53 protein-coding genes and 3 tRNA genes (1 of these 56 only partly in view) are annotated in these 56,707 nt (G+C 50.9%); 31 read left to right on the forward strand and 25 right to left on the reverse strand.

Translation table 11 applies throughout. The features are described from left to right. Positions 1 to 41: 41 nt before the first annotated feature. Together HMPREF2551_RS04685 and HMPREF2551_RS04690 are read right to left on the reverse strand one after the other, a co-directional pair. Positions 42 to 833, reverse strand: a complete 792-nt coding sequence (locus HMPREF2551_RS04685) for a Cof-type HAD-IIB family hydrolase (protein WP_070837475.1) — start codon at positions 831 to 833, stop codon at positions 42 to 44. A 197-nt stretch (positions 834 to 1,030) separates the two neighbouring features. Beyond that, positions 1,031 to 2,422, reverse strand: a complete 1,392-nt coding sequence (locus HMPREF2551_RS04690; protein WP_070837477.1) for a 3'-5' exonuclease family protein — start codon at positions 2,420 to 2,422, stop codon at positions 1,031 to 1,033. 115 nt (positions 2,423 to 2,537) lie between these two features. Between HMPREF2551_RS04690 and HMPREF2551_RS04695 the strand changes: the two genes are divergently transcribed. The 17 genes from HMPREF2551_RS04695 (at position 2,538) to ylqF (ending at position 16,922) form a co-directional block, all read left to right on the forward strand. Beyond that, positions 2,538 to 2,614: transfer RNA gene (locus HMPREF2551_RS04695), tRNA-Arg, on the forward strand. 12 nt (positions 2,615 to 2,626) lie between these two features. Then, positions 2,627 to 2,701: transfer RNA gene (locus HMPREF2551_RS04700), tRNA-Glu, on the forward strand. 168 nt (positions 2,702 to 2,869) lie between these two features. After that, on the forward strand, positions 2,870 to 5,095 hold the full coding sequence (locus HMPREF2551_RS04705) for a DNA internalization-related competence protein ComEC/Rec2 (RefSeq protein WP_070837479.1): 2,226 nt from the start codon (positions 2,870 to 2,872) through the stop codon (positions 5,093 to 5,095). A gap of 421 nt (positions 5,096 to 5,516) precedes the next feature. After that, entirely contained in the window at positions 5,517 to 6,137 is a 621-nt protein-coding gene (locus HMPREF2551_RS04710) for a phosphoribosylanthranilate isomerase (protein ID WP_070813818.1), read from the forward strand. 36 nt (positions 6,138 to 6,173) lie between these two features. Further along, positions 6,174 to 6,776: a DNA glycosylase gene (locus HMPREF2551_RS04715; protein ID WP_070813819.1), complete on the forward strand. Its 603-nt coding sequence runs from the start codon at positions 6,174 to 6,176 to the stop codon at positions 6,774 to 6,776. A gap of 4 nt (positions 6,777 to 6,780) precedes the next feature. Next, complete coding sequence (locus tag HMPREF2551_RS04720; RefSeq protein ID WP_070813820.1) at positions 6,781 to 7,191, forward strand: hypothetical protein; 411 nt, start codon at positions 6,781 to 6,783, stop codon at positions 7,189 to 7,191. 112 nt (positions 7,192 to 7,303) lie between these two features. Continuing rightward, positions 7,304 to 8,506: a tryptophan synthase subunit beta gene (gene trpB, locus HMPREF2551_RS04725; RefSeq protein ID WP_070813821.1), complete on the forward strand. Its 1,203-nt coding sequence runs from the start codon at positions 7,304 to 7,306 to the stop codon at positions 8,504 to 8,506. Between the two features lie 120 nt (positions 8,507 to 8,626). Next, positions 8,627 to 9,532 carry a DMT family transporter gene (locus HMPREF2551_RS04730; protein ID WP_070837481.1) on the forward strand — a complete coding sequence of 302 codons (906 nt, stop codon included), beginning with the start codon at positions 8,627 to 8,629 and terminating at the stop codon, positions 9,530 to 9,532. Positions 9,533 to 9,587: 55 nt separating this feature from the next. Continuing rightward, positions 9,588 to 10,877: an adenosylmethionine--8-amino-7-oxononanoate transaminase gene (gene bioA / locus HMPREF2551_RS04735; RefSeq protein ID WP_070837483.1), complete on the forward strand. Its 1,290-nt coding sequence runs from the start codon at positions 9,588 to 9,590 to the stop codon at positions 10,875 to 10,877. Continuing rightward, positions 10,874 to 11,530: a dethiobiotin synthase gene (bioD, locus tag HMPREF2551_RS04740; protein ID WP_070837485.1), complete on the forward strand. Its 657-nt coding sequence runs from the start codon at positions 10,874 to 10,876 to the stop codon at positions 11,528 to 11,530. Before bioA ends, bioD begins: the two co-directional genes overlap by 4 nt. Then, on the forward strand, positions 11,520 to 12,014 hold the full coding sequence (locus tag HMPREF2551_RS04745; RefSeq protein WP_070837487.1) for a chorismate--pyruvate lyase family protein: 495 nt from the start codon (positions 11,520 to 11,522) through the stop codon (positions 12,012 to 12,014). The genes bioD and HMPREF2551_RS04745 overlap by 11 nt, the downstream gene beginning before the upstream one ends. Before the next feature lie 173 nt (positions 12,015 to 12,187). Then, the gene (ubiA, locus tag HMPREF2551_RS04750) at positions 12,188 to 13,108 is read left to right on the forward strand and encodes a 4-hydroxybenzoate octaprenyltransferase (protein ID WP_070837489.1); all 921 of its coding nucleotides are present in this window, start codon (positions 12,188 to 12,190) and stop codon (positions 13,106 to 13,108) included. 269 nt (positions 13,109 to 13,377) lie between these two features. Beyond that, a complete protein-coding gene (gene ptsN / locus HMPREF2551_RS04755; protein WP_003747374.1) occupies positions 13,378 to 13,827 on the forward strand; it encodes a PTS IIA-like nitrogen regulatory protein PtsN in 450 nt (149 codons plus the stop codon). 3 nt (positions 13,828 to 13,830) lie between these two features. Then, positions 13,831 to 14,793 carry an HPr(Ser) kinase/phosphatase gene (hprK, locus tag HMPREF2551_RS04760; RefSeq protein WP_003747372.1) on the forward strand — a complete coding sequence of 321 codons (963 nt, stop codon included), beginning with the start codon at positions 13,831 to 13,833 and terminating at the stop codon, positions 14,791 to 14,793. Beyond that, positions 14,774 to 15,628, forward strand: a complete 855-nt coding sequence (gene rapZ / locus HMPREF2551_RS04765) for an RNase adapter RapZ (RefSeq protein ID WP_003747370.1) — start codon at positions 14,774 to 14,776, stop codon at positions 15,626 to 15,628. Before hprK ends, rapZ begins: the two co-directional genes overlap by 20 nt. Positions 15,629 to 15,662: 34 nt before the next feature. Continuing rightward, complete coding sequence (locus HMPREF2551_RS04770; RefSeq protein ID WP_039862229.1) at positions 15,663 to 15,887, forward strand: protocatechuate 3,4-dioxygenase; 225 nt, start codon at positions 15,663 to 15,665, stop codon at positions 15,885 to 15,887. 93 nt (positions 15,888 to 15,980) lie between these two features. Next, a complete protein-coding gene (gene ylqF / locus HMPREF2551_RS04775; protein ID WP_070837491.1) occupies positions 15,981 to 16,922 on the forward strand; it encodes a ribosome biogenesis GTPase YlqF in 942 nt (313 codons plus the stop codon). A gap of 54 nt (positions 16,923 to 16,976) precedes the next feature. Here the strand turns inward: ylqF and HMPREF2551_RS04780 are convergent, their stop codons facing one another. The 8 genes from HMPREF2551_RS04780 to HMPREF2551_RS04815 form a co-directional block, all read right to left on the reverse strand. After that, positions 16,977 to 17,570: a LolA family protein gene (locus HMPREF2551_RS04780; protein WP_070837493.1), complete on the reverse strand. Its 594-nt coding sequence runs from the start codon at positions 17,568 to 17,570 to the stop codon at positions 16,977 to 16,979. Between the two features lie 58 nt (positions 17,571 to 17,628). Further along, entirely contained in the window at positions 17,629 to 19,851 is a 2,223-nt protein-coding gene (locus HMPREF2551_RS04785) for an NADP-dependent isocitrate dehydrogenase (RefSeq protein ID WP_070837495.1), read from the reverse strand. Between the two features lie 172 nt (positions 19,852 to 20,023). Then, positions 20,024 to 21,226 (reverse strand): beta-ketoacyl-ACP synthase, encoded by a 1,203-nt coding sequence (locus HMPREF2551_RS04790; protein WP_070837497.1) that lies wholly within the window; start codon positions 21,224 to 21,226, stop codon positions 20,024 to 20,026. 3 nt (positions 21,227 to 21,229) lie between these two features. Beyond that, entirely contained in the window at positions 21,230 to 21,748 is a 519-nt protein-coding gene (locus HMPREF2551_RS04795; RefSeq protein ID WP_070837499.1) for a YdgH/BhsA/McbA family protein, read from the reverse strand. A gap of 97 nt (positions 21,749 to 21,845) precedes the next feature. Then, on the reverse strand, positions 21,846 to 23,084 hold the full coding sequence (locus HMPREF2551_RS04800; RefSeq protein WP_070608119.1) for an NAD(P)/FAD-dependent oxidoreductase: 1,239 nt from the start codon (positions 23,082 to 23,084) through the stop codon (positions 21,846 to 21,848). Between the two features lie 136 nt (positions 23,085 to 23,220). Further along, positions 23,221 to 25,539, reverse strand: a complete 2,319-nt coding sequence (locus tag HMPREF2551_RS04805; RefSeq protein ID WP_070837501.1) for an MMPL family transporter — start codon at positions 25,537 to 25,539, stop codon at positions 23,221 to 23,223. 93 nt (positions 25,540 to 25,632) lie between these two features. Then, entirely contained in the window at positions 25,633 to 26,250 is a 618-nt protein-coding gene (locus HMPREF2551_RS04810; protein ID WP_070837503.1) for a 4'-phosphopantetheinyl transferase family protein, read from the reverse strand. Positions 26,251 to 26,302: 52 nt separating this feature from the next. Further along, positions 26,303 to 26,815 carry a hypothetical protein gene (locus tag HMPREF2551_RS04815; protein WP_003747350.1) on the reverse strand — a complete coding sequence of 171 codons (513 nt, stop codon included), beginning with the start codon at positions 26,813 to 26,815 and terminating at the stop codon, positions 26,303 to 26,305. Between the two features lie 199 nt (positions 26,816 to 27,014). Between HMPREF2551_RS04815 and HMPREF2551_RS04820 the strand changes: the two genes are divergently transcribed. Together HMPREF2551_RS04820 and HMPREF2551_RS04825 are read left to right on the forward strand one after the other, a co-directional pair. Next, positions 27,015 to 27,107: transfer RNA gene (locus HMPREF2551_RS04820), tRNA-Ser, on the forward strand. Positions 27,108 to 27,187: 80 nt separating this feature from the next. Continuing rightward, positions 27,188 to 27,748 carry a pseudouridine synthase gene (locus tag HMPREF2551_RS04825; protein ID WP_003747348.1) on the forward strand — a complete coding sequence of 187 codons (561 nt, stop codon included), beginning with the start codon at positions 27,188 to 27,190 and terminating at the stop codon, positions 27,746 to 27,748. A 55-nt stretch (positions 27,749 to 27,803) separates the two neighbouring features. On the opposite strand, the gene HMPREF2551_RS04830 is transcribed toward HMPREF2551_RS04825, so the two are convergent. The 4 genes from HMPREF2551_RS04830 to HMPREF2551_RS04845 all read right to left on the reverse strand — a co-directional run bounded on the left by HMPREF2551_RS04830 (position 27,804) and on the right by HMPREF2551_RS04845 (position 33,828). Further along, positions 27,804 to 28,610 (reverse strand): DUF4198 domain-containing protein, encoded by an 807-nt coding sequence (locus HMPREF2551_RS04830; protein WP_003685136.1) that lies wholly within the window; start codon positions 28,608 to 28,610, stop codon positions 27,804 to 27,806. 151 nt (positions 28,611 to 28,761) lie between these two features. After that, a complete protein-coding gene (gene radA, locus HMPREF2551_RS04835) occupies positions 28,762 to 30,138 on the reverse strand; it encodes a DNA repair protein RadA (protein WP_070837506.1) in 1,377 nt (458 codons plus the stop codon). A 95-nt stretch (positions 30,139 to 30,233) separates the two neighbouring features. Further along, a complete protein-coding gene (locus HMPREF2551_RS04840) occupies positions 30,234 to 31,706 on the reverse strand; it encodes a S41 family peptidase (protein WP_070837508.1) in 1,473 nt (490 codons plus the stop codon). Positions 31,707 to 31,920: 214 nt separating this feature from the next. Next, positions 31,921 to 33,828: a murein hydrolase activator EnvC family protein gene (locus HMPREF2551_RS04845; protein WP_070837510.1), complete on the reverse strand. Its 1,908-nt coding sequence runs from the start codon at positions 33,826 to 33,828 to the stop codon at positions 31,921 to 31,923. A 173-nt stretch (positions 33,829 to 34,001) separates the two neighbouring features. On the opposite strand from HMPREF2551_RS04845, the gene HMPREF2551_RS04850 reads away from it, so the two are divergent. The 7 genes from HMPREF2551_RS04850 (at position 34,002) to HMPREF2551_RS04880 (ending at position 38,285) form a co-directional block, all read left to right on the forward strand. Beyond that, on the forward strand, positions 34,002 to 34,547 hold the full coding sequence (locus HMPREF2551_RS04850) for a CreA family protein (protein ID WP_070837512.1): 546 nt from the start codon (positions 34,002 to 34,004) through the stop codon (positions 34,545 to 34,547). Positions 34,548 to 34,576: 29 nt separating this feature from the next. Next, positions 34,577 to 35,125, forward strand: coding sequence for a YqgE/AlgH family protein (locus tag HMPREF2551_RS04855; RefSeq protein ID WP_049322876.1), 549 nt, complete (start codon positions 34,577 to 34,579; stop codon positions 35,123 to 35,125). After that, positions 35,118 to 35,573 (forward strand): Holliday junction resolvase RuvX, encoded by a 456-nt coding sequence (ruvX, locus tag HMPREF2551_RS04860; RefSeq protein WP_003680463.1) that lies wholly within the window; start codon positions 35,118 to 35,120, stop codon positions 35,571 to 35,573. Before HMPREF2551_RS04855 ends, ruvX begins: the two co-directional genes overlap by 8 nt. Before the next feature lie 164 nt (positions 35,574 to 35,737). Next, positions 35,738 to 36,160 carry a YidB family protein gene (locus HMPREF2551_RS04865; protein WP_070837514.1) on the forward strand — a complete coding sequence of 141 codons (423 nt, stop codon included), beginning with the start codon at positions 35,738 to 35,740 and terminating at the stop codon, positions 36,158 to 36,160. A 149-nt stretch (positions 36,161 to 36,309) separates the two neighbouring features. Beyond that, positions 36,310 to 36,858, forward strand: coding sequence for a carboxymuconolactone decarboxylase family protein (locus HMPREF2551_RS04870; RefSeq protein WP_070813840.1), 549 nt, complete (start codon positions 36,310 to 36,312; stop codon positions 36,856 to 36,858). Between the two features lie 80 nt (positions 36,859 to 36,938). Further along, on the forward strand, positions 36,939 to 38,030 hold the full coding sequence (locus HMPREF2551_RS04875) for an acyl-CoA dehydrogenase family protein (protein ID WP_070837516.1): 1,092 nt from the start codon (positions 36,939 to 36,941) through the stop codon (positions 38,028 to 38,030). A gap of 84 nt (positions 38,031 to 38,114) precedes the next feature. Further along, positions 38,115 to 38,285, forward strand: a complete 171-nt coding sequence (locus HMPREF2551_RS04880) for a rubredoxin (protein ID WP_003747315.1) — start codon at positions 38,115 to 38,117, stop codon at positions 38,283 to 38,285. Positions 38,286 to 38,348: 63 nt separating this feature from the next. Here the strand turns inward: HMPREF2551_RS04880 and dapC are convergent, their stop codons facing one another. The 4 genes from dapC to HMPREF2551_RS04900 all read right to left on the reverse strand — a co-directional run bounded on the left by dapC (position 38,349) and on the right by HMPREF2551_RS04900 (position 42,944). Next, positions 38,349 to 39,536: a succinyldiaminopimelate transaminase gene (dapC, locus tag HMPREF2551_RS04885; protein ID WP_070837517.1), complete on the reverse strand. Its 1,188-nt coding sequence runs from the start codon at positions 39,534 to 39,536 to the stop codon at positions 38,349 to 38,351. 120 nt (positions 39,537 to 39,656) lie between these two features. Continuing rightward, positions 39,657 to 40,829 (reverse strand): NAD(P)H-dependent flavin oxidoreductase, encoded by a 1,173-nt coding sequence (locus HMPREF2551_RS04890; protein WP_070837519.1) that lies wholly within the window; start codon positions 40,827 to 40,829, stop codon positions 39,657 to 39,659. Between the two features lie 340 nt (positions 40,830 to 41,169). Beyond that, positions 41,170 to 41,850: a YiaD family glycine zipper/OmpA-like lipoprotein gene (locus HMPREF2551_RS04895; RefSeq protein WP_004520099.1), complete on the reverse strand. Its 681-nt coding sequence runs from the start codon at positions 41,848 to 41,850 to the stop codon at positions 41,170 to 41,172. A gap of 218 nt (positions 41,851 to 42,068) precedes the next feature. Continuing rightward, positions 42,069 to 42,944 carry a YoaK family protein gene (locus tag HMPREF2551_RS04900; protein ID WP_070837521.1) on the reverse strand — a complete coding sequence of 292 codons (876 nt, stop codon included), beginning with the start codon at positions 42,942 to 42,944 and terminating at the stop codon, positions 42,069 to 42,071. A gap of 160 nt (positions 42,945 to 43,104) precedes the next feature. Here HMPREF2551_RS04900 and HMPREF2551_RS04905 point away from each other — a divergent pair, with 160 nt between their 5' ends. From HMPREF2551_RS04905 to ileS, 3 genes are all read left to right on the forward strand, one after another. Next, entirely contained in the window at positions 43,105 to 43,494 is a 390-nt protein-coding gene (locus HMPREF2551_RS04905; protein WP_070837523.1) for a hypothetical protein, read from the forward strand. 123 nt (positions 43,495 to 43,617) lie between these two features. Further along, positions 43,618 to 44,544, forward strand: a complete 927-nt coding sequence (gene ribF, locus HMPREF2551_RS04910; protein ID WP_070837525.1) for a bifunctional riboflavin kinase/FAD synthetase — start codon at positions 43,618 to 43,620, stop codon at positions 44,542 to 44,544. Between the two features lie 138 nt (positions 44,545 to 44,682). Beyond that, positions 44,683 to 47,475 (forward strand): isoleucine--tRNA ligase, encoded by a 2,793-nt coding sequence (gene ileS, locus HMPREF2551_RS04915; RefSeq protein WP_070837527.1) that lies wholly within the window; start codon positions 44,683 to 44,685, stop codon positions 47,473 to 47,475. A gap of 159 nt (positions 47,476 to 47,634) precedes the next feature. Here ileS and HMPREF2551_RS04920 read toward each other — a convergent pair whose 3' ends face one another. From HMPREF2551_RS04920 to HMPREF2551_RS04930, 3 genes are all read right to left on the reverse strand, one after another. Beyond that, entirely contained in the window at positions 47,635 to 48,027 is a 393-nt protein-coding gene (locus tag HMPREF2551_RS04920; RefSeq protein WP_070837529.1) for an MliC family protein, read from the reverse strand. A gap of 241 nt (positions 48,028 to 48,268) precedes the next feature. Beyond that, positions 48,269 to 48,394, reverse strand: coding sequence for a type B 50S ribosomal protein L36 (gene ykgO, locus HMPREF2551_RS04925; RefSeq protein ID WP_003685279.1), 126 nt, complete (start codon positions 48,392 to 48,394; stop codon positions 48,269 to 48,271). Further along, positions 48,394 to 48,669 (reverse strand): type B 50S ribosomal protein L31, encoded by a 276-nt coding sequence (locus HMPREF2551_RS04930; protein WP_003747294.1) that lies wholly within the window; start codon positions 48,667 to 48,669, stop codon positions 48,394 to 48,396. Before HMPREF2551_RS04930 ends, ykgO begins: the two co-directional genes overlap by 1 nt. Before the next feature lie 171 nt (positions 48,670 to 48,840). Between HMPREF2551_RS04930 and HMPREF2551_RS04935 the strand changes: the two genes are divergently transcribed. Beyond that, entirely contained in the window at positions 48,841 to 50,337 is a 1,497-nt protein-coding gene (locus HMPREF2551_RS04935) for a TrkH family potassium uptake protein (protein ID WP_070837531.1), read from the forward strand. Positions 50,338 to 50,390: 53 nt separating this feature from the next. Here the strand turns inward: HMPREF2551_RS04935 and galU are convergent, their stop codons facing one another. The 4 genes from galU to ampD all read right to left on the reverse strand — a co-directional run bounded on the left by galU (position 50,391) and on the right by ampD (position 55,992). Further along, the gene (gene galU / locus HMPREF2551_RS04940) at positions 50,391 to 51,254 is read right to left on the reverse strand and encodes a UTP--glucose-1-phosphate uridylyltransferase GalU (protein ID WP_003747291.1); all 864 of its coding nucleotides are present in this window, start codon (positions 51,252 to 51,254) and stop codon (positions 50,391 to 50,393) included. Between the two features lie 116 nt (positions 51,255 to 51,370). Beyond that, complete coding sequence (ligA, locus tag HMPREF2551_RS04945; protein WP_070837533.1) at positions 51,371 to 53,839, reverse strand: NAD-dependent DNA ligase LigA; 2,469 nt, start codon at positions 53,837 to 53,839, stop codon at positions 51,371 to 51,373. A 140-nt stretch (positions 53,840 to 53,979) separates the two neighbouring features. Beyond that, positions 53,980 to 55,248, reverse strand: a complete 1,269-nt coding sequence (locus HMPREF2551_RS04950) for a cell division protein ZipA C-terminal FtsZ-binding domain-containing protein (protein ID WP_036490414.1) — start codon at positions 55,246 to 55,248, stop codon at positions 53,980 to 53,982. Between the two features lie 177 nt (positions 55,249 to 55,425). Further along, positions 55,426 to 55,992, reverse strand: a complete 567-nt coding sequence (ampD, locus tag HMPREF2551_RS04955; RefSeq protein WP_070837535.1) for a 1,6-anhydro-N-acetylmuramyl-L-alanine amidase AmpD — start codon at positions 55,990 to 55,992, stop codon at positions 55,426 to 55,428. A 115-nt stretch (positions 55,993 to 56,107) separates the two neighbouring features. Here ampD and mltG point away from each other — a divergent pair, with 115 nt between their 5' ends. Further along, positions 56,108 to 56,707, forward strand: the 5' portion of a protein-coding gene (mltG, locus tag HMPREF2551_RS04960; RefSeq protein ID WP_070837537.1) for an endolytic transglycosylase MltG. 396 nt of this gene lie beyond the right edge of the window; the window shows 600 of its 996 coding nt (coding positions 1-600); its start codon is at positions 56,108 to 56,110; its stop codon lies off the right edge, out of view.

The following is a 56,707-nucleotide window of genomic DNA, read 5'->3' on the forward strand; positions in this document are numbered from 1 at the left end:
GGCCGTCTGAAAATGTTCAGACGGCCTTTTGATTTGATGTTTTAAATTACGCCCAATTCTTGCAAGCCGCGCAATACGCCGTCTTCATCGACACTTGGGCAGACGAATTGTGCGGCGGCTTTGGCCGCTTCTTCGCCATTGCCCATGGCAACGCCGAAGCCGACGGTTGACAGCATTTCCAAGTCGTTGAAGCTGTCGCCGAACGCCATCACTTTGCTCATATCAATCCCCAGTTTTTCCACTGCGTGGGTGATGCCACGTGCTTTTGAACCTTCTTGTTTGAGTAGGTCCATGGCATGTTTGTGCCAGCGGACGGATTTGAAGCCGTGTTGTTGAATCAGCGGTTGCAGGATTTTTTCTTCTTCCTCATCCACAAAGACCAACATTTGATAGACGGGTTGTTTGCGGAAATATTCTTTGTCGGTTAAAAAGTTGGGCAGGATATGCGATAAACCTTCGACAACGCGCGGAGAGTTGGAGGAGACGGCAATTTCTTGGTTGTTGACGAATGCGTAGTCTATTTTGTGTTGCTCAAGCAGGTGGATGGCGGTTTCGATGTCGGCAATATCCAAGGGGTAGCTTTGCAGGGGCTCGCCGCGAAAGGAAATATATTGGCCGTTGATGGTAACGAGCATGTCGATGCCGCATTCTTGAATCAAGGCTTTGACTTTGGCAGGAATGGCGGCTTCCGGCCGACCGGTGGCAATGGCAGTCAGAATGCCTTTGGCTTTCAATGCGCGCATGGCTTGTGCAACCGAAGGGCGTAAGGTATCCGTGTATTTGCGGTAGAGGGTGTCGTCGATGTCAAAGAAGATGATTGCAGGATTGTTCATGGTTCACTCGTTGGGCCGGGTATACACAGCTTTCATTGAAAATTGTGTGAACAGCTTGTGTATAAATTGGTTTAGTATTTGATTGCTGTTATAAAAATAAGTTCTGATTAAAATTTAGGCAGTTTTTGTGTTGAGAATAAAGCGGAAAGTTATCCATATCAGGCCGTCTGAAAATTTGGTTTTCAGACGGCCTTGTTTTAAGCAATCAGACGGATATTTTCTTTGTCTTGCCTGAATTTGTTTTTAATCACGATAGGCAGGCTGCTGTCGAAATACCAGCTGCCGTCAGGCAATGCCAACGCGCCGCCGGCGCAGAGCAGGGTAATGCTGTTTCCGGTCAGGGGGTCGGTTTCGGTAATTTCAATTTCATGCGCTTTGCCCCAATCGGTTACGGGGAGTAGGTGGGCAAGCTCGGTAATGCGTTGGTTTTGATGTTTGATGCCGTTGGGTTGGCGGCAGTCACCGTTGCATTTTCCGACGGCCTCAACAGGGCAGGGTTCGCCTTTTGCGTAGCCGGTCGGCAAAATATTGAGCGAATCCGGGCAGAGCCTGTGTTCTTGCGACCATTGCGCCAAAGCGCGTTTGGCTGCTTTTTTGTGGGCAAACAAACCGTATGGACGCCAGTTTCTGGTGCCGCTGTTTAACAAGACAATGCGTGCCTGAAGGCTGCCGTGTTCGTCAGCGATAAAGCGGACGGTGGAAAACGATGTGGATTTTTCAGACGGCATCAGTTGGTATTCCTGCATGGTCTGGGCTTTGAGCCATAATGTATGGAGCTGACCGACTGCCGGAATAAAACGGATGGAGGCCGCGGCTTTGATGTGCGGCGGCAGTTTTTTGCTGTGCAGCAGGGTGGCGGTTTCACTGTATGCGCGTTCGTGTGCTTCAATGGCTTGGGCTTTGCCGAAATGGTCAAACCAAACCAATACGCCGTAACTGTCGGGCAGTGCATAGAGTTGCTGGGCGAGCGAATCAGGCAGCCAAGTGGGCAACATTTTCGGATTCATCAATATACGGACGTATTCGTCCCATTGTTGATGATTTTTTTCTGCCAAACTTAATTCGAGATAATCACATAATGCGGCAACATCGGTCATGGCGCGGTGGCGGTTGGCCGTCTGAATGCCGGTGCGTTCGATAATGCTGTCGAGGCTGTGTTTGTAAAACTCAGGATAGAGGCGGCGCGACAGTTGAACCGTACAGAGCGAGGGTGCGGCAAAGTCAGTATGGATACGGGCAAACTCGTGGCGCAGGAAGGTATAGTCAAAGCGGCTGTTGTGGGCAACAACTACAGCACCTTGCAACAGCGGCAACAAATCGGCCGCAATATCGGCAAAGACAGGCGCGTCTTTCACCGTTTCATCATGAATTCCGGTCAGCCTGGCAACAAATTCGGGAATGCTGCGGCAAGGATTAACCAATTGCTCGTAATGTGTGGCGCGTCCTTGCTCAAAACGAACAAGGGCGACTTCCGTTATCCTGTCTTGATAGAAATTTCCACCGGTCGTCTCCAAATCCACCACGACCACAGGCCGTCCAAAACGGGAAAATGCTTCGGATAAGAGCGGCCAGCGTGCGAAATCTGACATTTTATTCTCTGTAAATTCAATAGCAAATGCGCATTTTACACGCTGTCTGCAAGTTTTCCAAATAAAACGCTTGACAGGAAATAGCCCACTCTCTATAATTCAAATCTTTCTTGATGCACCCGTAGCTCAGTTGGATAGAGTATCTGGCTACGAACCAGAGGGTCGGGCGTTCGAATCGCTCCGGGTGCGCCACAGAAAATCTCCGCGCCCATCGTCTAGCGGTTAGGACATCGCCCTTTCACGGCGGTAACCGGGGTTCGATTCCCCGTGGGCGTGCCAGTTTATAAAAAAGCGCAATCTAAACAGATTGCGCTTTTTTGCGTCTATCGGCTTTGAAATAATTTAAGCATATCTTTTATCAGATAATGGCTAATCGACATTTGTCATAATCTACTAAAAGCATTTATTATTACATATCCAATAATCATAATTTAAGGGAAAACGTTCATGGCGTGGCGGTTTGTGTTGCCTGCTTGGGTGGTTGGTGTAGTGCTTTCGTTTGCGTTGCCGTTTGTGCCGCCATGGTGGACTTGGTTGTCTGTAATCATTGGCGCGCTTGCGTTGTGTCGAAAATTTGCTGTGGCTTGGTTGGCTCTGGCCGTCTGCATGGGCATGGCGTTTGGTGTGTGGCGGACCGGGCTGGTTTTGGCCGGTCAATGGCCTGTAGGGGAGGTGGCGGCTAAAGTTTTGACGGTTGAAGTGGCGGATATGCCGCGTGATGATGGTCGGCGCGTGCAGTTTGCGGCAAGGGCTTGGGATGAGCGTGGGCAGGCTTTTGATTTGATGTTGTCGGATTATCAGCGGCGCGATTGGGCGGTGGGCAGTCGGTGGTCTGTATCGGCGCGGGTCAAGCCGGTGATTGGTGAAGTGAATGTGCGCGGTTTGAACCGTGAAACATGGGCTTTGGCCAATGGTATCGATGGTATGGGTACTTTGGGGCGCGACAGGAAACTCGTGCGGCAAGGCGGCGGTTTCGGTTTGGCTAATATACGTGATGCGGTAAGCCGAAGTTGGCAGAGAACGGCGGACAAATATCCTGAGTTTTCAGATGGTATAGGGCTGATGCGTGCTTTGAGTATTGGTGAGCAATCGGCGTTGCGGCCGCCTTTGTGGCAGGCATTCCGGCCTTTGGGGCTGACGCACTTGGTCAGTATTTCGGGCTTGCATGTGACGATGGTGGCGGTATTGTTTGCCTGGCTGATCAAGCGAATTTTTCGTTATTCGCCGTGGATTCCGGCAAAACCGCGTGTGTGGATATTGGCCGGTGGTGTTGCCGGGGCTTTGTTTTATGCGCTTTTGGCCGGTTTTTCTGTACCGACGCAACGCAGTGTGTTGATGTTGGCTGCGTTTGCGTGGGCATGGTGGCGCGGCAGTGGCGGCTCGGGCTGGACGGCGTGGTGGCAGGCTTTGGCCGTTGTTTTGTTGTTGGACCCATTGGCTATATTGGGCGTGGGAACGTGGTTGTCTTTCGGTTTGGTTGCTGCTTTGATTTGGGCTTCATCAGGCCGTCTGAAAGAGTCGGGCTGGCGTTTGGCTGTACGGGGGCAATGGGCGGCGACGGTATTGTCGGTGGTATTGCTGGGCTATTTGTTTGCTTCGTTACCTTTGCTCAGTCCCTTGGTTAATGCGCTGGCTATTCCCTGGTTTTCTTGGGTGTTGACGCCGTTGGCTTTGCTGGGTTCAGTTTTTTCTTTTGAACCTGTCCAGTTGGTAGCGGCATTTTTGGCGGAATATACTTTACGCGGTTTGGTATGGCTGGCTACGGTATCGCCTGAATTTGCCATTGCAGCGACGCCCGTGCCTTTACTGGTGTTGGCGATGATGGCGGCTTTGCTGTTATTGTTGCCACGAGGACTAGGCTTGAAACCTTGGGCATGTTTGGTTTTATTGGGTTTTGTGTTTTACCGTCCTGCCAAGCTGGAGGAGGGGGTAGCAAGAGTTACCGTGATGGATGCAGGGCAAGGTTTGTCGGTATTGATACAAACGCGCAACCGCAATCTTTTGTTTGATACGGGAACGGAGCAAGTGGCGCAAACAGGTATTGTGCCGAGTTTGAACGCGATGGGTGTGCGCCGTTTGGACAGCCTGATTTTGTCGCACCATGATATTGACCATGACGGCGGTTTTCACAGTGTGGCGGCTGTCGGTGCTGATAAATTGCTTACCGGACAACCTGAGTTTTATCCGAATGCAGAGTTTTGCCAAGAAGACAAATGGCAATGGGACGGCGTAGATTTTGAGTTGCTCCGGCCGTCTGAAAATACGGGCAAGGAAGATAACGACCAGAGCTGCGTATTGCGTGTCGTGGCAAACGGCAAAGCCTTGTTGATAACCGGCGATTTGGGCGTGAAGGGCGAGGCCGGTTTGATTGAGAAATACGGCAATGCGCTGTATAGCCAAGTGTTGGTATTGGGACATCACGGCAGCAGCACGGCTTCGTCAGGCAGCTTTCTGCATACGGTTTCGCCGCAATATGCCGTGGCATCCAGCGGCTATGCCAATGCCTACAAACATCCGACCATTGCCGTACAAAATCGTGTCCGTGCGCACGGCATTACTTTGTTGAGAACAGATTTGTCAGGCGCATTGGTGTTTGTTTTGGGGCAAGATGATGTGTTCCGAGGCCGCCTAAAAAAGGATAAGTTTTATTGGCAGAAGAAACCGTTTGAGTAAAAAGGATAACAGGCCGTCTGAAAGACTTTTTCAGACGGCCTTGATATTTTTTTATTATTGACGGGCATTATCCAAATTTTGTGTGAATCCAATTGTGGATAGTTTGGTTTAATTATTGATAATAAAGAATAAACTAAATTTGATTAAATAATAGGCAAATAGAAAAGAGAAAAATAATTACAAAGTTATTAGTAATTATCGGTATGATATTCTGTATATCAAGCAGAGCCTAAGGCAGCACAGAGTTCTTGCGCTTCTACAACGAAGACGCTGCGCAGCTGACGGCCGCCAATATTATCGGCTGATGGTTGTTTTGAAGTTTAAGGCCGTCTGAACTTGATATTTCATGTTCAGACGGCCTTAAACTTTGTGTTTGTTAACTATATAATATCCGCCCCATCTGTTTAAAAAGGCCATTGCCATGAACACCATACGCACCAAAATTTGCGGTATTACTCGACCTGAAGACGCGCTGGCTGCGGCCGAATTGGGCGCGGATGCCATCGGGCTGGTGTTTTACGCCAAGAGTAAACGGGCTGTGAATATTGAGCAGGCGCAGGCGGTTGTGAGAAATTTGCCGCCGTTTGTATCGGTGGTGGCCTTGTTTGTGAATGAAAACGAGCAAGCCATCCGTGAGATTTTGCGTCAGGTGCCGATAGATGTGATTCAGTTTCACGGCGATGAGGACGATGATTTTTGCCGTCGGTTTGACCGCCCGTATTTGAAGGCCGTGCGCGTACAGTCCGCTGCCGATATTCAGACGGCCTGTGCCAAATTTCCGAATGCCCGTGCCTTGCTGTTTGATGCCTATCATCCGACCGAATACGGCGGTACGGGACAAAGTTTCGACTGGACCATGTTGCACGGCAATATCGGCAAACCGTGGATACTTGCCGGCGGATTGACTGCGGAAAACGTTGCCGAAGCGGTGAAAATCAGTGGCGCAGCGGCGGTGGATGTGTCCGGCGGCGTGGAAATCTCTGGTGGGGTTAAGAGCAGGGAGAAAATGGCGGCGTTTATTCAGGCAGTAAAGGCCGTCTGAAATTTTGTTTGAATTCAAAGCAACCGGAATACAGCTATGCAAGAGCCAATCGTTGAGTCCCACCCCTTCGCAGCCTTGTTGCCGCCGCAGGCAACGGTCATGATGATGGGGACGTTTCCGCCTAAAGAAGAAAAACACGCGATGCAGTTTCATTATCCGAATTTTCAAAACGATATGTGGCGCGTGTACGGGCTGGTGTTTTTCGGCGATGCGGCGCATTTTCAAAAGCAGGGCGAAAAGGCGTTTGATGCTGATAAAATCAAAGCGTTTTTAAGTGAGAAGGGCATTGCATCCTGTCCGACCGTGTTGAAGGCAATACGCGAACATGGCAATGCTTCGGATAAGTTTTTAAAAGTGATAGAAACCGTCGATTTGGCGGCAGTATTGGCGCAAATGCCCGAGTGCCGCCATCTTTGCACCACCGGCGGCAAGGCAACCGAAGTTTTGTTGGAGATTCAAGGCAGCGGCATGAAGATGCCGAAGACCGGCGAAACAGTGCCGTTTCCCTATGCGGGGCGTGAGTTGACCCTGACGCGCCTGCCTTCGACTTCGCGCGCCTATCCTTTGAGTTTGGCGAAAAAAGCGGCGGCGTATCGGGCTTTTTTTGAAACGGCTGGATTGACTGTTTTTCAGGAGTAGGGCGATGGACCGTTATGAAATCTCTTTAATGACGTTTATGGCGTTGTGGTGGCTTTTTAATGTCGCCTCAGTGTGGCTGAAGGCCAAACAATGGCAGATCAAGATATTGTTGGGCGGAACGCTTTTGTATGTGATACAAATATCTACAGTCATTATGTCTGTTAACGGCCTTAATTGGATATTTTTGAACACAAGTACCATAAATACTGATTCGTTGATCATTGCTTTGCTTGCGCTTAACTTTCTGGGTTGTTGGTTGCTGGCACTGTGGCTGGGGATGTTGGCACTAAAAATATGCCTGAGAAACAAAAACGAAGAAAAATATATTGCGCCGCCGTTGGGTGCGGCATTGCTTGCAACATCGAGCAGTACGCTGTTGTTCCTATTTTGTCTGCTGATATTATTATTCAATTAGTTGCCGACAAGATGAATGGAAAACGGCTATAATTGCTGACAATTTTTACTTTCAGACGACCCTTTACTGAATCGGGCCGTCTGAAACCATAAAACGAACAAGGAAAATTTCCATGAAAAACTATCACGCTCCCGACGAGAAAGGCTTTTTCGGCGAACACGGCGGTCTTTATGTTTCCGAAACCCTGATTCCGGCTTTGCAAGAATTGGCAGAAGCCTATAAAGCAGCGAAAGAAGATCCTTCATTTTGGGAAGAGTTCCGCCATGATTTGAAACACTATGTCGGCCGTCCCAGCCCTGTTTACCATGCCGCGCGATTGTCCGAGCATTTGGGCGGCGCACAAATTTGGCTGAAGCGTGAAGATTTGAACCACACCGGCGCACACAAAGTCAACAACACCATCGGTCAGGCATTGCTCGCTCGCCGCATGGGCAAAAAACGCGTGATTGCCGAGACAGGCGCGGGTCAGCACGGCGTGGCTTCCGCCACCGTTGCCGCACGCTTCGGCATGACTTGCGACGTGTACATGGGCGCGGACGACATCCAACGTCAAATGCCCAACGTGTTCCGCATGAAATTATTGGGTGCGAACGTGGTCAGCGTCGACAGCGGCAGCCGTACTTTGAAAGACGCGATGAACGAAGCCATGCGCGAATGGGTGGCGCGCGTGGACGACACATTCTACATCATCGGCACTGCCGCAGGGCCGGCGCCGTATCCCGAAATGGTACGCGATTTTCAATGCGTGATCGGCAATGAAGCCAAAGAACAAATGTTGGAAGCCATCGGCCGCCAACCTGATGTTGCCGTTGCCTGCGTGGGCGGCGGTTCGAATGCCATCGGTTTGTTCCATCCCTATATCGAAGAAGAAAACGTGCGTTTGGTCGGTGTAGAAGCCGGCGGTTTGGGCGTGGATACGCCAGACCACGCCGCACCGATTACCAGCAAAGCCCCCATCGGCGTATTGCACGGTTTCCGCAGCTATTTGATGCAGGACGAAAACGGTCAAGTCTTGGGTACGCACTCTGTTTCCGCAGGCTTGGACTACCCAGGCATCGGCCCGGAACACAGCCATTTGAACGACATCAACCGCGTGGAATACACCGTTGCCAAAGACGACGAAGCACTCGAAGCCTTTGATTTGCTCTGCCGTTTCGAGGGCATTATTCCTGCGCTGGAATCCAGCCACGCCGTTGCTTGGGCGGTGAAAAATGCGCCGAAAATGAGCAAAGACCAAGTGATTTTGGTCAACCTCTCCGGTCGCGGCGATAAAGACATTAACACCGTGGCAAAACTCAAAGGCATTGGGTTGTAAGCCTGATTGATTGAGCAGTAAAGGCCGTCTGAAAAAGCTGGGTTTCAGTCTTTCAGACGGCCTTTGTTTCCGTGATGGTTGGCGCAAGCTTAAAACCGATTATTCAAGTTATTTATCACCATGAAACATTTGGCAATCCATCTAAAACTATTGGGCATGGCGGCGTTTTGGGGCGCATCTTGGCCGATGGGGCGGATGTTGGGACAGGCACTGCCGCCTTTAACGGGCGGTATGCTGCGCTTTTTGACGGCGGCGATCTTGCTTTTGGGTTGGCTGTTTGCACGGTATCGGTTGCGTACTTTGGCGGTTTTGTCGCGCAAACAATGGCTTGGATTGGCGCTGGCGGCGGCATTCGGCGTATTTGGTTTTACCGTATTGTCTATGCTGGGTTTGCAGCGGATTCCTGCTTCAAGGGCAACGGTGTTGGTCACGTTCAATCCTGTATTGACGATGTTTTTTGCGGCTTTGTTGTTTGGTGAAAAACTCAACGGCAAGATTGTGTCGGGTATGCTGTTGGCTGTGGCAGGCTCGATATGGGCGGTTACGCATGGCGAGATTGCGGCGTTTTTGTCGGGCGGCGGCATAGGGTGGGGCGAAGTGCTGGTGTTTTGCAGCCTTTGCTGCTTGGTCACTTATACGATGATAGGCCGGGCGGTGTTGCAGGGGATTGATGCACTGACGGTAACCGTGGCCACCGCTTGGCTGGGTGCAATGATGTTGCTGCCGCCTGCGCTGATTTCAGATGGCCTGCCGTTTTGTATGCTTGCCGAAATGGACGGCAGGGGCTGGTTTGCTTTGATTGGCCTGTCTGTCGGTGCAACGGTCTTGAGCTATGCGTGGTATTTCGAGGGCGTGAAGACTTTGGGCGCAGGCAGCGCGGCAGCGTACATTACTTTGGTGCCGGTATTCGGCATTTTGTGTTCCGCTTGGTTTTTGGGCGAGGCATTGCATGTTTCCTTGGTTGCCGGCTGTTTGGCGGCCGTAATCGGATTGGCGCTGATGCAATATGGAAGACGCGCCGTCTGAAAAGGTAAAGATGTTATATAATAACGAAAATTGTCAATCAGTCTTTAAAAAGAATATGTCCGAACCGTCCTCCCTGCTCGATTTTGACCGTGCCCACCTACTCCATCCTTATACATCCATGACCAACCCGTTGCCTGTTTATCCGGTGCGCCGAGCGGAGGGTGTACACATCGAATTGGCGGACGGCACGCGGCTGATTGACGGGATGTCGTCTTGGTGGTGTGCGATACACGGCTACAATCATCCTGTTTTGAATCAGGCGGTTGAGGCGCAGATTAAACAGATGTCGCATGTGATGTTTGGTGGTTTGACGCACAGGCCGGCGGTGGAACTGGGCAAGTTGTTGGTCGGGATTTTACCGCAGGGGCTGGACCGTATTTTTTATGCGGATTCGGGTTCGGTTTCGGTAGAAGTCGCGCTGAAGATGGCGGTGCAATACCAGCAGGCGCGGGGTTTGACCGCGAAGCAGAATATTGCGACGGTGCGGCGCGGGTATCACGGTGATACTTGGAACGCGATGTCCGTCTGCGATCCGGAAACGGGGATGCATCATATTTTCGGCAGTGCGTTGCCGCAGCGTTATTTTGTCGATAATCCGCAAAGCCGTTTTGACGATGAATGGGACGGGGCGGATTTGCAGCCTGTCCGCGCCTTGTTTGAAGCGCATCATGCGGATATTGCCGCCTTTATTTTAGAGCCGGTCGTGCAGGGCGCGGGCGGTATGTATTTTTATCATCCGCAGTATCTTCGTGGTTTGCGCGATTTGTGTGATGAATTTGATATCGTGTTGATTTTTGATGAAATTGCCACTGGATTCGGGCGCACGGGCAAGATGTTTGCCTGCGAACACGCGGAGGTCGTGCCGGATATTATGTGTATCGGCAAGGGTTTGAGCGGCGGCTATATGACGCTGGCGGCGGCAGTCACTTCACAAAAAGTTACCGAAACGATTTCGCGCGGCGAAGCGGGCGTTTTCATGCACGGACCGACATTTATGGCGAACCCGCTGGCGTGTGCCGTTGCCTGCGCTTCGGTCAAACTGCTTTTGTCCCAAGATTGGCAGGCAAATATCCGCCGCATTGAAAGCATCTTAACAGGCCGTCTGAAAGCTGCATGGGACATTCGCGGCGTGAAAGACGTGCGCGTTTTGGGTGCCATCGGCGTGATCGAGCTGGAAAAAGGCGTGGATATGGCGCGTTTTCAAGCGGATTGCGTGGCGCAGGGCATTTGGGTGCGCCCATTCGGCAGGCTGGTGTACCTCATGCCGCCTTACATCATTTCAGACGGCCTCTTGACCGAACTTGCCGACAAAACCGTACAAATCTTGAAGGAACACAGCAAATGAAAGGCGTTTACTTCGTCAGCGGCATAGACACGGACATCGGCAAAACCGTCGCCACCGGCGTGTTGGCAAAACGATTGTTGCAGCAGGGCAAAAGCGTGATCACGCAAAAGCCCGTGCAAACCGGTTGCCAAAACATCGCCGACGACATCGCCGTCCACCGCAACATAATGGGCATATCCTTGCAGGAAGCTGACAAACAGCGGCTGACCATGTCCGAAATTTTCAGCTATCCCGCCTCGCCCCACCTCGCCGCCCGTCTGGACGGCAGGGCTTTGGACTTGGACAAAATCCGTATCGCCACGCAAGAATTGGCGGCGCAATACGAAATCGTCTTGGTCGAAGGAGCAGGCGGATTGATGGTGCCGCTGACGGAAGATTTGTTGACCATTGATTATATTCAGCAACAGGCTTATCCCGTCATCCTCGTTACCAGCGGACGGCTCGGCAGCATCAACCATACCCTGCTCAGCTTCGCTGCGCTTAAACAATACGGCATCCAGTTACACAGTCTGATTTTCAACCATATTCACGACAGCAAAGATGAAACCGTTGCCGGCGATACCTTGGAATATCTTAAAGGCCGTCTGAAAGATGAGTTTCCCGAAGCCCAATGGCAGGAGTTGGCCAAAACAGAGGTGCCAGATGGAGCTTGATATACCGCGTGGCACGCTTTGTTCACATGCCGAAGCTTCAAGTCTTCTGCCGTCTACGGTCGGACATCTACTGACCGTTTCTTCGCTAACCGCTGCGTTGCGCGCTTCAGGTAAGGATTTTTCAGTCGAGCCGGTGTATTTGGGTTTGACGAAGGAGGAGGAAAATGGAGAAGAAATCTTTGTGCGCGATGTTTTGCTCAAACTGGACGGCGAAACAGTGATACAAGCCAGAAGCGCGTGCCGGCCGGATAGCCGCCTATGGACAGAATTATTGGATTGCGGAACGCAGCCTTTGGGAGAGCGTCTGTTTGACGGTACATTGCCGTTGAAACGTTCGGATTTTGAGTTTCTTCGTTTTGAAGATGCCGATCATCCGTCTTTCAGACGTCCTGTTACCGCGCGCCGTTCGTATTTCGATTGGAACGGCGAAACATTGGAATTAACAGAATATTTCTTATTGAAATTAATAGATTTATACCGATAAGGCCGTCTGAAAAGAAAACCGATTGCCGAGATTTGTCATAATTCTGTTATAATACAACAAATTAAATCATTAAGATTCGTTTGATTTCAGACGGCAATAAATTATAATAAGAGCTAAGGCTCTAAAATGCCTTTCCTTCAGCATCAATACATATACAACGACACATTACACCAATGAACATACGGCGCTTTTTCCTACAATTTTTACCACGTTACGCTGTCGGACGGATGGTGATATACGCCAAACTGATGCGCATCGACAAACCCATCGGCACCCTGCTTTTGCTGTGGCCGACTTATTGGGCATTGTGGATTGCGTCTAAAGGCGTTCCCGACGCGGATATTTTTATTGCCTTTACTGCAGGCACGTTTTTAATGCGCAGCGCAGGTTGCGTCGTGAACGACTTTGCCGACCGCAATTTTGACGGCGCAGTAGAGCGCACCAAAAACCGCCCGTTTGCCAAAGGTTTGGTTTCCAAAACCGAAGCGCTGCTTTTGACCGTCATGCTGTGTCTGATGGCGGCCTTGTGTCTGGTACCGCTCAACCGCTTTACTTGGCTGATGAGTCTTCCGGCCTTGTTTCTGGCTGTCACATATCCCTTTACCAAACGCTTTTTCCCGTTGCCGCAGTTTTATTTAGGACTGGCATTTTCGTTCGGCATTCCCATGGCCTTTGCCGCCGTGCAAGGCCGAGTGCCTCCTGAAGCGTGGCTGATGTTTACCGCCAATGCCTTATGGACGCTGGCTTACGACACGATTTATGCCATGGCGGACAAAGAAGACGATTTGAAAATCGGTATTAAAACTTCGGCAATCACATTTGGCCATCACGACATTAGCGCAACCATGCTTTGCCATTTTTGGTTTACCGTATTGATGGTAGTGTTGGGTATCAAAATCGGCGCAACTTGGCCGTATTGGCTGGTATTGCCGATAACCGCGTATTGGCAGTGCCAGCAATATGCCGCCATTCGTACGCGCGACCGTCAGTTGTGCTTCCAAACGTTTTTGGCCAACAACCGCATCGGCTTGGCGTGGTTTTGCGGATTGGTCTGCCATTATTTTTGGTTGTTTTTGGTTTCCAAATTGTTTTAAAAAACGAGGCTGGGGCCGTCTGAAAAGAAAGGGAAAAGGAGTATGCCGGACATACTCCTTTTTATTTAAACCGTGATTTAGCCAATGATGGAATTTTTACTTTAAATTAATCATAATCAAATGGTTGGATTATTTTCGGCTCGTTAAAAAATATCAAAAACAACATGGAAAATGTTAGCGGGACGAGTGTAAATTACGCCTTCAGGATTGAGATTTGCACCGACAATCGGTACAATCCCATTGTTTTGCGACATTTAAAAGAGATACATATGAGCCTGATCGGCGAAATTTTACCTTTGTCCCATATCGTTTTGGATTTGGAAGTCAGCAGCAAAAAGCGTCTGTTTGAAGAGGCCGCACAGCTGCTGGAGAATGAAGCAGAATTACCGAATGCCAACGTGTTCGACTGCCTGTTTGCTCGTGAAAAACTCGGTTCGACCGGTTTGGGGCAGGGGGTGGCGATTCCCCATGGCCGTCACGCATGCGTGAAAAAAGCCACCGGTGCGTTTATCCGCACCAAAGAGCCGGTCGCCTTTGATGCGCCCGACGGCAAACCCGTTTCCCTGATTTTCATCCTGCTTGTGCCTGAAAACGCTACCGGCGAACATTTGGAAGTCTTGTCCAAACTGGCCGGCAGATTCTCTCAAAAAGCCGTCCGTGAAGCATTGATGGCCGCGACTTCTGCCGAAGAAGTACGCACACTCCTGACCGAAGAGTAATTCATGCCCAGCATATCCGTCCGCCGCCTGTTTTCCGATAATCAGCACAAACTCGAACTTGCTTGGGCTGCCGGCAATTCCGGCGCGGACAACCGTATCGGTGTCGAAGCCGATAAACCCGTCTTGGCCTTGGTCGGCCACTTAAACTTTATCCATCCCAACCAAATTCAAGTTGTCGGCGTAGCCGAAGCCGAATATTTACGCCGTCTGGAATCGGGCGAACTCAACTATGATTTCGGCGAGCTTTTCGACATCCCCATGTCTTTGGTCATCGTCGCCAACGGTTTGCCGGTTTCGCCCAAATTGCGCGATTATTGCCATACCAACAGTATCCCCTTGCTGACTTCCAAACAGGAAAGCCCGCACCTGATGGACGTTTTGCGGATTTATCTGCAACGCACATTGGCGACTTCCACCATCAAGCACGGCGTATTTTTGGATGTATTTGAAGTGGGTGTACTCATTACCGGACAATCCGGCTTGGGTAAGAGTGAATTGGCATTGGAGCTGATTTCGCGCGGCCACAGCCTGATTGCCGATGATGCGGTCGAACTCTTCCGCACCGGCCCGGAAATGCTGGAAGGCCGTTGCCCGCCTATGCTGCGTGATTTCCTCGAAGTGCGCGGTTTGGGCATACTCAATATCCGCCATATTTTTGGCGAAACCTCCATCCGTCCGAAAAAAATCCTCCAGCTGATTATCAATTTGGTTCCTGCCGACGACGGATACATGAAACAACTCGATCGATTGAGCATCCGTACCGAAACAGAATCTATCCTCAACGTCAGCGTCCGTTCCGTTACCCTGCCTGTTGCAATCGGTCGAAACTTAGCAGTATTGGTTGAAGCTGCGGTGCGCAATTACATCCTTCAATTGCGCGGCAAAGACAGCACCAAAGAATTCCTCGAACGCCATCAAACACAACTCAAAGAAAACGAACAAAACCATGAAAATCGTCCTGATTAGCGGCTTATCCGGCTCAGGAAAATCCGTAGCCCTCAAGCAGCTCGAAGATTTGGGCTATTACTGTGTCGATAACCTTCCTTTGGAAATGCTTCCGTCGTTGGTTTCGCTCCACATCGAACGTGCCGATGAAACCAAACTCGGTGTCAGCGTTGACATCCGTTCCGGTATCAATATTCAGGAAGCGCAAGAGCAAATCCAATATTTGCGTCATGAAGGGCATCAAGTCGAAGTCCTCTTTATTGAAGCGGAAGAGGGCGTGTTGGTACGCCGCTTCTCGGAAACCCGCCGCGGCCATCCTTTATCCGGCCATAATCTGACCTTGTTGGAAAGCCTGCAAAAAGAACGCGAATGGCTCTTTCCGCTGAAAGACATTGCATATTGCATTGATACGTCCAAAATGAATGCGCAGCAGCTGCGTTATGCCGTTCAACAATGGCTCAACATTGAACGCATCGGCTTGCTGGTTATTCTTGAATCCTTTGGTTTCAAATACGGCGTTCCCAATAATGCCGACTTTATGTTTGACATGCGCAGCCTGCCTAATCCGTATTACGATCCCGAATTGCGCCCTTTTACCGGTATGGACAAACCCATTCAAGATTATTTGGACCAGCAGCCTTTGGTTCAAGAAATGGTTGATGATATTGAGCATTTCTTAAACCGCTGGCTACCGCGCCTGCAGCAAGAGAGCCGCAGTTATGTGACGATTGCCATCGGTTGTACCGGCGGTCAGCACCGCTCCGTTTATGTTGTAGAAAAATTGGCCGAACGCCTCAAAGGCCGTTACGAACTCCTTGTCCGCCACCGTCAGGCACAAAGCTTGGCAGGACGCTAACTTGCCGTTTCAGACGGCCTCAAAGGAAGAAACCATGAAAAAAATCAGTCTGACCGCATTATCCCTGCTTATCTTGACCGCCTGCGCGACAGAGCCTGTTACTGCTTACCGTTGGCACCGTACCGGAGCGAGTGAAGCTGAAGTTTCCCGCCAAATCAATACCTGCAAATCGCAAGTCCAAAATGGAAATACATCCAAAACGTTTGAGCAATGTATGGATGAAGCAGGTTATTACAGCTACGAGCATGGCAATCTCTAAATCCTGATTGACCGATTATCCCAATATCGAGGCCGTCTGAAAAACAATGATTGTTCAGACGGCCTCAGATACGAATAGAAAGAACAAAAAGACATGGCTATCCAATGGTTTCCCGGCCACATGAACAAGGCAAAAAAAGCCATTGCCGAACGCATTAAAAGCGTTGATATGGTGATTGAGATGTTGGACGCGCGTATGCCTGCTTCCAGCGAAAATCCATTGCTTGCCCAGTTGTCCAAAGGCAGGCCCAAACTCAAAATCTTAAACAAGCAAGACCTTGCCGATCCCGAGCGTACCAATGTTTGGCTCGAACACTACAACAGCCGCCAAGATACCCGCGCCATTGCGCTGGATTCTTCCGAAACCGGCGCGCATGGCAAAATCACCCAAGCCTGCCGCGACATGATTCCGCATCGCCAAGGTATCGAGAAGCCGTTGCGTGTCCTGATTTGCGGTATTCCCAACGTCGGCAAATCCACCTTGATTAACGGCATGATCGGCAAAAAATCTGCCAAAACCGGTAACGAACCCGGTATTACCAAAGCCGAACAACGCCTTTTCCTTGCCGACGATTTCTGGCTTTACGATACCCCCGGTATGTTGTGGCCGAAAATTATTGTTGAAGAAGGCGGATATAACCTTGCGGCCGGCGGTGCAGTCGGACGCAACGCGCTGGACGAAGAAGAGGTGGCGCTTGAGCTTTTGGATTACCTCCGCCGCCATTATCTGGCCCTGTTGCAAGAGCGCTATCAAGCCGACAAAGATCCAAGCAGCCATTGGGACGATACTTCTTGGTTGGAGTGGATTGCCAAAAAACGCGGTGCGGTTTTGAGCGGCGGACGGGTCAACTATCAAAAGGCCGCTGAAAATATCCTGACCGATTTCCGAGAAGGCAAAATCGGTAGAATCACGCTGGAAACGCCAAACCAATGGGAGGCTTGGCTGAAAAAAGCCAGACAGAAAGAGGCCGAACTCAAAGCCATTCGCGAAGCCAGAAAGGCGGAACGAAAAGGGCAGCAGCCTTCAGCCGATTAATACAAAAGGCCGTCTGAAATCTATTTTCAGACGGCCTTTTGTTGGGATAGACAATTAGAGGGCGGTACGGCTGAAGCTGTCCAGAGCTTTATCGGTTTGGATTTGGTTGAACTGCATGGTGGTTTTGTCGCCTTGCTTTTCGTCCAATTCGATTTTACGCACCAGCGTATCGCCGTTGATTTCGATACGGTTGAAGATTTGGCGGGTAATGGCGGTTTTCGGAGTTAAGGTCAACGTCCATTTTTTTTCGTTGCCGTTTAATTTCAAATCAAATTGTTTTTCCAAACCTTGGGTATTGCCGCCCAAAAGGTCGAGGAAAAGTTTGATTTGGCGGCTTTGGCCGTTGAGCTTGCTGGCATTTGGGTTGACCCATTGGCTGCCGTTCCATTGCATGATGCCGTCTGAACGCACGCGCAGGGTGGTTTCAAATGGTTTTTGCATTTTCCAGAGCAGGCCTTTTTGTGGGACAAGGGTAAAGCTGCCGCTGGTAGTCATGGGTTTGCTGAGGGATTTGAGCTGGCGTTGTTGGACAAAATTGCCTTGCACGTTTTGCGGTTTTTGCAGGGTTTGTGCCAATTCGGCAGGGGAAAATGCCCACAAAGCTGGAGCGCTGATGAGGAGAGTAAGAGAAAGAAAGGTTTTTTTCATTGTGTTTCCATAAGGTCTGAGGCCGTCTGAAAGTTCAGACGGCCTTTTATTGCTTTAATTATAAGGCTGACAATGCCTGATTAAAGGTTGCGCTCGGACGCATTGCTTGTGCCGCTTTTTCAGGATTGGCTGCGTAGTAGCCGCCGATGTCGACCGCTTTGCCTTGTACGGCAGAGAGTTCTTCAACGATTTTGGCTTCGTCGGCAGTCAAAGCGGCTGCCAACGGCGCAAATGCGGCTTTCAGTTCGGCATCTTTATCCTGCGCCGCCAATTCTTGCGCCCAGTAGAGGGTGAGGTAGAAATGGCTGCCGCGGTTGTCGAGTTCGCCAGCTTTGCGTTTGGGCGATTTGTCGTTCAACAGCAGTTTTTCGGTGGCTGCATCCAAAGTGTCGGCGAGAACTTGGGCTTTGGCGTTGCCGGCTTTTTGCGCCAGATGTTCAAACGATACGGCAAGCGCGAGGAATTCGCCCAAAGAGTCCCAACGCAAGTGGTTTTCTTCGAGGAATTGTTGAACATGTTTCGGTGCAGAACCGCCAGCGCCGGTTTCAAACATACCGCCGCCATTCATCAATGGAACGATAGACAGCATTTTCGCGCTGGTGCCGAGTTCCAAAATCGGGAACAAGTCGGTCAGGTAGTCGCGCAGGACGTTGCCGGTTACGGAGATGGTGTCCTCGCCGTTTTTCAGACGACCCAAGCTGAATTTAGCGGCTTCTTCGGGCGCAAGGACGCGGATGTCGAGGCCGTCGGTATCCAGTTCGGCAAGGTAAGCTTTAACCTTGGCGAGCAGGCTCTTGTCGTGCGGACGGTTTTCGTCGAGCCAGAACACGGCTGGTGTATTACTCAGACGGGCACGGTTAACAGCGAGTTGTACCCAGTCTTTAACCGGAGCGTCTTTGGTTTGGCACATACGCCAGATGTCGCCAGCTTCAACGTCGTGTTGCATCAGGACATTGCCTGCTGCATCAATGACTTGAACTTGTCCGTCGGCTTCAATTTCGAAAGTTTTGTTGTGTGAACCGTATTCTTCGGCTGCTTGCGCCATCAGGCCGACGTTGGGCACGGTACCCATGGTTGTCGGGTCAAATGCGCCGTGTTCGCGGCAGAAGTCGATGGTTGCTTGATAAACGCCTGCGTAGCTGCTGTCGGGAATGACGGCTTTGGTGTCTTGCGCTTTGCCGTTTTTGTCCCACATACGGCCAGAATTACGAATCATCGCGGGCATAGAAGCATCAACGATGACATCGCTTGGGACGTGCAGGTTGGTGATGCCTTTGTCGGAATCGACCATCGCCAAATCAGGGTTGGCGGCATAAACGGCAGCGATTTCGGCTTCGACGGCAGCGCGGGTGTCCGCATCCAGTTTGTCCAGATTGGCAAGCAGGTTGCCGAAGCCGTTGTTGACGTTGACGCCTGCGGCAGCCAGTTTGTCGCCGAATTTTTCAAAGACAGGCGCGAAGAACACTTTGACGGCGTGTCCGAAGATAATCGGGTCGGACACTTTCATCATGGTGGCTTTCATGTGCAGCGAGAACAATACGCCTTTTGCTTTTGCGTCTTTCACTTGTTCGGCAAGGAAGGCGAGCAGGGCTTTTTTGCTCATCACGGTCGCGTCGATGATTTCGCCGGCTTTCAGGGCAACAGGCTCGCGCAGCTCTTTTTTGTTGCCTTGTTTGTCGGTGAACACGATGGATACGGAAGTCGCATCGGGTACGGTAACGGATTGTTCGTTATGGAAAAAGTCGCCGCTTTGCATGGTGGCAACGTGGGTTTTGGAGTCTTTGGTCCATGCGCCCATGCTGTGCGGATGTTTTTTCGCAAAGTTTTTCACTGCTTTAGGCGCGCGGCGGTCGGAGTTACCTTCGCGCAGGACAGGGTTTACCGCGCTGCCTTTGATGCGGTCGTAACGTTCGCGTACGGCTTTTTCTTCATCGGTTTGCGGGTCGGCGGGATAGTCGGGAACGGCAAAGCCTTTAGACTGCAATTCTTTAATCGCAGCAGTCAGTTGCGGTACGGATGCGCTGATGTTCGGCAGTTTGATCACGTTTGCATCGGGCTGTTTCACCAGTTCGCCCAACTCGGCAAGCGCATCGGGTACGCGCTGCGCTTCAGTCAGGTATTCGGGGAACGCCGCCAGAATACGGCCGGAGAGAGAAATGTCGCTGGTTTTGACATCAATATCGGCATGGCGGGTAAACGCCTGCACAATCGGCAACAGGGATTGGGTGGCCAATGCAGGAGCTTCGTCGGTGTAGGTATAGATAATGGTGGATTTAGTCATGGGTTCATTCTCTATGTAGGTTAAGTTTTTCTTTTCGGGCACATCGCGAGATGAAATGTGCTAAGCCTATTATGGCATATTTCGGCGGATTTGGTTGTTGTTTTGATGTTATTGTTTTTTAAGTTGCGCCAAAGAAAAAGGCCGTCTGAAAAGACAGCCTAAATATAAGGACTTATCCGATAATCAAAACGGCATTGCTGCCACCGAAGGCAAAAGACGAGCTGGCGGCAATGCGTTTTTCAGACGGCCAGCGGCTGTTGCCGTCGGTCAAAGCGATGTTGGGCAGCTCGGAATCGGGTACATTGTCCCATTGTTGGGGCGGCAGTTTGCCTTCCGGATTGTATTGGCGGTTGACCATCAACCAGGCAAACGCGGCTTCGATTGCACCGGCTGCGCCCAAAGTATGACCGGTGGACGGCTTGGTTGAGGTACAAAGGGTGTGGCTGCCAAAGACTTCGGCAACGGCCCGGCTTTCCATGCTGTCGTTGTGCTGCGTGCCGGTGCCGTGTAGATTGATCCAGCCGATGTCTTCCGCTTTCAAACCGGCTTTATCCAAAGCAGCCTGAAAGGATTGGGCCGCCCCCAAACCGTCGGGGCGGGGCGAAGACATATGGTAGGCATCGCTGCTTGCGCCGTAGCCGAGCAACTGCATTTCGCCGTCAAAATCGGCATCGCGCGTCATTACGAAAAATGCGGCCGCTTCGCCGATATTGATGCCGTTGCGGTTGGCGGAAAAAGGTTTGGCGATGCCGTCTGAAAGCACTTCCAAAGAGGCAAAACCATTGATCGTCAGCGGAGAAAGCGTATCTGCGCCGCCGCAAATCACGGCATCACACAATCCGGCACGAAGCAGCCGGGCTGCGCTGATGAGGGCGCGTGCACCGGAAGTGCAGGCGGTGGAAACGGTATAGCGCAAGCCGTCCAGACCGTAAACTTGGGCGATAAATTCGGAGGGCGAAGCCATGGTGTGTTGTAGCTGTTTGAACGGAACATCCGTCCATCCACCGCCTTGGACAACGTGTTGGAACAAAGGGATATTTTCGTCTGCGCCACTGGTGGACGTACCGGTAACGACAGCAACCCTTTCTTTGCCGTAACGGGCAATGGCCGTCTGAATCAGTCCGTCTATTTGCGAAAGCGCGTGCAGGATAAGCTGGTTGTTGCGGCTGCGGTGTGCTTCGGGGATGCTGTCGGGCAGGGGCATCAGGGTTTCTTTGACGGCACCGAAAGCATGCGTTTTGCCTTTTACCCATTGGTCTGAAAAAGTCAGGGGCGTGTTTTCAGACGGCGTGAGTAAGGCTTCGGCATGAACTTGCAAGCCGCTGCCCAATGCGCTGGTCAGTGCCGGACGGCTGAGATAAACAGGAGTATTCATGAATTAGTCTTCTGCAATCGGGCTGACCGTCCAGAAAGTTTGGTCGGGGAAGCCGATGAGGAATTGTTCGGAATGGTGGGCGACACACCACAAATCACGCTTGCGGTAGCTGAACACCGCGCCTTTGCCGTCAGGGCAGAAGCCTTGATGGGTGGCGTTTTGTTGGCGGGCTTCAGGGTAAAGCGTGGCGGCGTGTTCGGCGGCCAAAAGCGGTAACAAGGCGGCAAACAATCGGCGCGAAGTGGCATTAGGCATCACAAAGCCGTCGTTTTTCCAGCCTTTGGTACTGACCGATTGACGAGATACCGGCGCACCCAGTGCATCGGTTTGGACAAAGCGGATGCCGTCTGAATGAGGCTCGACTGCCAAGAGATTGGTTTGAATGGTTTGCCCCGCCGCATTGGTCTGCTCGAGTTTGAACCATTGGCCTTCTTTGGAAAGCGGCGGCAGCGTTTGCGGATGGGGCAGCGAGGTCGCGCATGCGGAAAGCAGCAGTGCGGTAAGCAAAGGGATAAATCGCATAAGGTTTTATCTATCGGTCAAAATATTTAATGATGAGGGTAGATTTTCAGACGGCCTGTTCTGTTTTTAGGCGCGGCCGTCTGAAAGGCATTTGTCCTTATTCTACCTTCAAATCGCCCACCAATGCGGCAAGCGTGGACAAGCGTTGTTCGGATTTTTCCACGAATGGATTGTTCGTGTCCCAAGCGTAGCCTGCCAAAATAGACGAAATCATGCGGCTGATTTCAGGGCTGCGGTTGGGTGCGTAGATGGCGTTTTGGAAGCGGAAATCGTACCAACCGTTTACATAAGTGCGGAATGCGTTCACGCCGATCATCAGTTGGTCGGCAAATTCGGTTTGCCAATCGACGGCTTCGCCTTTGAGCTGTTTGCCCAACAAATCGGCAGCCAGTTTGGCAGAGTGCAGGGCAATGGTTACGCCGGAGGAGAAGACGGGGTCGAGGAATTCGGCGGCGTTGCCCAAAAGGGCGAAATGTTTGCCGTACAAGGTTTTCACGTTGGCGGAGTAGCCTTGGATAGAGCGGAACGGGAAGTCGTTTTCCCAAACGGCTTTATCTAAAATTTCCGCCAGCATCGGGCATTCGTACACAAATTTTTTCAACACGGCTTCTGATTCGCCGGCCAGTTTGTCGGGCGTGCCGACAACGCCGATGGAGCAACGGTTATCGCCGAAAGGAATCAGCCAAATCCAGACATCGCGATGTTCCGGATGCGTGTTGATCAGGATTTTATTGCGATCGAATTTCGGGCTGGTGATGTTGTCGTCGATATGCGTGAAGTGGGCTTGGCGAGGAGGCAGCTCGGACGGACTTTCCAAGTCCAAAAGGCGGGGCAGGACGCGGCCGTAACCGCTGGCATCCAAAACGAATTTAGCGGTCAATTCATAGTTTTCGCCTGTATCGGTCGCAACGCTCAAGCGTGCCACATCGCCGCTGTTGTCAAATGCGGTTACGCCGTGTCCGAAGCGGACATCGACGCCTTGTTTTGCCGCTTCATCAATCAGGATTTTGTCGAAGATGCCGCGGCGCACTTGATAAATGGTGCCGGGGCCGTCTGAAAATTTTTCAGTAAAGTTGAAATCTGTGTAACGGCTGCCCCATGAAAACGCAGCGCCGTCTTTAAATTGAAAGCTGGGCTCGGCATGCACTGCATCGGCAAAACCGGCTTCTTCCAACATTTCCATGCAATGCGGCAGCAGGCTTTCGCCGATGACAAAGCGCGGGAAATGTTGTTTTTCCAATACGCAAACTTTAAAGCCTTGTTTGTTCAGCAAAGCGGAGGCAACCGAACCCGAAGGGCCTGCGCCGATAACGGCAACGTCAAATTCTACGGACATTTTAAAATACCTTTGATTTTAATGATAAATAATGTTTAATCCGTCGCCTGAAGTTTTTCAGACGGCCTTCTTACAACGTGACAATAGAAGTTGAAACAAAATATCGCCTTAATTTCAATCGTCTTTATTTTTTTGTCTAATTTTTCAACAATGTGACTGCCAGCCAAATATTGAATGCCACGCCGATGGTAACCGTCATGCCGAATGCGGCAACGGCGGGCGTGCTGCTGATGGCGAGCAGGGCAAAGGAAATGGCAGTTGTCGCGGCGGCAAGCAGCATGCCGCCTAATTTTGCCGGCGCGCTGTGGTGTGCGGTGGCGGCATAGACGGCATAGTCCACGCCGATGGCGGATACTAAAAGCAGGCCGAACATGGCAAACAGGCTGACGGGAATGCCGGCCAAACCGAGTACGGCAACGGTGCAGATGGCGGCGGCCAGCGGCACGGCAAGGATTTTGCTGCCGCGTTTGAAACCGAACATTTTCCATAAAAGCAGCCATGCCAAGGCATAGGAAGCCAGTTTCAACCATGCGGCCTGATTGCGCGTGTGGTGGAAAAGCTCGTTTAAGTGGGCGCGTTTGTCTGCCCAATGTATGCCGGAGACGTGTTGCACTGCGGCGTGTACGGCGGCTTCATCGGTCATGCCGTTCAAACGCACGACGGCAGCAAAACGGCCTGGTTCCACTTCGCCCAAATACAAGGAACGCCAAGCTTCTGCCAAATCGGTATTCAGGCCGTCTGAAAGCGATAATGGTTGCGTATCGGCGGCTTGCAGCAGGGCATCGCGCACGGTTTTGCGCGGAATACCGATTTCTGTGAGCGGTTTCCAGCTATCAGGCAATTTGGTCAATTCGCGCAGGCGGTTTTGCAGTTTTTGCTGCTCCGTTGTCGGCAGGATGAATTGGTCGGGCGATTGGATGCCGGAAAGTTTGCCTTGCGCGATTAAGGGCTGCAGGGCGTGGCCGAGTTCGGCGGTTTTCTTCAACAGGGCATCTTCGCTTTGTGCTTCGGCTACCAAATATTTGCCACCAAAATCTGTACCGCTCAACCGGCCGATTTGTTGTACTTCTGTCAACATCGCGGTCGGCATATTGACCCATTGACGGATGTCGTCACGCCAGTCGCTGCGCCACAGTCCGACTGCCAGCAAAATTCCGCCCACGATTAACCAGCCGCGTTTGTGCAGGCGGTTTTTCAGACGGCCTGACAAGGAATAGAGCTTTTCGGTTAATGCGGCAAAAGGCACGGTTTTGGCACGATAACGGCGAAACAGCGGCGGCAGCCATAAAACGGTGGCACCAAACGCACCAAATAAGGCAAAGCCTGAAAATACGGCGGTCTGGCGCAGTACAGGCAAAGGGGTGAACCACAGCAGCGCGTAGCCCAAGACGGTAATCGTCAGGCTGACGGCAAAGCTCGGCAAGACATGTTTTATTGCCGATTCGGCCTGCCAAACAGTCTTTTCAGACGGCCCGAATACCGACGGCGCAAGCCAGTGCAACGGGAAATCCACCAACATGCCCACCAGGCTGGTGCCGATGACGATGGTCAGGATATGCACTTCGCCGAATACCAATAAAGCGACTGCCAATCCGGTTAACATACCGGCTGCCAGCGGCAAGGACAGCAAAAATACGCGGCCGCTGCGGAAGACCCACAACAGCAGCGCAAAAGTCAGCCCAAGTCCGACCATGCTCATCAGCCGGCTTTCTTTTTCTGCGGCTGCTTTGGATACGGCGGCGAACAATGCGCCACCTGCGCTTAAGGTTTCCGCGCCGTTTTCCGAAGCGATTTGACGGCTTTGCGCCATCAGCGGCAAGAGGGCATCGTTGCCGGAAAATTGATCGCCGCCGGCGAGCCGTCCACGTAAAAATACCCAAGTTTTGCCTTGGTCTTCGGCAAACAGCATGCCGTTGTCCATGTCCCACTGCAAACGGCTTTGCGGATTGGCTTTGTCGGCAACAAAGCGTCCGAAGCCCAGCCAGTCTTGTTCTAAAGACAAAGGGGAGGGGGCGGCAAACGGATTGGCCGCGGCTTCTGCGCGCGCTTGAAAATAGGCTTGCGGCTGCTCGAACAGCAGGCGGATTTCGTCTTGCGGCAAAACGGCCAAGCCCAGTTTCTGCATATCCGCCCGCACTTTGTCCAAATTCGGCGTCATGCTGCTGTCGACTTGTTCAAATATGCCGCTCTTGCGCCATGCGTCGGCAATTTGTGAGGCCGTCTGAAAAGCGGTTTCGGCATCGGTACTGCCGGCAAGCAAAATGACTTGCGAATTGAGCTGCGCTTCTGCGGCTTTATCCGCAGCCATCAGTAAGGCATCGGGTTGCTGCTCGCTTGGCAATAACGCGGTCAAATCGGTTTGGATACGCGCTTGTGAAGCAAAGGCATAAACCAAAAACAGAGTAAGAAACAGGATAAGGGCAGTATAGAGGCGGTTTAGGAGGCGAAGATTCATCGTTCAGACGGCCTTGTGCAAATGCTGCTGTTGGTGTGTGGAATCAGTAAAAGTACAGTAAATTAAATCAGATTATTATTATTTTGTCAGTTATTAGATGGTTTGCCGGTCGGTTAAATCATTGGGCTTGAGCGAACCGAAAAACTGCCATTGCAGAGCGACGGCTTTTCCCTGCCAAACGCAGGCAAGTGCCATCGTATCCGCCAAAATCGCGCTTGTGCCGTGCCAATTGGTTTGCTTTCCAGCGCGTAAACCGATGGGTTGCCCCAAATCGAAAACATAGCCGACCGATTTCATGTCTGACGGGAAATCCAAATTCGCCGCTTTAATCAAGGCTTCTTTGAAACACCACAATCGGTAAAACGTTTCAGACGGCCAGTTTGCCGTTTCCAAATAGTCTTGCTCTTCCTGCGTGTAGACCAAAGCCGACAGCGCTTTGAAATCACGCGGGCGGATACATTCGATATCGACACCGGCTGTTAAGGGCTGAGGCGCACACAATAAAGCGGCAAAGCCTTGGCTGTGGCTCAGCGATACAGTCGGTAAATTGGTTTGCTGTTTTAACGCTCGGCTGACTTGCCAGTCCTGACGCTGCGCCAGTTGCGGCGTGGCAGCCAAACGTTGTGAATCGGCTGCGTTTAGAGAAGCATGGTCGTAGCAGGCGGCAAAAGACGGATCGGCCAGCAGACAGTGAAGGGGTGTCGTATCCATAAAATAGAAAAATGCCAAACTTCATCTTGAAGTCCGGCATTTTTGACATTGCTTAGTGGAAGCTGCCTTTCAAAACCACACGGCTGTTGAATGTAGCGATGTGGCATTCGTACTCGTTACCGCCTTTGGTTACTTTGTCAAAGTAGCTAACCAGATGAACGGATTTGGCTTTTTTGCGATGTGCAGTGCTTTGGAAGCGTTTAACTGCGCTCAAGAACGCGCGTTGACAGGTTTCATCAGGGGTTTTGCCGACTGAGTTGGAGATTTGACGGGAAGTCAAAGTTGCGCCGGATGTGCTGCCGTAGTGAACGCGGATGCTGGGATCCAAAGCGGATTTGGCTTCGGCAGAGTTCAAAGCCACATCGACTTTACACATATAAATATCGTTTTGACCTTTGCCATTGACTTTATGTCCTTCACCCATGCTGCGGCAGGCAGAACCGGCGGCAGTTGTTTTTTGAGTAGAAGTTTGAGAGGAGGAAGCAGATGGTTGGGAATTGCCGGATTGTGAGCAAGCGGCAAGCATCAGGGCGGATACGGCAACCAAAGCAGAAAAACGTAACATACGAACTCCTTTATAATAAGGGGTGTGAAAAAAGGTTTACAGAAAACAAAATCATTTTAACATATATGAAAGCCGTATAAAAATAGGATGATGCAAAAAATATTATATTTTTATTTAAATGATTTCATGGTGTTAAGAAAGTTTGAGGCGCTAATGCTTGACGAAGGAGGGCAGAGGGCGTATATTGCAGTCTTCCTTAGGAGTAATGGCTGAGAGGCTGAAGGCACTTCCCTGCTAAGGAAGCATGTGGGGTCAACCTGCATCGAGGGTTCGAATCCCTCTTACTCCGCCAAATATGAAAGACACCGTTTATACGGTGTCTTTTTTATTATCCGGGATCGCTTGGAATCTAAGGCCGTCTGAAAGTGTGAAATGAACGATTTGATTATCCTAAACAAGCCTTATGGCGTGATTTGCCAGTTTTCTGCACATGAAAAACATCCGTGCCTTAAGGATTTTGTCGAGAAACCGGGATTTTATCCGGCTGGCCGTTTGGATACGGACAGCGAGGGTTTGCTGCTGCTGACCAATAATGGCCGTTTGCAGGCGCAGATTGCCGACCCGAAATTCAAGCAGGTCAAAACTTATTGGGCGCAGGTGGAGGGTTCTCCTGATGAAGCCAAATTGGATTTATTGCGCCGTGGCGTAGATTTGGGCGATTTTGTCACCCGTCCGGCCGAGGTCAGGGTATTGGAAGAGGGCGAAGCGGATGTTTTATGGCCGCGCGTGCCGCCGATTCGCGTGCGCAAATCCGTACCTGATTTTTGGGTGGAAATTAAAATTTCGGAAGGGAAAAACCGCCAAGTGCGAAGGATGACGGCGAAAGCAGGCTTTCCGTGTTTACGTTTGGTTCGCGTGGCAATAGGCCGTCTGAATCTGTTTGATTTGAATTTGGAATTGGGACAATGGCGGTTTGCGCCGCATCGTCCTTAAATAGGATGAATAAAGGCCGTCTGAACTATTCAGACGGTCTTTTGTTATGGAAAAATCAATGATGTGAATGACCGATTTGGAAAGTCAAAGTAGTGTAGTTCGCCTGTTTTTGGCACACGCTTTGATCAGGGAAATCGGCTTTGTGTTCTACGCTGGCTTTCCAAAAACCTTGGCGCAATGGAATGATGCTGACTTCGCCTTTGTCATCGGTGGTATCGGAGAAGGCTTGGGCTTCGGTTTTATGGGTTTTGCTGCGGTCGCTGGTGTCGAAGCCGTCAAATGTGGCAGTAACGGTGGCGTTAGGCAGCGGCTCGCCATTGAAGAGGACGCGGACTTTGAAGCGTTCGCCGACGTGGACGTTGGCAGGGTTGTCCAAAGGTACGATTTCCAAATGTTGGCCGACTTGCTTGGTGATGATGGCAGTATCTGCGCTTTCATGGCCGACATTGACGATGTTTTTGCCGAACATACGGGTTTGTTCGCAATAGCTTGCATCAGGCATTTCTTTGATGCTTGCCTGCTTCCAGCCCGCGCTGTTTTTTGACCAGAAAGTCGGTTGGTATTCGGCGGTTACCAAGTAGCTGCCGTCTTTGACCGGCAGTTTGCTGCGGTATTGGTAATTGTATGTGCCTTTTTGAATCATGTTTTCTTTGCCTTTTTCAGTCACCAGTTGCATGGGTTTGCTGAAAATGTGCAGGCGGTCTTTGGCGATGGGCTCAAGCTCCGGGAATTCGCCATAGCCCAATTCGGCTTCAAGGTATTCGCCGCCATGTGTGTGGGCGGTTTCAACCCAAACGCGGTGGGCGTGTGCGGCAGTGCTGAACAGGAAGGCAGATGCGATAAGCAAAGCGGTTTTTTTCATGATTTCTCTCCGATTTTCGATGTGTAGAAAAGATAGAATAAAGTATTTCGTTATAATATAACAAAATTATTTAAATTTAAAGAGAGGCCGTCTGAAAACTTTCAGACGGCCTTTTAGCTGATTGTTTTTTGAATCAGATTATCGAAACGGTTTAGTCCCCGTCACGACAAACATCAATCGCTTCCTGCAAACTGCTGACGCCGTAGATTTTCAGGTTCGGAAATTCTTTGGCATTGCGCGGCATATTGGCTTTGGGGACGATGGCGCGTTTGAAGCCGAGTTTTTCCGCTTCTTTGAGCCGCTCTTGCCCGCGTGCAACAGGGCGGACTTCGCCGCTTAAGCCGATTTCGCCGAAAACCACGGTTTTTTCGGGCATAGGGCGGTTACGGAAGCTGGAGAGCATGGCGAGGATGACGGCGAGGTCGGCGGCGGGTTCGCCGATTTTAACGCCGCCGACGGCGTTGAGGAACACGTCTTGGTTAAAGCAGGCAATGCCGCCGTGGCGGTTGAGGACGGCGAGCAGCATGGCGAGGCGGTTTTGTTCGAGGCCGACAGTGAGGCGTTTGGGGGTGAAGCCGTGCGCGTCATCGACCAATGCCTGGATTTCGACCAGAAGCGGGCGGCTGCCTTCTTGCGTGACCAAAACGCACGAACCGGGCGTGTCATCGCGGTAGCTGGCAAGGAAGATGGCGGACGGGTTGGACACGCCTTTCAAACCGTTTTCGGTCATGGCGAATACGCCCAGTTCGTTTGCTGCACCGAAACGGTTTTTAATGGCGCGGATCATGCGGTAGTTGGAATGTTGGTCGCCCTCGAAATACAGCACGGTATCGACCATGTGTTCCAGCACGCGCGGGCCGGCAATCGCGCCGTCTTTGGTAACGTGTCCGACCAGTATCATGGCAATGCCCATCTGTTTTGCCATGCGCGTCAGTTGGGAGGCACATTCGCGCACCTGCGACACGGAGCCGGGTGCGGAACTGATTTGGTCGGAATACATGGTTTGGATGGAGTCGATGACGACGACTTCGGGCTGATGCTGTTTTAAGGCCGTCTGAATCGCTTCCATGCGGATTTCGGCAAGCAGGTTTACGCCTTCGGTGGGCAGTTCCAAACGTTGTGCGCGCAGGGCGACTTGTTGGGCGGATTCTTCACCGGAAACGTACAGCACTTTACGGCTTTGCGCCATTTTGGCGATGGTTTGCAACAGCAGCGTGGATTTGCCGATGCCGGGATCGCCGCCGAGCAGGATAACTGCACCATCGACCAAACCGCCGCCCAATACGCGGTCAAGCTCGCCCATGCCGGTCGGATTGCGCGGCACTTCGGTGGCGGTCACGGCGGATAGGGATTGGACGGTAGAAGTGTCTGCCGCCCAAGATTGGAAGCGGGCGTTTTTCGGTTCGGGCGCGGCCAGGCTTTCCTGAAGCGTGTTCCACTCGCCGCAATGCGGGCATTTGCCCTGCCATTTCGGGGAAGTACCGCCGCATTCGGAACATTGGTAGATGGTTTTGGGGGCTTTTGCCATGGTGTTTTCCCTGTGGAATATTTGATGTGTGAAAAGGTCGTCTGAAAACAATCATATCGTTTTCAGACGACCTTTTTTATTGAGAAATAACAGGTTTATTTCTTACTGTCTTTATCCGCATCTTTTTTCGGTGCAGGTTTTTTCGCTGCCAAGCCCAAAGATTTTTGCCATTCGGCTGGATTTTTCACTAAGTCCAAGGCTTTGCGGAGCTGATCGTCTTTGGCCGGATTTGGAATGCGGCGGCTGGAGATGTCTTCGTCTTTGTCTTTTTTGGACTTGTCTTTATCGGATTTGGTTTCTGAGTTGACAGGCGTTTCAGTATTGCTGTTGACGTCTTGGCCGCCCAACGGATTGCCGATATGGCCGACCAAATCGGCTTCGCGGCTTTCAAAGGCGCGGTCTTTGTCTTTGACTTCAACGTCAGGAACAATGCCTTGCGCTTGAATCGAGCGGTCGTTTGGCGTGTAGTAAAGGGCGGTGGTCAGTTTGACTGCGCTGCCGCCGGAAAGCGGAATCAGGGTTTGCACTGAGCCTTTGCCGAAACTTTGTGTACCGACGACGACGGCGCGTTTGTGGTCTTGCAATGCACCGGCAACGATTTCGGAAGCAGAGGCCGAGCCTGCGTTAATCAGGACGGTCATAGGAATAGTTTTCAGCTCGGCAGGCAATCCGGCCAACGGGTCTTTGCCGCTGGTGGTGATGTAGTCTTCGGCAGTTGCTTTGAGTACCATGCCTTCTTTTTTGTTGCGGCCTTTGGTGCTGACAACGGTTACGTCAGGTTGCAGGAAGGCTGCGGATACGCCGACTGCACCGTTGAGCAGGCCGCCCGGGTCGTCGCGCAAGTCGAGGATGATGCCTTTGAGCGGGCCTTTGTTTTCTTTGACAAGGGCTTGTGCGGCTTCGTTGAGCGCGGCAACGGTGCGCTCTTGGAATTGGGAGACGCGGATGTAGCCGTAGTCTTTTTCAAGCAGGTGATGGCGTACGCTTTTGACTTTGATGATGGCGCGGGTCAGGTTGACGACGATGGGTTTGTCGGCATTTTTGCGTGAAAGGGTCAGGGTAATTTTGGTACCCGGTTTGCCACGCATTTTTTTGACGGCTTCGCTGACGGTCAGTCCGCGGGTAGAGGTATTGTCGATTTTGACGATGAAGTCGCCGCTTTTCACGCCGGCGCGTTCTGCCGGCGTGTCTTCAATCGGGGCAACGACTTTGACGAAGCCGTCTTCTTGTCCGATTTCCATACCCAGGCCGCCGAATTCGCCGCTGGTGGATTCTTTCATTTCGGCATAGCCTTTTTTGTCCATATACTCGGAATGCGGATCGAGATCGGACACCATGCCTTTCATTGCGCCTTCAAAAAGCTCGGCGTCGGGCTTGTCTTGGTAATAGTTGGCTTTGATTTGGCCGTACACTTCTGCCATAGTGCGGATGGTCTGCACGGGCAGGGCCTCGTTGTCTTTTTTGTCTTTTTCGGCGGCAAAACTTTGTACACTCAGACTGAGGGCGATGCCGCTAAATGCGCCGAGAGTGTAGATTGCAACTTTTTTCAAAGTGGATTTTGTTGACATTCGTTTGACTTTCTTTTTGTGTACGGTAAGCAAAGTGGTTTTTGTTTTCTCTGAACCCGTTGACTTTATGTGATTTAAACGCTCGAAACAATAAGTTTAAGGTAAAAGTTTGTTGTTTAATGTGCTGAACAGGCGTGAAAATCGTGTTTTATTGTAGTTTATGATGAAAATTCAGACGGCCTGGCGGGAAAATTCACTCAGGCCGTCTGAAACATCAGTTAATCCATGAAAGCGGATTCATGACTTGTCCGTTGTAGCGGACTTCAAGGTAAAGGCCGGTTTCGCCCGACGGCAAAGTGCCGCTGGTACCAATCTTGCTGCCGGCATTGACGGCGTAGTTTTGGGCGATGTCAATTTCACTCAAACCGGAGTAAATGCTGACATAGCCGTCGCCGTGGTCGAGGACGACTACTTTGCCGTAGCCTTCAAGCTCGCCGGCAAAAGTAACTGTGCCTGAGGCAATGCTGCTGACCGGAGCCGGAACGGTATTGTAGAACACGCCTTTCCAAACTTCGCCATCGCCGCGGTCTTGACCGAACAGGCCTGCCAATGTGCCGTTGACCGGTTTTTTCAGACGGCCTTGCATACGGCTGAAGCTGTTGGCGTTGCTGACGGTCAAGCCTTGGGTATTTGGGGCTTGCAGTTTCATGTCTTCGTCAGTCAGCGTGGACATGGCGGCGCGTTCGGCCTCGGCTTTTTGTTGGGCGGCAGCCTGCTCTTTGCGGGCTTTTTCGGCGGCGGCCAAACGGGCTTCAGCGGCTTTTTTACGCGCTTCTGCTTCGGCTTTGCGTTGCTCGGCTTTGCGTTTTTCCAAATCTTTCAAGAGATTGTTGAGGCGTTGCTCGTTTTCTCTATGGTTAATTTTCTTTTGCGCTTCTTTGGCCATTTGCGCGTTTTGACGGCGGCTTTCGGCTTGTTCGGCGGTATTGGTCACGCCTTGTTGACGCAACGAAGCTTGGATGTTGGCTTGCAGTTTTTTCAGGTAAGCCAATTCATTGTTGATTTTTTGCTCTTGCGCCGCCAGCTCTTTTTGTTGTTTTTCCAAGTCTCTCATGACTTGGTCGTTGGCGTTGTTGATATAACGCGTGTAACGCAGGAAGCGGGTTTTTTGACCGGCATCGGCGTTTTTCAGGAAGAGGGCGACCGCGTTGGGCTGGCTGTTTTTATAGTTGCCGGACACAAAGCGCGAAATTTGGGCGCGCGTGTTGGAAACTTCGGCTTTCAACTGGTTGGCATCGGCATTGAGTTTTTGGAATTTTTCCCAAGCGTCGCGTTGTTTGCGGTTGATGCCGGAGAGGTTGTTGCGTGTTTGTTGCAGCTGTTTGAGCGTGGCATTGACATGGATAATGAAACCCTCGTTGCGTTTGGCAAAGGATTTCTTGCTTTCCATCTCGTTGGCGGCGGCAGTCACGGCTGCTTTGAAATCGTTGTCGGCTGAAGAGACGGCTTTAGGCTCAGCTTTAGGCTCGTCTTTTTTGTTTTGCTCTTTGGCTTTTGTGTCTTTTTTATCTTCAACAGCTTTTTTGGCAGGCTCTTTGGCTTTGGTTTCTTTAGCGTCAGCCTTTTTGTCTTCGGCTGCTTTTTTTACTGGCTCTTTGGATTGACGGTCTTTTTTATCCTCAGCTGCTTTTTTAGCAGGCTCTTTGGTTTTGGTTTCTTTAGATTCTGCTTTTTTTACAGGTTCTTTGGCTTTGCTGTCTTTTTTATCTTCAGCAGTTTTTTTGTCTTGTTCTTTGGCTTTGCCAGATTTTGCGGCTGCAGCTTTTTTGTCTTTTGCTGTTTCTTTAGGCTCTTCGGCTTTACGGTTGGCCTTTTTATTGTCGGCCGAGGCCTCGGCGGCTTTAGCCGGTTTGTTTTTGGCTGAAGCGCGTTCGTTCTTGTCGGCGGTCTCCTTCTCTTTGGAGGCTTTGGCTTTAACCGCTTTTTTGTCTTCCTCTTTTTCTTTTACTACTTGTTTTTTTGGGGTTTCTTTTTTGACATCCGCCTTAGCGGCTTCTTTCTCTTTTTTTACGGGCGCAGCTTTTTTGACGGCGGCCGCTTTTTCTTTCGGCGCGTCTTTGGCAGCATAGGTTGGCAGGGAGAAGCTGAGCAGCAGGGCGAGGATGAGGGGTTTGTAACGCATGGTTCGATCTTGCTATTAAAGTAGGAACAATAGGACGGATTATACTGTCTGTCAGGCCGTCTGAAAATAATATTGGGTTGCAATATGGACGAACGGTCTTATATAGTAATGATGGAGTAGGCGGATATGATTCCGCCTGTCTGGAAACTGACAGTCTGCATTGACAGGATATTATGAAAAAATATTTATTAGTAGTGTTGGGCGCCATGGTTTTGGCGGCTTGCGGTAACGATACCGATAAAATCGGACGCGCCAGTACGGTGTTTCATATGCTGGGTAAGAACGACCGTATTGAAGTGGAAGGTTTTGATGATCCTGATGTGCAGGGGGTTGCCTGCTATATTTCGTACGCGAAAAAAGGCGGTTTGAAAGAAACAGTCAATCTGGAAGAAGATGCCAGCGACGCATCCGTTTCCTGCGTGCAAAGTGCGGAAGTCATCCGTTATAACGAGGCTGCGGTTTTGAAACCGCGACAAGTGTTCAAACGCAGCGCCAGCATGGCATTTAAGAGCCAGCAGATTATCCGTTACTACGACCCGAAACGTAAGTCTTTCGCTTATTTGGTGTACAGCGATAAAATCGTTCAAGGCTCGCCGAAAAACTCTTTGAGCGCGGTATCGTGTTTTGCCCATGCGAAAACCGATGCGCCGGTACCGGCAGGCGGCGCAGTTTATGGCGCCTGCGTGGTGGACGCGCCGATTTCTGACGGCCAAAAATAATAAAATCAGCTTAATAGATTAAGAAGAATATGAATTTAGCCAACCATTTCCTGATTGCCATGCCTCATATGGACGATCCGTTTTTTACGGATACGGTCATTTATGTGTGTGAACATGATGAAGAAGGTGCGCTGGGCATCATCATCAACAAGCCTTCGCCGATTACCATGGACATGATTTTTGCCGCCGCCGACCGCAATATCCCGTTACGCCTGCAACATGAAAACGTGATGATGGGCGGGCCGGTTCAGATTGAGCGCGGCTATGTTGTGCATACGCCGATCGGCCGCTGGCAAAACAGCATGGTGGTAACCGATAACGTGGCGCTGACTTCTTCGCGCGATGTGATTGAAAACCTGTCTAAAGAAGGCGCGGTGGATAAGGCTTTGATCAGCATTGGTTATTCAAAATGGGGCAAAGGGCAGTTGGAGCGCGAGTTGGCAGAAAATGTTTGGCTGACCGTCCCTGCGGATGAGCATATTCTTTTTGATGTGCCTTACGAACTCCGCTATGCCGCCGCTTTTGAAAAATTGGGCGTCAATCCGAACGCCTTGGTTTCAGGAGTCGGCCATGCCTGATGCACCAAAAGGCACGGTTTTGGCCTTTGATTTCGGCGAGGCGCGTATCGGCGTGGCGCAGGGGGATGCCGAGTTGGGCATGACTCATCCGCTGGCGACGGTAACCGGCAACAGCAATGATGAAAAATTTGAGGCCATTGCCAAGTTGGTCAAAGAATGGCAACCCAAGTATTTTGTGGTCGGACTGCCGACGCATACCGACGGCACGGAGCATGAGCTGACCCGTTTGAGCCGCAAGTTTGGCCGCCGTTTGCATGGACGTTTTAACTTGCCGGTTTATTGGGTGGACGAAAGGATGTCTTCCCTATACGCGGAAAGCTTGCTTGCAGAAGCCCAAGTATTTGGCAGAAAACAAAAATCCGTACTTGACCAAGTAGCGGCGCAGGCGATTTTGCAAGGGTTTTTTGAAGGTGGAGCGGCCGAGTATTTCAATGGCCGCGAAGAATAGCATTATTCATTATAAAGGCCGTCTGAAACTGGGTTTCAGACGGCTTTTGTTTTGTTACGGCTTTGGGATAAAAGAAGTTTAGTTTGGTTAAGCCTGATTTTTTTCAGTGCAAATTTTGCTACACTCCGTTTTCTTTTTTTAGACATAAATACAAGGAAAAAGTCATGGCACTCATGGACAATCTTTTGAATGCGGCTACCCAAATGTTGGGTGGCAACAGCGAAAACGGCGCACAAAGTTCTCTGACCGATATGGCGATGGATTTGGTTAAGCAGCAAGGCGGCGTGGGCAACCTGATCAACCAACTGCGACAAGGCGGTTTGGGCGATGCACTGAGCAGCTGGGTGTCCAACCAATCCAGCAACCTGCCTGTATCCGGTAGCGACCTGCAAAATGCCTTGGGCAGCGATACCGTAAACCAAATCGCGCAAAAATTCGGCGTGGATGCCGGTCAAGCAGGCGATTTGTTGGCAAAAGTATTGCCTGACTTGGTCGATAAAGCCACGCCTAACGGCACGGCTCAAGATGCGGATGGTTTCGGCTTGGACGACATCGCTTCTATGCTGCTGAAAAACTTTATGAAATAATGAGTTGAATCATTTGATAAGGCCGTCTGAATCCGTTCAGACGGCCTTATAACTTTTGGTTCGCGGCAAATAACCAATAAGTCTTTTTCTGATGGAGGCGGATGGCTTATGATGGGCACTCCATTTCACCAGATAAGAAGGTTATACACATGTCTCGCTTGACCATACACACAGTTGAAACCGCTCCTGAAGCTGCTAAACCACGCATTGAAGCCGTATTGAAAAACAACGGCTTTATTCCTAACCTGATCGGCGTTTTGGCCAATGCGCCTGAAGCTTTGGCGTTTTATCAAGAAGTTGGTAAGCTGAATGCGGCCAACAGCCTGACTGACGGCGAAGTTGAAGTTATTCAAATCATTGCCGCCCGTACTAACGAATGCGGTTTCTGCGTTGCCGGCCACACCAAACTGGCTACCTTGAAAAAACTGCTGTCCGAACAATCCATCAAAGCCGCACGCGCATTGGCTGCAGGCGAGTTTGACGATGCCAAACTGGGTGCTTTGGCAACATTCACCCAAGCCGTTATGGCGAAAAAAGGCGCGGTATCCGACGACGAGCTGAAAGCTTTCTTCGATGCAGGCTACAACCAACAGCAAGCCGTTGAAGTCGTTATGGGTGTTGCTTTGGCAACCTTGTGCAACTACGTCAACAACCTTGCCAAAACCGAAATCAACCCTGAATTGCAGGCATTTGCCTAATCCCATCAAAGGCCGTCTGAAAATTCAGACGGCCTTTCTTAAAAGAACTCAATATCGCCAAAATATCCAGAGGAAAAAAAATGACACGCGAAGCTTTACTGAACAATGTTACCGAACTCGTTAAAAGCAAATTAAAACCATTGGTGGACGACATCGACCGCAAGGGACTGTACCCGAAAGAATTTATGCTGGAATTGGGCAAAATCGGCGGTTTTGCCGCAACCGGTACGGTTGAAGAAGGCGGCAACGGTTTGGGTTTGGCAACGCAAATCGCCGTATTGCGCGAAATCGGTAAAGAATGCGGCGCGACTTCGTTCAGCGCATGGTGTCAGGCGGCTTGCGCGTGGTATCTGCACCAATCGCCTAACCAAGCGGTCAAAGACAAATATTTGGCCGATATTCTGCAGGGCAAAGTTTTGGCCGGTACGGGCATGTCCAATACCGTCAAACACCTTGCCGGTATCGAAAAACACAACTTGCAAGCCGAGCGCGTCGAAGGCGGCTACAAAATCAACGGCGCTTTGCCTTGGGTATCCAATATTGGCGAAGACCACATTTGGGCAAATACCGCCCAAATCGGCGACAGCTATGTGATGTTTATCACCGGCGGCCAATGGGAAGGCGTTACCCTGCAAAACTGCCCTGAGTTCTGCGGTTTGGAAGGTACGCGCACTTACAGCCTGAATTTTAAAGACGTGTTTATTCCCGATGAAGATGTGATTGCTACGCCTGAGCAGTTCCAGTCTTATATCCCGACCATTAAAGCCGGTTTCATTCTGCTGCAAATAGGTATCGGCGCCGGTGTGATTGACGGTGCGCTCGGCATTATCCGCATGGCCAATGTGGTGAACGCGGAAGTAAACTCATACCTCGACCACAGCTACGATGAATTGAAAGCCACTTTGGACGGCGCATGGGCGGAAACCGAACGTCTTGCCGATGATGCGTGGAACAATAAACCCGATACACTGGCAACCTTGAAACTACGTGAAGCGGCTGCCGTATTGGCACTGAACGCCACTCAATCTGCCGCATTGCATGCAGGCGCGAAAGGTTATCTGATGCGCAGCCCGGCACAACGCCGCGTCCGCGAGGCCATGTTCGTCGCCATCGTAACACCGGCCATCAAACACCTGCGTAAAGAAATCGCCGCTTTGGAAGCAGCGCAATAAATTCAAAGTATCAACAATAAGATACACGAAAGGCCGTCTGAAAATACGGTTTCAGACGGCCTTTAAAAATGGAAGGAACACAAAATGGCTCAATATATGTGCGGCCCTTGCGGCTGGATTTACGATGAAGATGTCGGCGACCCCGAACACGGCCTGCCGGCAGGCACCAAGTTCGAAGACATCCCCGACGACTGGAAATGCCCTGAATGCGGCGTAGGTAAAGAAGATTTCTACCTTCTGGACTTCACCATATAAATTATCCGATTATTTAATAAAAAGGCCGTCTAAAGTTTCAGACGGCCTTTGTTTGCTTAATCGTCAGCGGTAGAGCGAAACAATGGTTTCAGCCGCTTTGACACAGCTTTCCACGTCGGCAACCAAAGCGATGCGGACGTAGCCTTCGCCCGGATTGCCTTGCTCGGTATCGCGGGCAAGGAAGCGGCCGGGCAACACTTGGATGGCGGCTTTCTGCCACAGGTTGCGCGTGAATGCCAAGTCGTCGCCGTCGGGAACTTTCAGCCAAATGTAGAACGATGCGTCAGGCAGTTTGACATCGAATGCCTGTTGCAAGATCGGAATGACGCGGTCGAATTTTTCTTGGTAGAGGCGGCGGTTGGCAATGACGTGTTCTTCGTCGTTCCAAGCGGCAATGCTGGCGCGTTGGACAGGAATGCTCATCGCGCTGCCGTGGTAGGTGCGGTAGAGCAGGAAGTTTTTGAGCAACTCGGCATCGCCTGCGACAAAGCCGGAACGCAAACCGGGGACATTGGAGCGTTTGGACAGGCTGGTAAACATAATAATGTTGTGCGTGCCGCGCCCTAATTGCGCCGCAGCCTGCAAGCCACCGATCGGTTTGTTGTCGTCAAAATAAATTTCGGAATAGCATTCGTCAGAGGCAATAACGAAGCCGTATTTGTCTTGCAAATCAAAAATTTCTTTCCAGTCTTCTAATTGCAGGACGCTGCCGCTCGGATTGTTGGGCGAGCAGACAATCAGGACTTTGGTGCGCCGCCATACGTCTTCGGGCAGGCTGCTCCAATCGGGGTTGAAGCTGGGTGCAGGGCAGTTGGCAAAATGGATTTCGCCGCCGCCCAAAATAGTCGCGCCTTCGTAAATTTGATAGAAAGGATTAGGGCTGATAACGACCGGTTTAGGGCCGTCTGAAGCCGGATTTAAAACGGTTTGGATAAAAGAGAACAACGCTTCCCGGCTACCCAATACCGGTAGGATTTCATTGTCGGGATTGAGGCTCAAACCATCATAACGGCGGGCAACCCATTCGGCGCAGGCTTGGCGCAGTTCAGGCAGGCCTGCGGTCAGCGGATATTTTTCCAGTTCGTGCAGGGAGGCGGTCAGCGCATCTGTAATGACTTTGGGCGTCGGGTGTTTCGGTTCGCCGATTTGCAGATGAATAGGCGTCATGCCTGCGGGTGCATCAATGCCTTGCATGGCTTCACGCAGGCGGGCGAAAGGATAGGGTTTGAGATGGTTCAATAATGGGTTCATGATGTTTCTGCTGATAAATTAAGGCAATAATCTTAGCATTTTTTAGATGGATTGGGACAAAAAGGCCGTCTGAAACAAGGTTTAAATGTTTTTCAGACGGCCTTTTGAATATTGATGTGTTTATTTGGCAGGGGCGACGGGTAGGGAACCGTTCAAGAGATAATGAATGGTTTCTTGAACCGTACGGATGGCGTTGCCAAATGGCAGCGGGTCTTTACCGCGGAAAAACAGGCCTTTGTCGACTTCGCCGCGGAATGCTGCGGAAAGTTGGATGTCGATACAGAATTGGCCGGCTTTGGCCAAACCATCGCGCAAGCCGCAACTGGTCAGGCAGTTCAGGCCTTGGGTGCAACGGCGCGGATCATTTTTGGCATTGGCTTGCAATTTGGCTTCGCGTTTGATGTAGCTGTCGAGGAATTTGGTGCGCACACCGCGAGCAGGCAAACCGGCAACAGACATGAATTCAACCACTTTTTCGGTTTCCGCACCGGCCAGCGTTTTCTTGAAGTTGATGTGGGCATCGCCTTCTTCGGTCACGGCAAATGCGGTACCGATTTGAACGGCGGACGCGCCCCAGTTTTTCAAGGCTGTTTTGACTTTTTCAAAGTTTGCCATACCGCCGGCGAGTACCAACGGGATTTTTTCGCTTTCCAAGCCCAAGTTTTTGAATACTTCAAACGTTTCTTCAATAACGCGTTTGAACTCGAATTTGGCATCGTTCACGCCGTCAACGGTTGCCGCACCCAAGTGGCCGGCCGCGTGGGCAGGGTGTTCGATAACGATGGCATCGGGCAAAACGCCTTTTTTCATCCAACGTTTCAAAACGATATTGATACCGCGTGATTCGGACAAGATAGGGAAAAGGGCGACATCTTTGTGATAGCCTTCGGCCATTTCCGGCAAGTCCAAAGGCAAACCCGCGCCCATTACAATCGCGTCCGCACCGGATTCGCAGGCCTGACGGACGTAGGCGGCATGGTCTTTTACGGCTTTCATGACGTTGACGGCAATCATGCCTTTGCCTTCTGAATCGGCTTTGGCTTTTTTGATTTCACGGTCAAGCGCGATGCAGTTGAGGCGGGTGTATTTTTCTTCGCTGGAATCGATTTTTGATTCGGCCAGCAAATCTTCGTGCAAGTGGCGCAAATCGACGCTGGCGATGGTACCTACGCCGTTTTCGCGCGCAACCGCGCTGGAGAGTTTTGATGCGGAAACGCCTACACCCATACCGCCTTGTACGACGGGAATCAGTGATTTGCCACGGATAATCAATGGGTCAAAGTTGTTTTGCATGGATGCTCCTTCATAGATTCTGGATGGTGCCGTCTGAAATCCTATGAAATGGATTGGATAACGGACTGATGTGTATATAAATAAGTGTGTTTTTCGCCGCCGTTTTTCAGACGGCATGAGGCGTGTTTTTAAAATTTTAGGAATTATACTCTAAGTTAGTGTAAAAATTAGAGTATTAATACAGTTTTTTTGAAGGAAAAATTGAAAAGTCTTGTTAATAAAAGAATAAATTTTATGACAGGTTTGGTTGCGGAGAAGAAATTGCAAACAAAATCCACAAAGAAAAAGGCCGTCTGAAATTTCAGACGGCCTTGAGTATGGGAATCAGACAGATGTCGGATTACATTTGTTTTTTAGCGGCGTCAATGGCGCGTTGGTCAGGGTTGATCAAGATTTCAACGCGGCGGTTTTGTGCACGGCCTTCAACAGTAGCGTTGGAGGCGATTGGTTGACGGGAGCCGTAACCGAAAGTGCTCAAACGGGTGCTGCTTACGCCACGGGATTGCAGGAAGGTGGCAACAGATTCGGCGCGGTTGCGAGACAATGGTTCGTTGATGGCATCGTTGCCGGTATTGTCGGTGTGGCCGTTGATGGTCAAAGTGGTGTCAGGATATTGAACCAAAGTTTGCGCGGCGGCAGACAAGGCGCTTTGAGCATGGCCGCTCAGGGCAGCGCTGCCGGTAGCGAAGGTTACGTTTTCAGGCATAACCAGTTTGATTTGGTTGCCTTGACGTTCAACTTCGATGTTGGTGTTGGCCAGGCTTTGACGCAGTTTTTTCTCTTGGTAGTCCATGTAACCGCCGATACCGGCACCTACTGCACCACAAGCCAATGCGGAGTTACGCGCGCCTTTACCACCGTGGGTCAGCGCACCAACGATGCCGCAAACAGCCGCACCGCCCAAACCGTACATAGCGGTTTTGCTGGCGGATTGTTGGCCGGTAACAGGATCGGTTACACAGCCGGTGAGCGCCAAAGGAATTGCAGTGGCAATAACGGTCAGGGGTTTCAAGAATTTCATGTCGTATCCTCTTTTTAGATGACGGCTCGGGCCGTCTGAAAAAAATGAATAAAAACCGCGTGGGTCATTACGGATTTATGATACCCAATATCCGAAACGCAAAAGAATGGGTTTAACCCGATATTACGAAAATATTTGCCAGTTAACATAATTCTGAAGCATTTCTGCATTTTTCTGGCAGCTTGGCCGTTTTGCCACGAAATAACAAGCAAAGTTTTTTACAGTTTCTTCCGTTTTTTCTGCTTGCGGCGATACCAGTTGACGAATGCCCATTTCAATCTGACCTTGACGTCATATCCCACCGAACCCGCACCCAGTATGAGCAAAACGGCGGAAACGGGCAGGGCGAAATGATGGCCGACCAGATGATAACCCCATGCGCCAACCACACCGCCCAGCAAAAACGACAACATCAATCCGCTCAAAAGCCACATTTTCGGTTTGTTGATGCGGACGTGCGGCAGGCGCGGATGATGCTGTTTGGAGTAATAAAGCGCGCGTGAAATTTCAATGCCCAAGTCGGTCGCCGTGCCGGTCATGTGGGTGGAGCGGATGGCGCCGCCGGAAAGAAGCGTGATAACCGTATTGTGCATGCCCATAATAAAACACAATAAAAACAATGCTAAAGACGGCATAATAAAATCAGAGCCGCCAAAATCCCACTCCATCGCAGCGATACCGAACCAACCGAATATCAACAGATAAACTGCTTCCAGCCACATGGAAAACCCAAAGCTGCCACGGAAACGCATTTGCTGCGTCCATAAAATTACCCAACCCGAATGCGCGGCACCGGCAACAAAACACAACACGCTGATTGTGGCAATAATGGCCACACTCCACTCTTGAAGATACAAAACATCTGCCAACAGCGACATTGAGCCGGTAACGTGGGAGGTATAACGTGAGAATGCGAAGTAACCGCCGGCATTAATCGCACCGGCAAGAAAGGCCATGATGTAGCCCAGCCGTCTAAAACGGGCATCGGAAATATTGTGTTCGTGCAGATACGGGCGATCCGCCTGCCAAAACGGCGGCGTGTGTTGCCTGTGGTGGCGCAATCGGTAGGAGTGGGGCGGTTTGTCAGCGTTCATTGAGTGGGTTTGGAGTTAAACATTCATACAGAGTATATTTTATATGCAACTGCCTGCCGATAAGAACAAATAATATAAAGTGTTCCTAAGTTGCCACACTTGCCCATTGCAAGACGAGAGCGTACATTAATAGCCATATATGAGTATAAGGAAACATCCAATGAATCCTATCCGCCTGACCTTATTGTTTGGTGCTGCCGCATTGCTGGCCGCCTGCGCCACCACGCCCGAGCAAAAAGCCGCACGCGCCCAAGCGCAGAAACGCTATGAGCAGGAACTTCAAGTCAATCTTGCCGCCCAATGCGATCAGGAAACAGCCGCGCTGATCCGCCGCAAATTTGAAGAAGAAGGCAAACCCGGTGTAGCAACTGCGGAACAAAAAGCCTTCCGCCTCAAATATATCGACAAAGTTTCCGACCCGATGTTTCAAGCCTGCTACAAAATGGCATGGCAAAACTATATTTCCCAAGAACAGCTGCGCGAAGCCCGTTACTATCGCTATTACGACGATTGGGGTTATCCGTTTGGCCGTTATCCTTGGTGGTGGTAAGGTATTAACAAACTTTAGGGCCGTCTGAAAGCATATATTTATTGGTTTCAGACGGCCTAAGGTTTATTGAAACGGCAATAACGTTTACAATAGCCGCCTATTCAAACACACTACCCACCACCCATGAACATCTGGCTTGGACAGCGACACCCGCCCCAATTTCCGCAAGGAGCCGCCGTAACCATCGGCAACTTTGACGGCGTACACCTCGGGCACAAACATATCCTGCAAAAACTCAAACGAGAGGCAGACCGGCGCGGTCTGCCTGTTGTCGTTGTTATTTTTGAGCCTCAGCCCAAAGAGTTTTTTGCGCGTAAAGCCGGGAAAAAGCTGCCTTACCGCATTAGTCCGCTGCGTACCAAATTGCGCCTTTTGCGTGAAACCGGCTGTGTGGATGCCGTTTGGGTTTTGCGCTTTAACCAAACTTTTTCCGAGATGAGCGCGCAAGTGTTTATCGACCGGCTTTTGCGAAAAACGCTCAATACGCGTTATCTGCTGATTGGCGATGATTTCCGTTTCGGTGCGGGTCGGGAAGGCTGTTTTGAGCTTTTGGCACAACAGCCCGATATGCAAACCGAGTGCACACCGTCCGTTATCGTTGAAGACATCCGCACCAGCAGTACCGCCGTCCGCCAAGCCCTTTCAGACGGCAAGTTGGAATACGCCAAAAAACTGTTGGGGCACGATTACGTGTTAAGCGGCAAGGTCAAGCACGGGCAAAAGCTCGGCCGCACCATCAACGCGCCTACCGCCAACGTCCAGCTTCCCCCATATCATTATGCGCTCAGCGGCGTATTTGTCGTCGAAGCTGACGGCGCATTCGGTACGCGCCGAGGCGTGGCCAGCTTTGGTTTTAACCCCACTGTCAGCAACAATCGTTCGCAAAAGTTGGAAGTCCACCTGTTCGATTTCAGCGGCGATTTGTACGGCCAGCGCATCTTCGTCCGCTTCCTGCACAAACTGCGTGACGAGAAAAAATTTGAAAGTATCGAAGCATTGAAAACCCAAATTTTGCAAGATATGGAAGATGCAAAGGTTTGGAAACCATAGAAACGCTTCTATACGCTTATAAAATCAAGACAATTGGGCTACAATAAGTCCTTTGAATTCTTTCAGACGGCCTGTTCTTTTTAAAATGAGCAATCAGACCGTCTGAAACCGAAATACCGCAACAATAGAGATTAGAAAATGACCGATTACAGTAAAACCGTAAACCTGCTCGAAAGCCCGTTTCCAATGCGCGGTAATCTTGCCAAGCGCGAGCCTGCATGGCTGAAAAGCTGGTACGAGCAAAAACGCTACCAAAAACTGCGCGAAATCGCCAAAGGCCGTCCGAAATTCATCCTGCACGACGGCCCTCCGTATGCCAACGGCGACATCCACATCGGTCATGCCGTCAACAAAATCCTCAAAGACATCATTATCCGCAGCAAAACCCAAGCCGGTTTTGACGCGCCTTATGTACCGGGTTGGGACTGCCACGGTTTACCTATCGAAGTGATGGTAGAAAAACTGCACGGTAAAGACATGCCTAAAGCCCGTTTCCGCGAATTGTGCCGCGAATACGCCGCCGAACAGATTGCCCGTCAGAAAAAAGACTTTATCCGCTTGGGCGTGTTGGGCGATTGGGATAATCCTTACCTGACCATGGATTTCAAAACCGAGGCCGATACCGTGCGTATGCTCGGCGAAATCTACAAGTCCGGCTATCTCTACCGCGGTGCAAAACCGGTTCAGTTCTGCTTGGACTGCGGTTCTTCACTGGCGGAAGCGGAAGTGGAATACAAAGACAAAGTATCGCCTGCGATTGACGTTGCCTATCCGTTTAAAGACAATGCCGCGCTTGCCGCCGCATTCGGTTTGCCAGGTATCGAAGGCACAGCGTTTGCCGTCATTTGGACAACCACGCCTTGGACGCTGCCTGCGAGCCAAGCTGTTTCAGCTGGTGCAGACGTGGTGTATCAACTGATTGATACGCCTAAAGGCAAATTGGTGTTGGCCAAGGATTTGGCAGAAGATGTGCTCAAACGCTACGGTTTTGCTTCAGATGAGCTGAACGTATTGGCAGAAACCACCGGCGACAAGCTGGAAAACTTGCACATGAACCATCCGTTCCTCGAACGCGATATTCCCATGCTCAACGGCGACCATGTGACCACCGATGCCGGTACCGGCTTGGTGCATACTGCGCCTGCGCATGGTTTGGAAGACTACGCTGTCTGCAATAAATACGGTATCGAGCTTTACAACCCTGTCAACGCCGAAGGCAAATACATCAGCGAAACGCCGCGCGTCGCAGGTATGCGCGTTTGGGAAGCCAATCCTGTCATCCTGCAATGGCTGGAAGAAACCGGCAACCTTTTGGCAAGCAGCAAAATCGAACACAGCTACGCCCACTGCTGGCGTCACAAAACCCCGCTGATTTACCGCGCGACCGGCCAATGGTTTGTCGGTATGGACAAAGGAGGTGCCGACGGTAAAACCCTGCGCGACAAAGCCATCAAAGCCGTGGACGACACCGAATTCTTCCCATCATGGGGTCGTGCGCGCTTGGAAGCCATGATTGAAGGCCGCCCCGACTGGGTCGTTTCGCGCCAACGCTACTGGGGCACGCCGATGACTTTCTTCGTCCACAAAGAAACGGGCGAGCTACATCCGAACTCCGCCGAGCTTTTGGAGAAAGTAGCACAACGCATCGAAGAAAAAGGCATCGAAGCATGGTTCTCACTCGATAAAAGCGAATTATTGAGCGCGGAAGATTGCGAAAACTACGACAAACTTTCCGACACGATGGACGTATGGTTCGACTCCGGCTCGACCCATTATTCCGTCTTGAAACAGCGCGAAGAATTGGATTGGCCCGCCGACCTCTACCTCGAAGGCAGCGACCAACACCGCGGCTGGTTCCAATCCTCCATGCTGACCGGTTGCGCCTCATCCATGGGTCGCGCTCCGTACAAACAGCTTCTGACCCACGGTTTTGTGGTTGACCAAAACGGCCGCAAAATGTCAAAATCCATCGGCAACGTCGTTGCACCGCAAGAAGTCTATAATGAGTTCGGCGCAGACATTTTGCGCCTGTGGGCGGCATCCACCGATTACAGCGGCGAATTGGCGATTTCCAAAGAAATCCTCAAACGCGTTACCGAAAGCTACCGTCGTATCCGCAACACCTTGAGCTTCCTGTTTGCCAACCTCAGCGACTTCAATCCTATTGAAGATGCCGTGCAACAGGCAGACATGGTGGAAATCGACCGCTATGCCTTAGTATTGGCACGTCAGCTGCAAGAGCGTCTGGCAGGCGACTTCTATCCTCGCTACGCCTTCCACTTTGCTGTAAAAGACATTGTTTCTTTCTGCTCGGAAGATTTGGGCGCGTTCTACCTCGACATCCTGAAAGACCGCCTCTACACCACCAAAGCTGACAGCCACGCCCGCCGCAGCGCACAAACCGCTCTGTACCACATCACGCGTAGCTTGGTTCTCTTGATTGCACCGATTTTGTGCTTCACCGGCGAAGAAGCGTGGGACATCATCGGCGGCGGCGAAGAAGACAGCGTCCTCTTCCACACATGGCATGAGTTCCCACCAATCAACGAAAAAGCTGAAGCCGAACTGGTGAAAAAATGGACGGCAATCCGCGAAGCCCGCGAAGCCGTAACCGCCGCTATCGAGCCTTTGCGTACAGACAAAACTGTCGGCTCTTCATTGCAAGCAGAAGCCGAAATTACGGCTCCGGAAGAAATTGCCGACTATCTGAACACTTTGGGCGAAGAATTGCGTTTTGCTTTGCTGGTGTCTAAAGCCGAAGTGAAAGTAGGCGATGAACTTGCTGTAACCGCTAAAGCCAGCGATGGTGAAAAATGCGAACGCTGCTGGCACTACACCCACGATGTAGGCGCAGTTGCAGGCCATGAAACCATCTGTAAACGTTGTGCCGACAACGTGGACGGTAAAGGCGAAGACAGACATTACGCTTAATTGTTTGGTCTAAGATAAAGGCCGTCTGAAAACCTGAAATTCGGGTTTCAGACTGCCTATTTTGTAATAATGAGTTTTAAAGCAGTTTGGGTGTAAACTAAAAAGGCCGTCTGAAAAAGTTTTCAGACGGCCTTTAGCTATTCTATTTTTAAGTAGAAATTAGCGGGCAGAGCAAGAAGTTTCTACTTTATTGCCATATGGGTCAGTGAAGCCGAAGAATGCTTCGCTGCCTTTTTGATGCCATTCGGCGCCTTTACCAAACAAGCCTTGGTTGGCAACATAGCGTTCGCCTGAACCTGCAACGGCAGAAGACAGGGTGGCAACTTTGTCGTCAAGGCGCAATTCAACTTGATCGGTGCTCAGGTTGCGGATTTGTACAGACAGGCCGTTTTCGCAGCTGAATGATTGAACACGGGCATCATGATCGTGTGCACGGCCGTGGTCATGATTGTGCTCGTGACGGTGACCATGGTCATGTTGATGGGCTTCGGGTGCGGCGCAGGCAGCGAGGCTCATGGCGGTGGCAATTGCAAGCAGGGCTTTTACTTTCATTTTTGACTCCTATGGTCAGTGTTGAAGGGAGAATGTAGCGGCATGTTATAAATATCTTTATGGCTTCACAATAGGGATAACCATTATTTACTTTTTCTTCCTGTTTCCGGGAGTATGGCAGGATTCGTTGTAGTTTTGATATGAATGATTAATGCCGTTTGAAAAAAAGCCGCACTTGCGCTAGAGGTAAACGAAAGTGCGGAAAATTCAGAGAGTTACATTGAAATATGGGTTGGGCCGCCTAACGCTGGCGTGCTTTAAAGCGGGGGTTGCTCTTGCAAATAACGTACACTTTGCCTTTTCGGCGGACAATTTGGCAGTCGCGGTGTCGTTTTTTTGCAGTTTTCAGGGAGGAGAGGACTTGCATTATTTATCCTTTCTGAAGGAAGACATCATGGATTGGTAACGTTGGTTGAACTTGCTGGCGCGGCCTTCGATATTGACATTGCGTTGTTTGCCTGTGTACACGGGGTGGGAAGCGGAAGAAGTATCAAGCGAAAAGAGGGGATATTCTATGCCGTCTTTCCAAACCATGGTTTTGCCGTGGGTATTGGCGCATGAACGGATGAGCCATCCTTGGTCTGCGCCGCTGTCGTAAAACAGAACGGTACGATAGTTGTCCGGGTGAATATCAGGTTTCATTTCTTTCTCCAGTAAATGTTATGGTATAACATTATACTCTTAGAAAAAGAGCAGGCAAGTGTTTTTTGTTTTTCTTTATCACGGGATTGCGGCATTTTGATAAAATATGCGGTTTCAGACGGCCTTTTTTATGAGGCCGTCTGAAACATTTTGTTTTCTGATGATAGGAATATGATGTATCTGCATAAGGGTTTCAGATTGGGTGGTGCGGTAAGCAAGGTGATGCCGATTGTCCATGTATTGTCCAAGCTGGGGCTGTTGTTTTCATTGCTGTTGGCCGTGCCGACGTTGATGTCGTATTTTTATCACGACAGCGCGTTTTTCGTATTTGCCTATACGGCGTTGACCGTATTGCTGGTGTCGTGCGTAACTTGGGTACTGACGCTGCGTTTCAACCGTGAATTGCGGCCGCGCGACGGATTTACCCTGGTACTGATGCTGTGGCTGGCTTTTGCTGTCGTGGCAGCAATGCCGATTTATTTCTATATGCCGTCCATGAGTTTTACCGATGCGTTTTTTGAAGCGATGTCGGGGCTGACGACGACAGGTGCGACCGTGATTTCCGGCTTGGATACGCTGGCGCCGTCTGTAAACTTTTGGCGGCACATGCTCAACTGGCTTGGCGGTATGGGTATTATCGTGCTGGCTGTGGCGATTTTGCCGATGTTGGGCGTGGGGGGCACGCAGCTTTTCAAAGCCGAAATTCCGGGTATGGATAAAGAAAGCAAGATGGCTCCCCGTATTTCGCAAGTGGCCAAACGGCTGTGGTTTGCTTATGCGCTGACAACTGCCGCTGCCTTTGTGTGCTTGCATATTGCCGGCATGGGCTGGTTTGACGCCTTATGCCATGCGATGTCGGCCGTGGCTTTGGGCGGTTTTTCAACGCATGATGACAACGTTGCTTTTTTTGATTCCTTGGCAGTCGAATGGACGTTGATGTTTTTTACTGTCTGGGGCGGTATCAATTTTGCCAGCCATTTTACTGCGCTGGGCAACCGCTCTTGGCGGGTGTATTGGAAGGATGAAGAATGCCGCACCATGCTGCTGGTTTTGTCGGGCAGTATTTTGATTTCGGCATTGTATCTGTGGCAGCAGGACGTGTACCAAAGCCTTGGCGAAGCTTTGCGTTTTGTCAGCTTCAACTTTGTGTCTATCGGATTGGCCAGCGGTTTCTCCAATGCTGACTTTGCACAATGGCCGCTGATTGTGTCGTTGTGGATGTTTTTCCTGTCGAACGTCTTGGCAAGCTCAGGCTCTATGGGCGGCGGTATTAAAAATGTGCGCGCTTTGGTGTTGTTCAAATTCAGCTTGCGCGAGATGTTGATTTTGCTGCACCCGCGTGCGGTTCGTACGGTAAAGGTCAACAACAACTCCATTCCGGATCGTATGGCGCTGACCGTTATGTCGTTCATTTTTATTTATTTTATGACGGTCATCGTATTCAGCTTTTTACTGATGGCCGCAGGCTTAGACTTTTTATCCGCCTTCACGGCAGTCATTGCCTGTATTACCAATGCCGGCCCGGGCTTGGGTGCAGTCGGTCCGTCGCATAATTATGCCGCGCTGAGCGATGTGCAGAAATGGCTGTGTGCGGCAGTGATGCTGTTGGGACGTTTGGAAATTTTTACCGTTTTAATTTTGTTTACTCCGGCATATTGGAAGAAATAAGTGTAGAAAAAGGCCGTCTGAAATTTCAGACGGCCTTTTTATAATGGCTGAATTTAAGCGTATTGCTTGAGCAATTCTTTAAATTGTTCGCCGGTTTCAGGGTGTTTCAAACCGTAAGCTACAGTCGCTTCAAGGTAACCCAATTTGCTGCCGCAGTCATAGCGCTTGCCTTCAAATGCGTGAGCCAAGACAAACTCATGATCAAGCAGGCGGGCGATACCGTCGGTCAGTTGGATTTCACCGCCGGCACCGCGCGGCAGGTTGGTCAACAAGTCAAAAATACGCGGGGTCAGGATGTAGCGGCCGACAACGGCGAGGTTGGAAGGCGCTTCTTCCGGTTTGGGTTTTTCAACGATGTTGATAATACGTTGATAGTTTTTCAGCTGCTCGACTTCGACGATACCGTAAGAACCGGTTTGGGAGGGATCGATGGTTTCAACGCCTAAAACGCTGTTGCCGCTTTGGTTGTACACGTCAACCATTTGTTTTAGCGCACCTTTAGGCGTATCAATCAAATCGTCTGCCAAAATAACGGCAAAAGGCTCGTTACCAACGGCTGCCTGCGCGCACAATACGGCATGGCCCAAACCCAATGCTTCAGTTTGACGGATGTACATGCAGGTAATGTTGGGAGGCAGAATATCGCGAACGTGCGCCAGTAGTTTGTCTTTTTGACGCAATTCCAATTCGGTTTCCAACTCGTATGCTTTGTCGAAGTGGTCTTCGATGCTGCGTTTGTTACGGCCGGTGATGAATACCATTTCGGTACAGCCGGCTTCAACCGCTTCTTCAACTGCATATTGAATCAGAGGTTTGTCCACGATAGGCAGCATTTCTTTGGGGCTGGCTTTGGTTGCAGGCAGGAAACGGGTGCCCATACCGGCAACGGGGAAGACGCATTTTTTAATGGGTTTCATATTGGTATCCTATTTGTCTGAGGGTTTAGCCCCCGAAAGTGTAATTGTGTGTAACGATAATACCACATGATAAAGTATCAGTCGGTTTAAAAGGCGGATTGCTCATAGATACTGTCTTATCCCAGCAACGACAGTAATTCTTCTTCGCTCAATACGGCTATGCCCAGCGTTTGGGCTTTTTCCAATTTACTGCCTGCTGCTTCTCCGGCGACAACGTAGTCGGTTTTTTTAGATACGCTGCCGGAAACTTTACCGCCTGCGGCCTCGATCAAGGCTTGGGCTTGGTCACGTTTGAGCGTGGGTAAAGTCCCTGTTAATACAAAGGTTTTACCTGCTATGGCCTCATTAGTACCGTCTGAAATAGTTTCATCTTGAAGATTAGACAGCGTTTGAGCAAAGAAAGTTTTCATATTTTCAAGCAGGGCTGCGTTTTGCGGTTTGCTGCGCCATATTTGCCAATCGGCAGGTAATGCTTTGTCGGTTTGCAGACCTTCTATACTTTGTCCGGCGAGTTCCCACAAGGCCAGTGCTTTGGTTTCGCTGATTTTAAAATCGGGCAGACGGGCAATCCAGCGTTGCGGCTCGGCATGGCGCAGCGGCGGGATGGTAACAGCCTGGCTTTGCGGGGCAACACCTACAGCCAGCAGTTCGTCTATCATCGCCTGTTGCGTTTCTTGGGCAAAAAAGTGGGCAATGGAGTGGGCAACCACCGTGCCGATATCGGGCAGACAGGCGAGGATGGGTTCGGGTGCATGGCGGACGTGGTCGAGCGTACCGAATGCCTGCGCCAGCGTTTTGGCGGTACGTTCACCGACGTGACGGATGCCGAGGGCAAAAAGGAAGCGGGCAAGTTCAGGCGTTTTGCTGGCTTCTATGCCTGCGAGGATGTTTTCTGCCCATTTGGTCGGCTGTTTTTTATTGTTTTTGACAAGCAGAGTATTGCCGGTCTTGCCTTCAAAGTCTCCAATCCCACTGTTTGATGGTTCTTCCTCATTAGCTGACGCTTTGTCCGCCATTTCCTTCATTTTTTGCAAGGTCGGAATATCGAGGCGGTAGAGGTCGGCGAAATGGCGGACGAGGTCTTGGGCGACCAGCTGCTCGATTTGTTTTTGACCGAGTCCGTCAATGTCCATGGCTTTGCGTGAGGCGAAGTGGATCAAACCTTGCGCGCGTTGTGCTTGGCAAAGCATACCGCCGCTGCACCGGGCAACCGCTTCGCCTTCTTCGCGTTCGATTTCGCTACGGCAGATAGGGCAATGGGTGGGCAGGCGGTAGGGTTTGTGCAGCGGTTTGGCTTGGGTTTTAGAAGGTGTTTCGGCAAACAAATCGTCTTGCAGGCCGTCTGAAACGGTAACGTTAACCTCTTGCATTGGGCGGCGTTCGAAAATTACGCGGACTACCTCGGGAATCACGTCTCCGGCGCGGCGTACGACAACGGTATCGCCAACGCGTACGTCTTTTCGAGACACTTCGTCCTGATTGTGCAGGGTGGCGTTGGTAACGGTAACGCCGCCGACGAATACAGGTTGCAGGCGGGCAACCGGGGTTACTGCGCCGGTGCGCCCGATTTGTACATCAATGGCTTCGACAATGGTCAATGCTTCTTCGGCGGGGAATTTGTGGGCAATGGCCCAGCGCGGCGCACGTGAGATGAAGCCGAGTTCGCGCTGTTGCGTCAAGCTGTTGACTTTGACCACCATGCCGTCGATTTCATAGGGTAGAGTAGGGCGTTTTTGCTGCATTTGCTCGTAAAACGCCAATACTTCGTCGATATTTGGGAAGCAGCCGAAATTACCGTCAGGCAGGCTGAAGCCAAGCTCTTTACAGTAGCCTAGCTCTTGCAGGTGTTCTTCTGCGATAAAACCGCCTTGTTGTCGGGCGATGGAATAGGGGAAGAAATGCAATTTGCGCTGTGCAGTAATGCGCGAATCGAGTTGGCGCAGACTGCCGGCGGCGGCATTGCGCGGATTGGCGAAAGGTTTTTGTCCGTTTTCAGCTTGTCGTGCGTTTAAAGCGGCAAAATCGGCTTTGAGCATCAATACTTCGCCGCGTATTTCGATAAGCTCGGGAATATTTTCTCCATGCAGGCGCAGGGGAATGTTGGATACGGTTTTGACGTTTTGGGTAACGTCTTCGCCTGTTGTTCCATCGCCACGGGTTGCCGCTTGAATCAATACGCCGTCGCGGTAGAGCAGGCTGATGGCGAGACCGTCAAATTTAGGCTCGATAACGTATTCCGGTTTTTCTCCGTTTAATCCGCCACGAACACGCTCATCGAAAGCATACATTTCGGCATGGTCGAACACGCCGTTTTCATCTTGTGGCGAGAAGGCGTTGGTCAGCGACAGCATTGGCACTTCGTGGCGTACTTCGGCAAAGCCTGCCAAAGGCTCGCCACCGACGCGCTGGGTCGGGCTGTCGGGCAGCTTGAGCTCGGGATAGTTTCGCTCCAACGCTTCAAGCTCGCGGAACAATTTGTCGTATTCGGCATCGGGTACGCTGGGCGCATCTAGGGTGTAGTATTCGTAGGCGTAGTGGTTGAGGAGGTCGGTCAGGTATTTGATACGTTGTGCGGTCGGATTCATTGTGTAATCGGAATAGAGTTTTCAGACGTCCTGATGATAGAGAGGCCGTCTGAAAATTGATGAATATTGAAGATGAAGGGATTTTACCTGAAAAAAGCGGATATGCCGTCATTGCATATCCGCTTTTTGTTTGAGGAAGTTTAAGAGAACAGGCGCAGAGCTTGTTTGCTGCCGGGTTTGAGGCCGACTTTAAGCATTTCTTCCTGACGGGCCAAAACGTAGTTGCGTACGTCTTTGAGCCATTGGGTGGAAACTTCTTCCATTTGGTCGTTAACCAAATCCAAGCTGAGTTGACCGGAAAGTTTGACTGCCAAGTCCATGAATTTATCGAAAGTTTTTTCGCCGGCCGGAACGTGCGGAATATCCAGCAGCATGCTGAAGCCGCGGTAGGCTTGGTTGTCCAGCAAAGGATTGGTAAACGGTTTGTTGTCCAAAGTATGGATGGAGAACAATTGAGGATTGTTGTTGTCGCCGAAGTGGAACGCGCCGTCTTCGCCCAATTTGAAACCGGTTTCTTCCACGGCGGCACGCAATTCTACGCCGCTGATGTTGGAATGGGAAACCAAGTGAATGGCGATGGTTTGGTCAACACGCGCACAGAATTGGTCGAGGGCTTGTGCGACTTCGGTGAACGCGTCCAAGTCGGTATGCAAAACTTTGCCGTCCATCAGTTGGGCAAAAGCATCAACCTGTTGGTCGAAGTGTTGCAACTCTTCACGCGCGGCCAAACCGTTGCGGCTGACAGCTTGCAGGCCCATGACGAAGCCTTGGTAGTAAACTCCTGGAATCGGCTCGGCAACGCGGAAATGGTCGTCCATGGTGCAACCGATGATTTGGAAGCGGTGGGTAGCGGAAAGGCGCGGCAGGGCGTGCAATTCTTGAGCTTGTTTCAGGGAGATGTAGGCCATGTAGTCGAAGCGCGGGTCAAACCAAGGCAGCTCGACTTGAGACAATTCGTCCAGGCTGATCAATGGTACTTGTGCCACAGGTTCGGCTGCGGTTTCTACCGGAGTGGAAGCGGCTTCGGCTGGGCTTACGGTAATTTCGTTGTTCAAGCCGATAACGGTGTGTTGGACTTTTTCTTCTGCAGAAAAGTCGTCTTCCACGGTCAGTTCGACGTCGGTTTTAAGTTGGGCAGGGTGGGCCAGTTTAGCTTTGGCCGCGTAGATTTCATCTTGTTCCTGCAGGTTGCGCAATGCCTCTTCGTTTTTTTTGTTTTTCTTGATAAACAAACCTTGGCCGCCGGTTTCTTTGCTGTCGCGGACGTGTTTGGTTTTGCTGGTCAAAAGTGCATCTTTATCGGAATGGCCGAATTGTTCGCGCACTTGTTTGCGGTATTGGTTTTCCTGGTACATGTTGTAACCGATGACCGCCAAAAGGGCGGCGAGGGCTAAGACGATGAAAATCATGGAGTAATCACTTTTTAAAAAGGCAGCATTCCGTCTTTTTCAGGGTGCGGAATCTTGCTACGCGGGCAGTTCGTTGGAGCCGGACTTTATGTGTCCGAATGGATAGCTGAATTATAACGAAAATAAACGGTTGTGGCAGCATTATGTCTGCCAATCAGTGTTCAGGCCGTCTGAAAGTTATCCGCGCCGGACGGGAAAACTTGCTTTTTGAAGGTGATGCCAATCGAAGAAATGTCCGGGATCGGTTTTCCTGTCCGGCGCGATGTCCTGATGACCGGTAACGGCCTGAATCGGATAATGCTCGGAAATGGCGGTCAGCAAGGCTTGCAGGCTGGTGTATTGTGCTTCGGTAAAAGGCTCGAAATCGCAGCCTTCCAGTTCGATACCGATGGAAAAGGCGTTGCATCTTTCTCTGCCTTGAAATGATGATACGCCGGCATGATAGGCCATGTCGTCGCAGGAAACGAATTGGACAGTTTCGCCCTCACGGCTGATGAAAAAATGGCTGGAGACGCGCAAGGTGTGGATGATGCTGAAGAAAGGATGCTCGTCAGGATTGATTTGGTTGGTAAACAATTTTTCCACCGCACCCGTGTTGTACTCAAAAGGAGGAAGGGAGATATTGTGGAGGACAACCAATGAGACGTTTTCATCCGGTTCGCGCGGGCTGAAATTGGGCGAATGAGTTTGGCGTGCATTCAGCCAACGGCCGTTTTGCCAAATGTTTTTGTAAGGGGAATTCATGGTTTCAGACGGCCTTTCGGGATAGGAAAACATACGTTGGGGAATGCGGCAGGCTTAATGCGCTTATTTTCGGTTATACTGTCGCCCGACACGTTCACAAACCAAGAATCCTACCATGTTGAAAAAATTGTTGAAATGGCTGGCCGTATTTTTGACGGCATTTGCCGCCGTGGTTGCCGCATTGTTGTTTGTTCCGAAAAACAACGACAAGCCATACCGTATTACCGTTGCTAAGAATCAAGGTATCTCTTCCGTCAGCCGCAAACTGGCTCAAGACGGCATTGTTTATAACCGTTATGTGTTGGTAGCCGCCGCGTATGTGATGGGCGTGCACAACCAACTCAATGCCGGCTCTTACCGTCTGTCTGCCAAAGTATCGGCTTGGGACATTTTAAAACGCATTAAAAAAGGCCGTCCTGATTCGGTCAGCGTGCAAATTCTAGAGGGTGCGCGGTTTGCACAAATGCGCCGTATTATCGACAACACTGCCGATATTGCCCATGATACGCGCGGCTGGAGCGATGAAAAACTGATGGCCGAAGTGGCACCCGACGCCTTGAGCAGCAATCCTGAAGGACAGTTTTTCCCGGATAGTTACGAAATTGATGCCGGCGGCAGCGATCTTCAAATTTATAAAATTGCCTACCGTAAAATGCGGGAAAACCTACAAGAAGCATGGGACGACCGTCAAAGCGGCCTGCCTTATAAAAATCCG

The organism is Neisseria sp. HMSC066H01 (genome assembly GCF_001837375.1).
GTDB lineage: Bacteria > Pseudomonadota > Gammaproteobacteria > Burkholderiales > Neisseriaceae > Neisseria.

Coding starts and splice junctions, on each gene's coding strand:
- HMPREF2551_RS04685 (WP_070837475.1), bottom strand. CDS start 833: ATGAACAATCCTGCAATCATCTTCTTTGACATCGACGACACCCTCTAC.
- HMPREF2551_RS04690 (WP_070837477.1), bottom strand. CDS start 2,422: ATGTCAGATTTCGCACGCTGGCCGCTCTTATCCGAAGCATTTTCCCGT.
- HMPREF2551_RS04705 (WP_070837479.1), top strand. CDS start 2,870: ATGGCGTGGCGGTTTGTGTTGCCTGCTTGGGTGGTTGGTGTAGTGCTT.
- HMPREF2551_RS04710 (WP_070813818.1), top strand. CDS start 5,517: ATGAACACCATACGCACCAAAATTTGCGGTATTACTCGACCTGAAGAC.
- HMPREF2551_RS04715 (WP_070813819.1), top strand. CDS start 6,174: ATGCAAGAGCCAATCGTTGAGTCCCACCCCTTCGCAGCCTTGTTGCCG.
- HMPREF2551_RS04720 (WP_070813820.1), top strand. CDS start 6,781: ATGGACCGTTATGAAATCTCTTTAATGACGTTTATGGCGTTGTGGTGG.
- trpB (WP_070813821.1), top strand. CDS start 7,304: ATGAAAAACTATCACGCTCCCGACGAGAAAGGCTTTTTCGGCGAACAC.
- HMPREF2551_RS04730 (WP_070837481.1), top strand. CDS start 8,627: ATGAAACATTTGGCAATCCATCTAAAACTATTGGGCATGGCGGCGTTT.
- bioA (WP_070837483.1), top strand. CDS start 9,588: ATGTCCGAACCGTCCTCCCTGCTCGATTTTGACCGTGCCCACCTACTC.
- bioD (WP_070837485.1), top strand. CDS start 10,874: ATGAAAGGCGTTTACTTCGTCAGCGGCATAGACACGGACATCGGCAAA.
- HMPREF2551_RS04745 (WP_070837487.1), top strand. CDS start 11,520: ATGGAGCTTGATATACCGCGTGGCACGCTTTGTTCACATGCCGAAGCT.
- ubiA (WP_070837489.1), top strand. CDS start 12,188: ATGAACATACGGCGCTTTTTCCTACAATTTTTACCACGTTACGCTGTC.
- ptsN (WP_003747374.1), top strand. CDS start 13,378: ATGAGCCTGATCGGCGAAATTTTACCTTTGTCCCATATCGTTTTGGAT.
- hprK (WP_003747372.1), top strand. CDS start 13,831: ATGCCCAGCATATCCGTCCGCCGCCTGTTTTCCGATAATCAGCACAAA.
- rapZ (WP_003747370.1), top strand. CDS start 14,774: ATGAAAATCGTCCTGATTAGCGGCTTATCCGGCTCAGGAAAATCCGTA.
- HMPREF2551_RS04770 (WP_039862229.1), top strand. CDS start 15,663: ATGAAAAAAATCAGTCTGACCGCATTATCCCTGCTTATCTTGACCGCC.
- ylqF (WP_070837491.1), top strand. CDS start 15,981: ATGGCTATCCAATGGTTTCCCGGCCACATGAACAAGGCAAAAAAAGCC.
- HMPREF2551_RS04780 (WP_070837493.1), bottom strand. CDS start 17,570: ATGAAAAAAACCTTTCTTTCTCTTACTCTCCTCATCAGCGCTCCAGCT.
- HMPREF2551_RS04785 (WP_070837495.1), bottom strand. CDS start 19,851: ATGACTAAATCCACCATTATCTATACCTACACCGACGAAGCTCCTGCA.
- HMPREF2551_RS04790 (WP_070837497.1), bottom strand. CDS start 21,226: ATGAATACTCCTGTTTATCTCAGCCGTCCGGCACTGACCAGCGCATTG.
- HMPREF2551_RS04795 (WP_070837499.1), bottom strand. CDS start 21,748: ATGCGATTTATCCCTTTGCTTACCGCACTGCTGCTTTCCGCATGCGCG.
- HMPREF2551_RS04800 (WP_070608119.1), bottom strand. CDS start 23,084: ATGTCCGTAGAATTTGACGTTGCCGTTATCGGCGCAGGCCCTTCGGGT.
- HMPREF2551_RS04805 (WP_070837501.1), bottom strand. CDS start 25,539: ATGAATCTTCGCCTCCTAAACCGCCTCTATACTGCCCTTATCCTGTTT.
- HMPREF2551_RS04810 (WP_070837503.1), bottom strand. CDS start 26,250: ATGGATACGACACCCCTTCACTGTCTGCTGGCCGATCCGTCTTTTGCC.
- HMPREF2551_RS04815 (WP_003747350.1), bottom strand. CDS start 26,815: ATGTTACGTTTTTCTGCTTTGGTTGCCGTATCCGCCCTGATGCTTGCC.
- HMPREF2551_RS04825 (WP_003747348.1), top strand. CDS start 27,188: ATGAACGATTTGATTATCCTAAACAAGCCTTATGGCGTGATTTGCCAG.
- HMPREF2551_RS04830 (WP_003685136.1), bottom strand. CDS start 28,610: ATGAAAAAAACCGCTTTGCTTATCGCATCTGCCTTCCTGTTCAGCACT.
- radA (WP_070837506.1), bottom strand. CDS start 30,138: ATGGCAAAAGCCCCCAAAACCATCTACCAATGTTCCGAATGCGGCGGT.
- HMPREF2551_RS04840 (WP_070837508.1), bottom strand. CDS start 31,706: ATGTCAACAAAATCCACTTTGAAAAAAGTTGCAATCTACACTCTCGGC.
- HMPREF2551_RS04845 (WP_070837510.1), bottom strand. CDS start 33,828: ATGCGTTACAAACCCCTCATCCTCGCCCTGCTGCTCAGCTTCTCCCTG.
- HMPREF2551_RS04850 (WP_070837512.1), top strand. CDS start 34,002: ATGAAAAAATATTTATTAGTAGTGTTGGGCGCCATGGTTTTGGCGGCT.
- HMPREF2551_RS04855 (WP_049322876.1), top strand. CDS start 34,577: ATGAATTTAGCCAACCATTTCCTGATTGCCATGCCTCATATGGACGAT.
- ruvX (WP_003680463.1), top strand. CDS start 35,118: ATGCCTGATGCACCAAAAGGCACGGTTTTGGCCTTTGATTTCGGCGAG.
- HMPREF2551_RS04865 (WP_070837514.1), top strand. CDS start 35,738: ATGGCACTCATGGACAATCTTTTGAATGCGGCTACCCAAATGTTGGGT.
- HMPREF2551_RS04870 (WP_070813840.1), top strand. CDS start 36,310: ATGTCTCGCTTGACCATACACACAGTTGAAACCGCTCCTGAAGCTGCT.
- HMPREF2551_RS04875 (WP_070837516.1), top strand. CDS start 36,939: ATGACACGCGAAGCTTTACTGAACAATGTTACCGAACTCGTTAAAAGC.
- HMPREF2551_RS04880 (WP_003747315.1), top strand. CDS start 38,115: ATGGCTCAATATATGTGCGGCCCTTGCGGCTGGATTTACGATGAAGAT.
- dapC (WP_070837517.1), bottom strand. CDS start 39,536: ATGAACCCATTATTGAACCATCTCAAACCCTATCCTTTCGCCCGCCTG.
- HMPREF2551_RS04890 (WP_070837519.1), bottom strand. CDS start 40,829: ATGCAAAACAACTTTGACCCATTGATTATCCGTGGCAAATCACTGATT.
- HMPREF2551_RS04895 (WP_004520099.1), bottom strand. CDS start 41,850: ATGAAATTCTTGAAACCCCTGACCGTTATTGCCACTGCAATTCCTTTG.
- HMPREF2551_RS04900 (WP_070837521.1), bottom strand. CDS start 42,944: ATGAACGCTGACAAACCGCCCCACTCCTACCGATTGCGCCACCACAGG.
- HMPREF2551_RS04905 (WP_070837523.1), top strand. CDS start 43,105: ATGAATCCTATCCGCCTGACCTTATTGTTTGGTGCTGCCGCATTGCTG.
- ribF (WP_070837525.1), top strand. CDS start 43,618: ATGAACATCTGGCTTGGACAGCGACACCCGCCCCAATTTCCGCAAGGA.
- ileS (WP_070837527.1), top strand. CDS start 44,683: ATGACCGATTACAGTAAAACCGTAAACCTGCTCGAAAGCCCGTTTCCA.
- HMPREF2551_RS04920 (WP_070837529.1), bottom strand. CDS start 48,027: ATGAAAGTAAAAGCCCTGCTTGCAATTGCCACCGCCATGAGCCTCGCT.
- ykgO (WP_003685279.1), bottom strand. CDS start 48,394: ATGCAAGTCCTCTCCTCCCTGAAAACTGCAAAAAAACGACACCGCGAC.
- HMPREF2551_RS04930 (WP_003747294.1), bottom strand. CDS start 48,669: ATGAAACCTGATATTCACCCGGACAACTATCGTACCGTTCTGTTTTAC.
- HMPREF2551_RS04935 (WP_070837531.1), top strand. CDS start 48,841: ATGATGTATCTGCATAAGGGTTTCAGATTGGGTGGTGCGGTAAGCAAG.
- galU (WP_003747291.1), bottom strand. CDS start 51,254: ATGAAACCCATTAAAAAATGCGTCTTCCCCGTTGCCGGTATGGGCACC.
- ligA (WP_070837533.1), bottom strand. CDS start 53,839: ATGAATCCGACCGCACAACGTATCAAATACCTGACCGACCTCCTCAAC.
- HMPREF2551_RS04950 (WP_036490414.1), bottom strand. CDS start 55,248: ATGATTTTCATCGTCTTAGCCCTCGCCGCCCTTTTGGCGGTCATCGGT.
- ampD (WP_070837535.1), bottom strand. CDS start 55,992: ATGAATTCCCCTTACAAAAACATTTGGCAAAACGGCCGTTGGCTGAAT.